We start from the raw sequence: 55,530 nt of genomic DNA, 5'->3' as shown, positions 1-55,530 counted from the left end.
CTCCCCCGCACGCAGGTCACGACCATGCAGGACCTTCCTCGCACCCAACGAGACCCGCGCCTTGTCGGGCGTGAACGTATTCGTGAAGACCGGAGCCGCATGATCGGCCGTCCCATACACCACACGGGACGACAACCCCCCGGACGCACGATCGGCGGAGACCTCCACAACCGCCTCGACCCTGGCCGAATCATACGCCACATGACCATCCGAACCGGCCACCTCGGCGATCTCGTACCGCCGCGTGCCCGCCGAACCGAACTCCAGCGACTTGAACGAGACCGAACCATCCGCCCCGTTCGACACCGTATCCACCACGGAACCGCTGGCCTTGTCCGTCAACGTGAACGAGAACTCCCCCGCACGCAGGTCACGACCATGCAGGACCTTCCTCGCACCCAACGAGACCGACACGGGATCAGGCGTGAACACATTACGGAAGACAACATGGTTGTCACCGTTGATTTCGCCTCCGTTATCGGATATCAGCCGGATGCCTACGTTCCTGACCAGAGCGGTGAAATTGTCATCAACACTCACCTCAACCGTATATGTGTGCGTATCATAGGTCATCTTGTCGGCACTGCCCGCATGTTCAGCGAGCCGATACCGGTAGGTTGTGATGCCCGGCTTCATGGGGAAAGCCGAAGCAGAAGACGCCAACCTCTGCTCTTTGCTGCCAGCCGTCAGAGTGATCCTGGCGGGGAAGGCCGAAGCCGGGGCACCATTCAAGGGGGTTACATCAACCACGAAGGAATCCGAACCACGCCAATCGCGGCCCTGAAGTTCCTTACCCACGGTAAATCCCGCACCCGAATCGGCTATGCGCAAATCTCCCGTGAGACCGTGGTCCTCGTTTGCATCCTCATACACGACCGTCCTCATCTGGCTCGCCAGGGGAAAGTCCGCAAGCGCGATATCCGCTGCGGACAACGAACCATCAGGACCATCAAGGACGGCATCGGAATCAGAATTCTTCGAGGCATCAATACCGGGGGCCTGCTTGCGGGTCACCCGGAGTTTTTCCCATGTTGTACCGTCCGCGGGAGTGAACCGGAGGTGGAACCCGCTGCCGGAAGGCACATTGGTAAAGGAATACCGACCATCGGCATCGGTGGTGGTACGCATATGCCGACCGCTCATATCCTTGAGGACGGTACCGGTTGAGTCGACCATATCAACATGGACATTTGCGAGGAGCCGGTCTTCGTCCGTCCTGCTTCCATCACCATTGAGATCAAACCAAGCCACGCCGCTAACCCGGCGATTCACTACCTGGGAGAAAGCAATCACGGTGTTGTGACCGTCGTGCCAGGATACGCAGTAGACATCTCCGGCCTGGTTCCCCTGTGGCCTGATCGTGAAGCGGAAATCGAACCTTCCGCCGACAGGAAGGGTCGATCCCGTGAACGCCCAAGCAGTCGGCGTCCCCAGATTGGCTGGAATCGCGACTTCACCGCCGGGGCCGACCGGCAATTCCATCATTCCGGGCAGTGAGGCTATGTCATCGCGCTTCAGCCTGGTGGTGTCCATGCCGCGAATGGCGGTGTCGGTGGTCACATAAATCTTGCTGCCGGAGAGATCGGTGCTGCCGGAAGGGACGACGGTCAGCTTGCTCAACCTGTAGGATCCGTGGAAGTTCGACTCGGAGTCAGCACCGTTATAGGGCATGATTCCCAAGGCGAAGTTCTCGATTCTCACGTCCTGCATCGGATTGCTGATCATCGAATTATAGCCCAGGTCCGTCTCGACATCATTGATCACCGGATCGGCGCGCACCGCCAGGGCGGCCGAATGCGAACGGTAGACCGAAATCGACAGGTTCGCCTTCATGCCGTTATTTGCGGTAGCCGAGTTCTTGTTGTTCTCGCTGAAGATTCTGACCTGGTTGTTCAGAGAGGCGCCGGATACCACATCCTTCGACGCATCGAATGAATCACCAATGGATGTCGAATAATATAACGGTACATCGGGGCCGTCAAGGAACACCTGGTCCGAGTGGATTCTCCACCGCAGCTTGGTGGTCCCGTCACTGTTGACCGTGACCGTCGGCTCTATGGTCTCTCCGCCTGTCACATGACCCTGACGGGGCGTGCGCTCCTGGTAGGTCCCGCCGAGTATGCTTGAGCCCGCCAGATAGTTCAACCCCTTGGGGAGGGTGTCGTCCACGACGATAGACACTGTGCGATGCTGCGGACCGGAGTTGCCCTTGCCCTCGAACTGGGAATGCACACTGAGACCCAGTTGCCAATCAGCCGTACGCTGCTCGGCATCCAGGTCATACACCGATTTGGGTCTACCCGATGCCGAATGCTGCACGATGGATTTGCCGACCTTGGGGAATTCTCCCACGATGTACAGGGAATCACCATAATACTTGCCTGGAGTCGGGTCGCTGACCATATACCCGTCCTTGTCATACGCCGCAGTCCGGTAACCGGCCGTATTGGCATTGGGGTTGTTATGGTAGACGGGATTATTGGTCTTCCAGAGCCCATCGAGCTGCTGCTCGCTGAGGCCGTTCGCCCAGGATTCCCATTCGGCATCGGTGGATCTGTCCGGATCCAGGCCGGATACCGCAGCCAGCTGCTGACGATTGTACGCATGGATGGTCGAAGTCATCTGCGCTACACCGTTCATGCGCGCATCGCTCTTTATCCTGGCCGGAATAACCCCGAAGACATATAGGGATTGATGCCCGGCCTTGTTGGATGGGGCTGCCGTATGGCTTCGCAAAAGGATGGCGACAACGGTCTTTCCGGCGTTCTCAGCATCCGCCTTGCTCGGGTAATAGACAAGGTCATCAATATCGGCGGACTTCTGTTCCTGCTTGGAAGCCCACTTGGTGCCGTCCTTCTTGGCGGCATACAGAACCGTGATTTTGGGACCTTGTCCCTCCACGGGATGCGCAGCCCAATCGGTCCAGTACCCATCGCCTTTCCAAGGCATGGCTATATCGTCACCGGAGTTGGGCAGATCGATGTAGTCCGGGTCTATCTTCACGAGACTCATCCCCAGGGCCGGCAGGCTTTTCCTGCTATTGACACTGAACTCTATGGAGGCCGATAGACCGGTGCGGGAACCCCGTGCCCCCATATCGGTGCCGTGGTCCTCATCTTCACCCGTCCAACCCGCGCAGTCCATGCCATTCTGATATTCGGCCAGATCGCTCGCACAGTTATAGGCGATTCTGTTCTTCAGATCTCCTCGGGGCCCCAAGTCAACCGAAGTATGCCTCTCATCATCATTGTTTTCACCATCGGCCTTGGTGACCGCCTGATTGGATGTGTCATCCTTGTCGCGGGGGTTGGCCAGCCTGTCCCCGGTAACCGACGTAGCCTGCAGACCACCGTCGCTGAGCGTGCTCTCCAAGGAAATCTCCTTATTGTAGATTTCGTTGACGCTTCGTCCATGGCTGTCCGTGGTGGGATTGAAGAGGTAGAGGTAGTTGGTGGAGATTTCGCCAACCTCAAGCTGCGAGCACCCGGCCGACATGAAGGCTGCGGAGCAACCGCTGTAGTCGTCGGAATGCGACAGTGCCAGGAAGGGGAAGGCATCGGAGACCTGATAATCCTTTAAGGTCACTGAAATGACAGTGCCCTGCGATGAGCGGCTCTCACTGAGTCGATAGGTACCGTTGTTGTAGACGCGATCCTTACCGAGAACGCCTTCTTCGGACATGGCATAGTCCGCGTTTTCTCTGGAGGGGAACCAATCCTGCCTCCCGGGCGAACGGCCCTCATGGGCCGTCTTGGCTTCCCAGGCCACAGGGCCGTAATCCCACAGATACGGCTGCAAATCAGCATTGGGTTGCTGTTGATGGCCATCGTTGATCGTGTTGTATACATTCTTGGCCGTGAAGGAGAAGGTGATGGGGCCGGAAGGCGCTTCAAGACCACGCAGTCCCTTGGTTCGGTCCTTCCAGCGCAAATCAACGGCCCAATTGAAACGGGTCATAACGCCCTGGCGTTTGCCCAGACCATAGTTCGGGGCATTCTCGGCACCGGATTCGTCAAAGTTGAATACGGAATCGAGCGAGTTTTGCATTGACCCCTGAGTGACACGCACATTCAGGCTCAGCTTTGCGGAGACGCGAACCTCCGGAACCGTGCGGGTAATGACACGGTTTCGCGTGGTGGCATCAAAGGCCACCCATGACATGGCCCTGGGTGCAATCCGGGTATTGTTCGGAGCGGCCTTCACCTTGACGGCCAAAGAGATCGAACCAGTGCCAGGGACCACGGTCTGGCTCATTGAGGTCGCCGTCATGAGACGGTATGCCGTCAACACTTGGGTTTCCACACCATTGACCGTGTCGGTAGACAGGGTTGGTTGATAGCCCGGGGTCTGGTCCATCCACCCCATGGCATCCGTGTTGAAGGTTGCGATATTCGCCGCGTAGGGCAGCTCGAATCTGAAACCGATTCGTGCTTGTCGGTAATAGTCGGTTCTGGAATCGGGCGTAACCGTGAAATCGTAGCCATAGGTAATCGAATCGAATGACCGGACTATGTCGTTGTCCGGGCCGGAATCGTTGCCGCGGTCGTCATTATTGTCAAAGGGGGCCGTGCCTGTTTTCCGGCTGGTCAATTCCAGGGCCGAGACCGCTGCCACATCCTGATCCAGCATATCGTGCTCGGCCTGCCCGGGAACACCGATATCGGACCCGGTAGTCTTGGTGGTGTGCTCACCTTTGGATGTGGAGACGTTCGGTTGCGCGGGCGTTGCGCCACCGCTCTTATCCGACTTCGGTGTCGGAGCTGGTGTGGTTGGGGAGACGTTCGGTTTATCGGAGGATTCTATATGGCTCTGGGGGGGGGGGGGTGAAGTTGGTTGCTCAGATGCACCCGTCTTCATAGCGGAGCCAGGTGTGCCCGACGGAACCGTAGCCGTTTCGGAGGTTTCCGCGGTAGCGGTCGTCAAAGGGGTCAGCATCGCCATACTCAATACCACAGCGGCAATCGGCCGCCATCCACCAAATCGCATATGAGAACAACCCCCGTTCGGCTCTCTCACAGAACATGAGCCCATTGAAACAACACAAGAAATCGACAACACAGGACGGAAGATCCTCAAACACCGCGGAACTCCCAAACCGTCCAGCAATCCGCTATCACGTTCGGCACCGGACAATCGTTCAGCATACACAACCCCTCCGGTTACTACAACATGTTCGGGTGTCATCGGCGGGACAGCGGTCGGAATCCCCCTGCGCACAAGTCCGGCAAACCCCTCTAGACAGAATGTTTCTCGTCGTCACCGTCCTTCCCCGAGAATTCACTGTGGGCTTATTCCGTCTAATGGACGGACCGGCACCATGGTGGACCTACCCCCGTCCCAACGCCATTGCACAGGTAGAGTTGAACGGGAAAGGTCGGTATGACGAAACGGATTGACAGACCCGTGCTTGCGGATGTGGACCCTGTGCGAGGGGACGGCGCCGGCCATGCGTCCGGACGCAAATGCACCGGTATCGTCTTGCTCCTTGTAGGGGCCGTTGCCGGGTTGCTGTCCGGTCTCTTCGGTATCGGCGGCGGCGCAGTCATCGTTCCGGCACTGGTCTGGATCGGGCTGAGCCAACGCCATGCATCGGCCACATCCCTGGCATCGATGATTCCGACCTCGATCGCGGGAATGCTGACCTACGCCCTGCAGGGCAATGTCGATTGGCTGTCCGCACTGCTCATGGCCGTCGGTGCAGTGGCAGGTGCACAACTCGGCACCAGGTTGCTGAAGATCCTACCCGAGATCGTGCTTCGGTGGACCTATGCAGGGTTCATGATCTGCATCGTTATCCAACAACTGACCTTCACCCCTCAACGGCACAGCACCATCCACATATCCGTGGGTTCGGCCTTTGCCATCATCATCCTGGGCATATGCATGGGGACCCTGTCGGGAATGCTCGGCGTGGGGGGAGGCGCCATCGCCACGCCAGGCCTTTCGATGCTCGGTGCCAGTGATTTGATCGCCCGGGGCACCTCGCTGCTGACCATCCTCCCCAGCACCCTTTCCGGAACGATCACAAACCTCAGAAACCACATGCTCCACTTACGTAATGGGTTGTTTCTGGGACTCGTCGCCGCAGCAACCGCTCCGATGGGGACCTGGCTGGCAGGGTTGCTCAGCCCACGATCCAACTCCAACCTGATGGCTCTCTATCTGTGCCTTATCGTGGTCAGATCAGTCTACTCCGCCCTGACCATCACTCCGATCTTTCAACGACACACCAGGCACAAGCGCACGGACCGCAGCCATGATGGAACGACGGGTCTCTGATGGCGTCCTGCCTACGGCCGACGGTCCCATCTCCCATCGGCCCCGGTCCCGGAAGCATGGGACCGGGGAGTTCATCGGACACCAGGCAATCCCAGGAGGGAGGGGGCTTCCCAGCGTCAGTCGTTCGGGCGTAGCATATCAGCGATGCTTCGCCTAACCCTGCGGAGCCGATCCGGGGCATGGCCACCGACACCGATTCCGTACCTGGCAAAAACCTGCCTGACCAGTTTGTCTCCCTCGCTGAAGACCAGGGCCGTAAGCCCGATCACCAGGCAGGAGAGCCACTGCGAACCGGATAGGGGTGCCATTCCCAACACCCCGGCCACGGCCGGCAGATACATGGCCCCCGCGTGAATTCCCAGCGCTGCGAACGATGCAACCAGAAGGAATTTGTTGTCAAGCGGATTCAGCTGGATGATCAGACGATTCTCCGACCGGGCAGACATGGCGATGAAGAAATTGAACAGGACGAGGAGAGTCAGGACCATGGTCCTTGCCAGAGTGAGATCCATACCCCTGTCCAGGCTGAAACGGAACATCACCAGCATGCATGTGGCCATCCACAAACCGCATACCGCCGTCCTGATCCACAGCGTCCCCGAAAGGAGACCCTCATTGGCTGGACGCGGCGGCGCCGACAGTTCATCTCCGGAGCCGGGCTCGAAGCCGAGTGCAATGTCCTGGACGCCGTTGGTCACGAAGTTGATCCATAGCATCTGCAGGGGGAGGAAGAGGAGAGGCTCCTCGGCAATCACGTTGACACCGACTGCGATCATGGCGGCGGCGGCCGTGGAAAGGAGGAAGTAGGCCGATCCGCGTATGGCCTTGAACGTGGCCCTACCTTGCCGTACGGCCTGGGTGATGGTGACGAAATTGTCATCGGTCAGGACCACGTCGCTGGCCTCCCTGGCGACATCGGTTCCGGATTCACCCATGGCGATACCTACCGAGGCGGCCTTGAGGGCCGGGGCATCGTTCACGCCATCACCGGTCACGGCCACCACATGGCCCTCATCCTGAAGGACTTCGACAATACGGAGCTTGTCCTGAGGCGAGACCCTGGCGGCAATCGAGGTTTCGCGAAGTCTGGCCCGCAGGACCTCATCACTCATCTCCAACATCTCACTGCCGGTCAGCGTGTGCTCGGTCTGTTCCAGACCCAGGCGCTGCCCAATGGCTGCCGCTGTTACCGGATGGTCGCCGGTGATCATGACCACCCTGATACCGGCCTTGGCGCAGTCGGCTATGGCCTCGCGAACCCCGGAACGTGGCGGATCCAGCATTCCTTCCAATCCAAGGAAGGTCATATCATGTGCCTGCTTGTGGTCACCGAGCTCGTCGTCCGGACCGATGGTTCGACTCGCCACGCCGATCACGCGCAGTCCCTGGGAGCCCATTGCCCGGTAGGAGGCATGTATCGCGTCGGCATCCAGATCGACCTGCCTCCCATCCGATCCGACCATGGTCGTGCTCATGGCCATGACTGCATCGGGGGCACCCTTGACATACTGGGTCAGGGTTCCATCCGAATCTCGCCGGATGGTCATGGAGTGGAGGAGCTCGGGCTCGTAGGGGGTTTGGGCGACGATCCGGGCATCCAGGTCCTCACGGGTTACGGCCCCGGTCTGATCCGCCACACGTGCCATGGCCATATCGACCGCGTCCCCACTGTAATGGATCACACCATCCTCGTCGGTCTGACGATGCGCCTCATTGGTCAAGGCGCCGCCACGCATAAGGGCCATGAAAGCCTCGGAGCGAATGCCGTCGGCACCCGAGGTGATCCGGTCAACCTGGACCGGGTCTCCCCCGCCCAGCGTGCACTGCTCAACGGTCATGCGATTCTGGGTCAAGGTGCCGGTCTTGTCGGAGCCAATCACGGTGATGGACCCCAAGGTCTCGACGGCCGGCAGGGAGCGCACGATGGCGTTGTAGTCGGCCATCCGGGAAACACCCAGGGCCATGGCCACGGTCAGGACGATTGGCAGGGCCTCGGGCATGGAGGCCACGACCAGGGAGACGGCGGAGAGGAAGGCCTCCGTGGCGTTCCCGTTGATGATTGCACCACCGATGAACACGAAGATGGCCACGAGGATAACCGCCACGGCTATGCCGACCTCGGTGCGATGGATGATTCGCTGAAGGGGCGTGCGGCCCTTGGCCACGTGAACCAGGTCGTTGATCTCCCCCAGCTCGGTGTCCGAGCCGGTGGCGACGACGAGTCCTCTGCCACGGCCGCTGGTGACCATGGTGCCCGAGAAGGCTATGCAGCTGCGGTCACCCAGGGAGGCATCCTTATGAACGGCTTCCGTCCCCTTCTTGGCGTCATCGCTCTCACCGGTCAGCATGGCCTCGTCGATGCGGAGGTGAAGGGTCTCGATAAGCCTCAGATCGGCGGGGACCCGGTCTCCGCTCTCCAAAACCACCAGGTCACCGGGTACCAGGTCCGCCGAGTCGATGTCTTGCAGGCTTCCACCACGCATGACCCGGGTGGTCGGCGTGGCCAGGGATGTCAGAGCCTCTACGGCCTTGTCGGCCTTCGACTCCTGATAATATCCGATGATGGCATTGAGGATGAGAACGATGAAGATCGCCGCAGCATCGACATAGTGCCTGAGAAAGATCGTAACGATGCCGCAGACAATCAGCACGGCGATCAGAGGACTGGTGAACTGCTCCAGGAGGAGACGCCATTTGGGCTTGGTCTCCGCCTCGGCCAGAGTGTTCCGTCCGAAGATTCCGAGTCGTCGCCGACTCTCCTGCTCGTTCAGACCCTGATCCGTCGCCTTGAGTGCAGCCATGGCCTCGCCGGTATCGAGGCTGTGCCAAATCGTATCCCCCAATTGGGGATTCCCTGTATATTCCGAATTCATGTTCTGTGTTTCGTTGATTGGCTGGTTGGTCGAATCTGCCATATCGGCCAAGCCTTTCCGTGTGGATCGGTCGTATTGTCCGTAATGCGCGGGGCGCCTGGTGGATGCCTCGGGAAGGGACCCGGGTGGTCCATCGTCATTCAGCTGACGTGCAAGGTCATGCGACCCTGCGCCCTGAGGACATATCTGTTGTCAATCGGTTCGGTTACTGCCGACCCGTCATATCGGGTTGTGGCGAAGGTGGAAATCTACGCGCTTGTTGCGAAAGACGCCATACGCCCTCTCAGGATCCGGCGCCCAACCGACTGAGAATCAGTATACCGACGCAGAGGTTCGCACAGACCTGGGGCGGTGAAGGCAGCCCACATCTTCACACATTTACGCCCAACGCGAGCTTTGGATGACCTGATCGGGCCAGGACGACAGGAAGCCGGGAGGGCAAGTTGTGGTTTTGGCGTTGAAATACGGAATTCCCCTCTGTGGATAATCGCATTCCGTATACTGAAATAGTTGAGGTACAGGAACAAGCTCCTCCTCCCCAGGGTTCGAATCCTATGCAGGTTTCATTCCTGACCCACGATGATTGTGGAAGGCCGACGGGCACCATGGGCGCGGACGGAGCTGCAGACGGAGAGGCAGCCGGTGGAAGTATTCGTCCTGATTCTGTGTGTGGTTGCCGCCGTTCTCATGTCCTCCTTCGTTTCGCGGTTCATCCCCAAGGTCTCGACGCCACTGGTCCAGATAGCATTGGGCGCGATCATGGCCTGTCTCCCCATCTTCCCCAAGATGCAGCTCGACCCGGAACTGTTCATGGTCCTTTTCATCGCTCCCCTGCTCTATTACGAGGCCCACACCATAAACAAAGCGGAACTCCTCAAGGACATCCGCTCATCCATTTCCCTCGCCATCGGTCTGGCTGCCCTGACCATGGTCATGGTGGGCGTCACCCTCCATGCGGCCTGGCCCATGTTTCCCCTGGCGGCGGCCGTGGCGCTCGGTGCCGCCCTGGGGCCAACCGATGCGGTGGCGGTCTCCTCACTGGGCAAGAGTGCCGACCTTACGGCCAGTCAACGATCCGTCCTGGCAGGCGAATCCCTCTTCAACGACGCCACGGGCGTTATCGGCTTCCAGTTCGCCATTCTGGCCACGGTCACCGGGTCCTTCTCCATGACCACTGCCCTTCTTGAATTCATAGTGGAATTTGTGGGTGGCATCGGATTCGGCATCATCATGGGCTTTTTGGTTAATTGGGTCTTCGAATCCGCCCGCCGTCTGGGTTGGGAAACCACGACCACCAGGATTCTCCTGGAACTCTTCCTGCCCTTCCTGATCTATCTGGTGGGGCAGAATGTCCTGCATGTCTCAGGGGTTCTGGCAGTCGTAGCCACCGGCCTTCTGGCCCGGTTCGACCACACGGGCGTAGGGCCCAACACGTCCAAGGCCAATATCGTTTCCACCAGTGTCTGGAAGGTCTTCTCCTTCAGCCTGAACGGGGCCGTCTTCATCATCCTGGGAATGCTTCTGCCGACGGCTCTGGGCACCAGCTGGCGTGACCGGAGGGTCAGCAACTGGATGCTGGTGGCCACCATCGTCGTGGTGTCGCTGACGGTCATCCTCCTACGCTTTCTCTGGGTCGCGGCCGTCCTGTTCTTCACCAGGGACGCAGAGACCGGGAAGCGACGCCCCATGACCGCACGGCGCTGGCGATCCGCCGCCATCATGACTTTCGGCGGCCCCAAGGGGACCATCACGCTCTCCTTGGCCCTGACCATCCCCTACACGGTTTCCAGCGGGGCCTCCTTCCCCATGCGCAATGAGCTGATCTTCGTGGCAGCGGGGGTCATCATCGTCACCCTGGTTCTGGCCAACTTCGCCCTGCCCCTCCTGGCCCCCTCCCATCAGATCGAGGTACCCGCCCAACAGGTGGAGAAGTCCATCGACATCCTGCGTGGAACCATTCGCGAACTTTCCACCAGGATCAATGACGAGAACCGACTGGCCATCCAGCATGTCATCAAGCAATACAACCACCGGATCGCCAAACTCAAATCGGAGATCGGTCAATACTCCCCCAAGGAATTCGAGAACCTGCAGATTCAGACCATGGAATGGGAGCAGGACTATATGGAGGAGCGGCTGAGCCGGATCGAGGATGCCGAAGACCTGATCGAGGCTCGACTGGACCATAAGCCGGATACCTCCAAGAGGGATTCGGATGATAGCAGATCCTTGAAAAACAAGTCCGACAGGGATATCAACGCCATAGACCCGACCAGGTACGAAACCACCCCCAAGGTCGCTTCCGAAAGCATGCCCGATTCGGATGGAACGTTCACCGGACCTGGAGGTGTCGAAAGGAACGACGGGGAGTCAACCGCCTCCGTGCGCCCGTCCCCGGTACCAACGGGGCAGTTGCCGGCAGGGACCGCTGCCGACCGCGATGCCGATGCAGACATGATCCGCAGCAGGCGGTCGGCCGAGCCGACCAACCACGAAATGGATGACGGGAACCCGGGACCTGATGAAATCAAGGCCGACCAGGACCGCCTGCTGGAACTGCGCTGCCAGGAACAGGCGGCCAGGAAGATCCTGTCCAACATCTCATCCTCCCTCTTCCACCTCGACAGGGGCGGTGAGATCCGCTGGCGGGCCTACACGTCACACAGGAGGGCACGAGGTCTCATCCGCAGCTTTGTGCACCGCCTGCGCCATAAGACCCTCAAGCTCAGCGACAACAAGGTATTCCTGGTAGGCCGCCATCTTCAGGCGGAAATGAACCACTTCCTCATAGAAAAGCTCTATGCCGAATTGGGTAAGGGGCGGTTCAAGACCGAGGACCTCCTCACGACCATCATCAATCATCAGATGATCGAATCCTCGGCCGAAGGCAGAACCGATTACTCCGGTATGCCGGCGGTCAGGGACAACGTCGAGGAGGCCAAGCGGGAAGGCTATGCGATCGAGCTGGGCCAGATTCAGGACATGTATGAAGCGGGCGAGATCTCGCGCTCCCTGGCCAGGGAGATGCGTCGCAACGTCTACGTCATGCAGGTTGATACCGACTCGGCCCTCTGATCGCCGCCATACAGGCATACGACCATGCATAGGCGACCGTGCTCTTGGACGACGCTACATGAGACCGGAGCTGACATCGATGTCGGCCAGCCACTGACGCAGGTCGCCCAGCTCACGAATGTCGACACTGTGGTCCAAGTGATCGTACTCATACGTCCTCAGCCAGACATGTTCATCCAACCAGGCGGCCAGAGCCCTGAACTCGTATTTGGGAACGGTCGTGTCATCGGAGCCGAACCCGAAGAAGACCGGTTTTTCCATGGCTGCCAGGCGGTCATCGGCAGGGGCCGTGCCCTTCACCAGGCCAGGTGCCAGGAATCCTGAGAGACAGATCGCAGCCCGATACCGTTCCGGATTCACCCTCAGCAGATGAACGGCCAGCATCCCGCCCTGGGAGAAACCCATGACCACGATCTGCCTCTCGGCGGGAACATGCTCCCCCACCCAGTCGTCGATGGCCCTTGCCGCAGCGTATCCATCCCGGTCCAGATCCTCCTGCTCAGGCCGCATGTCATGGAACCAGGTGTATCCGGGACCGAACATTCCCTTCTCACTGCCCGGCACCACCATGGGGGCCCGCAGGGAGATCGAGTCATTATAGGGAGCCACGTAGCGCATCAGATCGGCCACGTCCTCCTCGTTGGAACCCCACCCGTGCATGAGCAGGAAAAGGGGACGACCCACGTTGGCGGCCGCATGACGGCGGGAGTAGAGGGCATGCTCCACCGTGAGCGGATCGCCGAACCGTCCGGGGACGGCCGTGGACTCCCTGCCGATCAGGCCCATCCGACCATCCTCGCCCCTGCCTGCGTCATCGATTCGTTCAACATTACCCATACCACTCACGATACCGTCCGCTGATTGCGAGTGCACGACAGATACGAGCAAAACCGCGGATATCCTCCGAATGTGACCAAACCGATGCTGGTCACAGCTCCGGAAAGCACCGGATCATAAGGCATCAGGAATCATTCGACACCGGATGATGGCGCAACCAACATCCATGGTTCGTTCCTTCAGACAGGCGCAACCATCGGGATGACATGTACTACCTGCGGGGTTCAAGGCGGTACCGGCCCTATCCGTTCCCCCTGAATGCCGACATATCCCCAAGTGCAGGATTCAGGGGATGAGGGACATGTGACCGCCGGATTGTCGAGATCCCCAGGTCAGACCGAGGACCGAGACCCCGTGTCTCCTGATTCGTTTGACCTCACTTGTTCGATTGCAGGGAATCCATATGACCACCCCAGTCCGACCGGAGCCTGGCCATCTGGTCCGTATTGCCGATGACCACCCAGCGTTTGCCGGAAAGCAGCCGAATGTCAGATTCAGAAAGAACCTCACCGCCACCATACCTTTCGACCAGATTCACAGCCTGGGAACGGATGGGGCCCCTGGCCAGGGAAGCGGCGGAATCATTGCTGAAAACCATGTACCCGATCTTGTTGCTGGCACAGAATCTGAAATCGGAGACCCCGGCGAATCCGTCCGCCCCCGCCTCCTGCCAGCCTGAGGAACAGACACCCACGGCCCTGTCTATACCCTTGGACATGGCCTGTGCGGAACCAATCGGCGCGGCATCGACATCCTTGGCCTTGATCAGACCCTGAGGGTGCCCGTCGGCTATAACCAGGCCGGCAACCGTGCAGAGGACCCCGCAGAGGAGGAGGACTATTCCACCCGAACCCACGGAACGGCGCCCACCGTCGGAAGAGTCCGTCTGCCGGGCGATGATGACCAACACAACCGTTAGAAGCGCGAACCCCAGTGAGGCTCCAGCCCAGGCGGAAACGGCCACCTGGCCAATGACTCCCAACCGGGTCGGGGCGATGGCATGGGCAAGAAGGGCCAGCCCGGACAGAACAGAGACGACACCGGTTACCAAGGCGAACCTGGCCCAGACATTGGCATGCTGGAACTGAATCGGCCGTTCATCAGTGTCAGGCCTGGGAGGATAGGCGGCAGGCAGACCCTCGTCGTGTTCGCCGTCCATCAAACGCTGATCAAGCTGGTTGAATCCATCAGCCATACGACTCACCACGCTTCCACCCAGGCTTCATCGACCACCTCATTACTGCACAGTCTATGGGTGGCGCACATGGGGGATCCTCATGGCGGACAATGATTCACCATCCTGACAATTCCGTTCACAGAGCAAGCATTGGCTCATCCTTTGGTGGACCGGGGATCCTTCTTGCCGATGGTCCTCTTGTCGCGCACCTGGTTGGCTGCCTTCTTGTGTACATTGACCTCGCCGCCACCGGAATTGTCTGCATAGACCTTGGCCTGCTTGGCGGCCTCGGCCTGGGTGGCAAAGGTCTTCGAGGCGCGTGATGCCCCGGCCCTCTTGACGCTCCAAACGCCACGGTCCTTTTCGAATTGCACGTGATAATCAGCCATGATGACCTTCCTTCCAGTACCTCGATGTACTTACTCATCATCCACTGCCGACCGAGACTCGTAGCGCTCCGACACACCTCCCACACCTGCCATGGACCCCCCTGCCGGGTTATCTCGATTCCCTGCGCATCCTTTGCCGGACCACAGTGGGGCTACGGCCGAGGCGGGAATAGGATAACCGGAGATCACGGCCGGATCCTGCCTCCGGTATTTCCGTTGGGCGAAGCCGGAACCACTCCCGCGAAAAGCATAAGGAGGCAACAGTTCATCGTTCGGTCCCCGATCCGTACGGGAGCCATACAACTTCCCACGAAAAAGAACCACAAGAACGATGCCGACAATAAAAGCCACCGCGGAAACGAGAGCAAGGTCGGGGTATGCGGCACCTGCACCCGCCTTCCCTATCAAACTCATGTTCGACAATACAGGTTTCGCCATGAGGCTCCCGGAGATCGAGATGCCGATGGCGCCGGTCGTGTTCATGATCGGATCATCCAAACCGACACCACGACCGATCCTGTCGGTTCTGAATCAGGAGCAACAGCCCATGATGACAGCAGCCACAGGGCCCCAGCCAATCAGTAATGACACCTTGGCTGAATTGATGGAGTACACATCACGCCCGATTGTTCTAAGTATGGGGGGGGGGGGGAAGGACCGGTTCGGCGTGAAATCGATGACGAAGACAGGAAGGCACCCCAGGAGCCAGGGGACATTGCGGAAGAATCCAGAAGTAATGAACGGCTCCGACACCTTGTGGATGTACACGGCCAGCGCCGCGCAAACCGCTCCAGTACTGATGCCCGAGCGTTCCGGATGGAGCGGGCGACGGGAATCGGACCCGCCTCTGAAGCTTGGGAAGCTTCCATTCTACCAATGAACTACGCCCGCGATATGCCGTCATGATACTTCAGATGAACAGCACACAGATTGTTATGATAGCAGTTCCTGAGGATGTACGCGAGTTCATGGGGAAGACGGCAGGACAAGGCCTGTGATCAGACCCCGGTATCCGGGTAGAGCTGGTCGGAGACCACTGTGGCGCAAGCGCCCAGGAGGGCTGCGTCATCGCCCAGGGCCGAGCGGTCGACCACCACCGGCCGGCGAAAGTCTGAGGCCACGGTCCGGTTGAGGGTCTCCTCCATGGCCGAGAGGAAAACCCTGTTGACAACACGTGAATCGCCCAGGACGGCAACACGGGGGATGTCCAGAAGACCGATGGGCATGGAGAGGACGCGACCAAGAACGCCACCGGCCTCGGTCAGGATGGATGTCAGATCGTCAGGCTGACGGTCAATCAGAGCCGTCAGCTTAGGAACCGAGAGCACGGATTCCAGGCAACCACGCTTGCCGCACCTACAGACAGGCCCGTCGGCGTTCACGACCACATGACCGATCTCTCCGGCAGCATGGTTGCATCCTGTTACCAGCTTACCCGCCACCAGTAGTCCCACGCCAACCCCGTCGCCCAGGTGGACCAGGAGGATGTCCGACTGCCCGGACCCGAACTGCTGCTCGGCCAGAACCTCATTGTTGGCATCGTTGTTGACCGACACCCTGAGATCGGTCTGCCTGACCAGATACCCGGCAAGGTCGGTCTGCAGCCACCCAAGGTTGGTGGCGTCATCGACCACACCGTTGCTGCTGACGATGCCGGGGCTGGAAACCCCGATGCCCATGATCGGTCGGGTTGCCCGGCCAATCAGGGATTTGGCCAGCTCCCCGACCAGGCTCAGGGGCACCTTTTTGCCGGCGTTCAGGGGAATCTCCTCACGGGCGGTCACCTGGCCCATGAGGTTGAGCACGGCCCCGCGGAAGACATATGGGGTGGAGAGGTCCAGGGCGATGACATTGCGGCCCTCTGGGTCGATCCGCAACAACATGCCGCGTTTGCCCGGACCCGAGGAATGACTGAATCCCGCCTCCATCAGCAGGTTCTCACACAGCAGTTCGGCGACGATATCGGAAACGGCCACCCTGGTCAACCCGGACGCACGGGCCAGATCGGCACGGGTCAGGCTTACATCCGGGTACAGCAACCTCAGAAGGACGGCCCTGTTATGACGTCTCACCGATTCCGGCAAGGCTTTGGAGAGGGCTGGATTATTGCTGGTCATGGCCGCCTACACGTTCGATGTTCGGGATGGGGATTCCGATGGATGGGAGGTGCCCGCAACTCGGTGCAGCGGACTACCTATGCCCTATCATGCATTCTAACCGCAGTCGGACCTTTGAAGTGGCGCAGCCGGGAGGGGAATTCGGCATGGTGCTTCGTTTGGAGGAGAGCGGATGCCCCGAATGAAGATGGAGGTAACTTGTCAAATACAGAATCCAGGGAAACCGAAAAGGCTGACCATCCTCTCAGAACGTGCGGAAAATCAATGTTCAGATGTCCTGACTCATATATGTTTAGTATCTTTACTAAATATGTGATATTCTAGCACCTGTGAGACTACGGGATTCACCTCCCGTTACGCGCAAAGGAGTGCCAGCCATGGTCCTGGAAGAGAAAGACGACCGGTCAGGCGGATCCACGATCATGCTTCCAAGCGAAGCCATCAACTGTCCGAATCAGGACCGGGGCAGGATCGAGAAACTCGGTCTGGGCATCGATATCGGCGGAACGAAAATCGAGGGTGTCGCCTTGGATCAGGCGGGGCATATCCTGGCCACCTACCGTATCCCCTCGCGACGGGGAAACCAGGCCATCCATGATGATACGGTCCAGGTGGTCCGGGAGCTGACCGGCCAGGTCCTCCGCAGGGGCACAGAAGTGCCGCGGAATCGAATCACGATAGGGCTGGGCATTCCCGGACGCATCGATTCCCGCGCCGGAACAGTCGATAATGCCGTCAACCTGGGAATCGACCACATGGACCTGGCACGAAGCGTTGAGGACACCCTGGAATTGTCGGTGAGAGTGGAGAACGATGTCAACATCGCGGCACTGGGAGCGGCATCCCTGGCCGAAACCAACCCGACAGGCCGCTCCCCCTCGCGGACCGAAGCCGAGGCAGACGATCATTCGGTTCATGGAGACATCGCCGAGGGTCGGAGCCTCCCGCCCGAGGATGACCAGGTAACGGTCTTCATCAACCTGGGCACGGGTCTGGCAGCGGGAATCATACGGAACGGGACCATCGAGCACGGAGCCAACGGGGTTATCGGCGAAATCGGACATATTCCGGTTGACCCTCACGAGTTTCGATGCAAGTGCGGCCAGTCCGGATGCCTGGAGACCGTAGCGTCGGGTTCGGCTGTCCAGGCGCTCTGGCCCGGCATCAGACACCCCCTCCCCGACATGATCGACAAGGCGAGGCGGGGCGACCGGACCGCCGCCGAACGACTGCGCATAATCGGCAACGGCATCGCCCAGGCCATTCAGATCGTTGCCCTGACCATCGACCCGAACGTCATCATCCTTGGGGGTGGTCTAACCAAAACCGGCCAACCCCTCCTCGACCTGGTCAGAGAGCAGCTGGAAGCAAGAGCGCGGAAAAGCCACTTCATCGCCTCCCTGGACCTGCCGGAACGGGTTCGACTCTCGTCGACCGACAAACCCATCGCCGCCATCGGTGCCGCGCTCGCCGGAAGCAGGGCGGCTGGCCCCGGGATTCACCTAAGCGGAGAGTAATCAAACAGTCGGCCCCACGCTCGGGCTGGCAGGAAAGGAAACAGGCCATGACTGAAATCATCATCGTAAAGACCGAAGAAGAGGCTGGACAGATCTATGCCAGGCGGACCGCCGACCTGATCCGAAGGAATCCTGACACAGTGCTGGGCCTGGCCACCGGGTCCAGCCCCCTGGCCGCATACCGGGCTCTTACAGACCTGATCAAGAAGGATGGGATCGACGTTTCCCGGGTACGTGGCTTCGCCCTGGATGAGTATGCCGGACTGGACCCCGACCATCCCCAGTCCTACCGTTCCACCATCAACCGTACCGTGGTCGAGCCACTGGGTCTGGACCCGGCCAGGATACATGTGCCCAACGGCGATCTGGACACCATCAAGGATGCCGGCCGCCAATACGACCAGGCCATCGAGGATGCGGGCGGTGTGGATCTGCAGATTCTGGGCATCGGGACCGATGGGCACATCGGATTCAACGAGCCCGGGTCCTCTCTGGCTTCCGGTACGAGAATCAAGACCCTGACCGAGCAGACCAGGATCGACAACGCCCGCTTCTTCAACAACGACATCGACCAGGTGCCGACCCACTGCATCACCCAGGGCATCGGAACCATCCTCAAGGCCCGGCAACTGGTTCTGTTGGCCTTCGGAGAAGGAAAGGCCGAGGCCGTAGCCGAGAGCGTCGAAGGCGGAATCTCCTCCTTCTGCCCTGCTTCAGCCCTCCAGATGCACCCCCATGCCACTGTAATCGTGGACGAGGCCGCCGCCTCTCGCCTACGCAACCGCGATTATTACAAGTGGGCCTACGCCAACAAGCCGTCCTGGCAGTCCATCTGATTGGACGGGAAATCGAACCGGTCAGCCCTTACAGGGTCGGAACGAACCGAACCGTCGTTCCATCGATCCCTTTTCGTCCGGCCCACTAAGCCGGAAGAGGGGCAATCCGTGCCGCTGGATGATTCGACTGAATATATGGAAGAGGCAATCGTGTCCAAGCAATCCTACGAATCCGCAGGGCTCAAGGTAAGGTCCTCACTGGCCGGGGAAGGCCGTCCAACCGTTCTGGTTGGAGCCAGATTGATCGACGCACGCGGCATCAAGGACGATTCGTGGGCGCTGGCCGTCCGAGGCAGGATCGAGGCCACCGGCCAAGGGGACGACGACCTGAATACGGCCCTGCATTCACGTGGGTTGCCGACACGGCCCTCGGCGGATATGGGATCGGCGCCGGTCGGCCCCGGATCCTCGTCTGAGCCGCCGATGATCCGAACCATGGACGGGGTGGATTTCATCGAAGCCGGGGGACGCATCCTGACCCCGGGGTTCATCGACATCCACTCCCATGGGGGCTGGGTTCACTCCTTTGACGATGGCGACAAGGCCATCAGCACGGCCAGAGCCTGCCACATGGTCCACGGAACCACCCGGCAGGTGCTCAGCCTGATCACCAACCCGATAGATGTCATGTGCGCGAACCTATGTTCCGTCAGACGTGTCATGGACTCCAGACCCGATGTTCTGGGTGCCCATCTGGAAGGCCCTTTCATCGCCCCCTCGCGCAAGGGGGCACATGACCCCAACTGCTTGCGCGACCCGGAACCGGCCATCCTGGACAGCCTTCTTGAGGCAGCCGACGGGTGCATCCGCCAGGTCACCCTGGCTCCGGAACGGGAATATGGCTATCAGGCCATCGCCCGTCTTGCGGGCGCAGGGGTGGTGCCAGCGGTCGGCCACTGCGACGCGGACTACCAACAGACACGGAGGGCCTTTGACACGGGTGCCGGTCTCCTGACCCATATTTTCAATGCCATGAATGGGATCCACCATCGTCAGCCCGGTCCCATACCGGCTGCCATGGAGGATCCCCGGGTCACGGTTGAACTGATCAACGACGGATTCCATGTGCAGGATCCATGCGTGGACCTGGCCTTCAGGCTCTTCCCCCATCGGGTCGCCCTGATCACCGATGCCATGGAGGCCACCGGCTGCGCGGACGGTGCCTACAAGCTGGGATCCCTGGATGTGACGGTGCAGGGCGGCCATGCCCGTCTGGTCTCCAACGGAGCCATAGCCGGATCAACGTTGACCCTGGATGTAGCGGTGCGCAGAGCCGTCCAGGACATTGGCCTATATGCGCCGCAGGCGGTGGAGGCCGCCACCCTGACCCCAGCCCACGCCTTGGGTCTGGACCGACCCAACATGATCACCGACGCGCCATTGGGACTGGTGGCACCAGGCTATGCCGCCGATCTCCTGCTTTTGGACCCCGCCGATTGGTCCGTGAAGACCGTCATCTGCGATGGCCACAGAATCGAAGCCTGAAGGGGTCCCTCAGGCACCTCGGCGGTCAGGCTCAGTAACCGAGCTGACCACCCGCGCCACCGATCGAATCCACCTGTGCCTGACCCATCTCCTGGCTCATCTTCATGAGACGGGCGATACGTTGCTCAGTCGGCGGATGGGTGGAGAAGAGTCTGCTGAACCCCTTCGCTGAAAAGGGGTTCTCGATCATCATGGCGGCCGCGCTCTGCGTACCGGAGGTCTGGGGCATGGGTTGGGCCTGCACTCCGTAGGAGATCTTGTTCAGAGCAGAGGCCAGGGCAGCCGGGTCACCCGTCAGCCTGCTCCCGTCCTCGTCCGCATCATATTCACGCGTGCGGGAGATGGCCATCTGGATCAGGGAGGCACCCAGAGGTGCCAGAATGGAGCTGACCAGAACCCCCACAAGTCCCAGGGCTCCAGCGGAGCCGTCGCGGTCGCGGTCGTTGCCGCCGCCGAAATACATCAGGGAGTACCCAAGGTAGGTGATGACCGTCGCCATGGCCGAAGCAATGGCCGAGGTCAGGATATCGTGGTTGTAGACGTGCATAAGCTCGTGCCCGAGCACCCCTCGAATCTCCCGTTCGTTGAGTATACGGAGAATTCCCTGGGTGCAGCAGACGGCCGCATGCCGCTCGTTGCGACCTGTGGCGAAGGCATTGGGCGACTCCGTCGGGGCAATGTAAATCCTGGGCATGGGCTTGCCCGCCCGCCCTGAAAGCTCGCGGACGATTCGATAGAGCTCCGGGGCCTCCTGTTCGCTGACCGGCCGAGCGCGCATGGATGCGATCGCCACCCTGTCCGAAAACCAATAGGATCCGAACGTGGTGACCAGGCCGATGATGATATATACACCAAGAGTCCCCTGCCGAGCCCCGGTCAGCCACCAGATCAGCATGATGACAGCCCACATGAGGGCGAACAACAGCGTCGTTTTGAGGCCGTTGAAATGTCCGTGAACCTTCAGCTTGCCATTCATGGATTTTATTCTAGACAGCGGCGCTGAACTTTGCCTGAATGGAATCTGTAAGCCAGGTCAATAAAAGGCAACCCATGTGCAGGAAATATCGATACGGCGCACGGTCCGTGGCGATCGCCCCGCTGGGGGTGGGGGCATCCCACGAGACCAAACCCACAACGCCCGCCGTTCGAGGCTATTTCTCCCCATCATGAATTCACCCGCGGGCACCGGTATCGGTACCGGGATGAACCCGCCACATCCATCGTGACCATGGATTGCCATCCTCGGGCACCGTGCAGGATCGCAACACAACCTTCCACACATACCCGACCAAGCCGCGGGCAGGGAGCCGCAACCAAGGAGAGCACCCGATCGGACGACCACCAAGGAAAGGACGGAAGACCACTCACCACCCGATTGAAATCGAAATCGCATCGCTCCCCCAATGGGCACCCTGCCTGGACCGTGGTTTCGCCCTCGACAGGTCATTCCCGAAGCAGCGCACCCGACCGGAGTCAGCCACCTCCGTTTCACCGCGCATATGGCCACCGACCAACGGAGGGTGGAAAGCGGGCAGGCCAGGAGACCCACCACGGCCGACCTCCTGGCAATCCGGCAAGACAGGTCAGAGTATGCCCGGCATGGCAACCCGGCCTGTCAACGGAGCACCTTCCACAACAATCTCTGCGCCGACTCCACCAACGCCGGTGCCGCCATAGGTCCCAAACCACGGCGGCCCTATCACGGACTGTGTGATCCAGCCGGTCCAAACCGCTACAGGGCCGAACTCCTCACAAGCACACTGCGACCTTGAACCCCCATACGGAATGGTGTCGGCAAGGCCGCAGGAAATATCCCGTAAACCCTTACTTGCCGTGGGCCAGACTCCGGAGCCGATCGGGGTCGGTGACCTTGATGTGTTCGCGGCCCACCTTGGCACCCTCGGCGCGCTCGTGGGCATCAACCCGCTTCCAGCCGGCGAAGTCAATGGGGGCAATGCCCTTGGAGGCCAGAAGCCGGTCGATGGAGTCATCGGCACGGTCAGGGGCGAAACGGCCATGGGCATCGGTGGAGGCCAGGTCATCCAGCATATTGCCGATGGTCTCCAGGGCATCGGACTTGGTGGATCCGATCAAACCCACAGGACCACGCTTGGCCCAGCCGGTGGCATAGAGACGCTCGACCGGGTGACCCCCCTCGGCCTCGGGGGCGGAGTAGATCCGACCATGCTCATTGGCCAGGGTGTACCGGGAGAAGTCATAGGGAATACCGCTGACCTCAGCCGGTTTGTAGCCGATGGCGTGGTAGACGGCCTGGACCGGGTACTCCTCGTACTCGCCGACCTCGCCCATGGTGCCCTCTGGGGTCACCCTGGTCTTTTCCAGGCGAATGCCGCTCACCCTACCGTCATGCCCCATGATGGCTGCCGGCATCCGGTAGAAGTGAATGCAGAACCTTCGATCGGCGGGATTGCCTTCACAGTCGACACCGCCATCGGCCTCCATGTCCTCGGCCATGTCCTTGATGGCATAAAGCTCCTCCAACATCTGTCTGGTCAGCTTGTCCTGGCCGGCCAGCTCGATGGTCCTCTGATCCAGGTCGAAGTCCTCCTCATCCAGGACGATCTGGACCCCGGGCAGCTTCTCCAGCTCGCGCAGCTCCTGGACGGAGAACTTGGCCTGGGCCGGTCCACGGCGGATGAACATGTGAAGCTCACGGGCCTTGTTGCCCTTGATGCCCTGGTAGACATTGTCGGGAATGTCGGTGCCCAGGAGGTCATCGGCACGGCGCATCAGAATCCTGGCCACATCCATGGCCACGTTGCCGCCACCGATTACGGCCACCTTCTCGGCATCCAGGGGCCACTCCCGGTCTGCGGTCGGATACCCGTCGTACCACTCCACGAAGTGGGCTGCACCGTAGACATGGTCCAGGTCGTGCCCTGCAATCTCCAGGGGGCGATCGTCCACGGCCCCGGTGGCGAAGAGGACCACGTCGTAACGCTCCCTCAGGTCATCCAAGGAGATGTCGCGGCCGAATTCCACATCCGCGTAGAGATGGATATCAGGATTATCCAATGTCTTCTCCAAGGCCCCGGCTATGTACTTGATGCTGGGATGGTCGGGCGCCACCCCGTAGCGGACCAGGCCGAAGGGAACCGGCAGCTTCTCGAAGAGGTCGATGCGGGCATGGTCACCGAGCCCGAGCCGGTCTCCCTTTTCCTTGAGCTGGCGCAGGAGGATATCCGAGGCATAGACCCCTGCAGGACCGGCACCCACGACGGCAACGCGCAGCTGGCTTCCGGCCTCATCGCCGGCAGGGGATGCAGAAACAGTGGAATTGTTGACCTTATTATCATTCATGCCGACCAGCCTAACGCAAGGCGGCATCCGAAAACAGACCGGATCGTGGTCACTCCCCGGGACTTTCACCAAACCGGTGGCGGCCCCATCCCCTTCAGGAGATTCCCCGGAACGACCGATGCCGGACAGGCAAGACGCCGACGCCAATCCCCGCAAGCATGAATGTCGCCGGATAGTTCCGGCCATGGGCCGGAACATGGTACTCAGTCCCTGTCGAGAAGGGCGGTCAGGGCCCAGAGGATGGAGACCACGTCGATGGCCTCCTGCATGAAGGCGCCGACGACGACGGGAATCAGGTCGAAGGCGGCGCAGATCATACCCACCGTGGCCAGGAAGAGCCCGGCCAGGACCGCCTGGAGCATGACCCTCTTGGTCCGGCGGGCGATGGCGATCGACCGGGGCAGGCTGGCGATGTCGTCGTTCATGATGACAGCCTGAGCGGATTCGGAGGCCGCCGTGGTGGTCCCGTCGGTGATGGCCATTCCCACATCGGCCGCCGCCAGGACCGGGGCGTCGTTGACCCCGTCGCCCACCATCATCGTGATGGACTTGGTCACCGACTCGCCCACGAATTTCGAGAGCCACCAATCCCACCAGGGCTCTTGGTTGGGCTGCTCCTTGGAGGCCTTGACGATCAGATTCGCCTTGTCCTCGGGGAAGAGGCAGGCATGGACATCCTTGATGCCCACCTGGTCGGCGATGATCCTGGCCGACTCCTCCTTGTCGCCGGTAACCATGGAGAGACGCTCGATACCCAGCGAGCGCAGGTCGGCAATGGTCTGCGCGGCGTCATCCCGGGGCATGTCCTTCATGACGATCCTGGCTGTCAGGTCCCCATCGACGGATACATAGGCGGCCATCTCCTCAGGGGCCAGGTCGGAGAAGGTCTGGCCGGAGGCCGCGGAATCATCACCCGTCACATAGGCCAGGCGGCCCACGCGCACCACTCGCCCACCGATCAGGCCCCGAACCCCCTTGCCTGACTCCTCCTGGACGTCCTGGGCCTTGAACCGGGTGCCTCCTTGACGTGTACGCTCCTCCTCGGCCTGGTTGCCCGCCGCCGTGATGCCGTTGGCCAGGATGTGGACCGAGTAGGATTCGACTGCCCCGGCCATGGCCAGAACCTCCCTGGTCTCGGATTCGGAGCTCTGGCGGTCGACCATGTCGACATGGGTGACCCGGGGACGCTTGACGGTCAGGGTGCCTGTCTTGTCGAAGAAGATATGGGAGACCCTGCCCAGGTTTTCAATCACGTCCTGGGTCTTGATCAGGATCCCGGCCTTGGCAAGCCTGCCGGACCCGGCCATATAGGCCACCGGGGCGGCGATCAGAAGGGGGCAGGGGGTGGCCAGAACCAGGACCTGGGCGAAGCGGGTGGGCTCCCCGGAGATAATCCATGCCACACAGGCGATGATGAAGGCCAGGACCGTGAAAGGAACGGCCATCAGGTCGGCCGTCTTGACCACGGCCGCCCGGGAGGACTGGGCCGAGTGGACCAGGTTCAGGATCCGCTGGTACTGGGAATCCCTGGAAAGCTGTCGGGCCCGCATCAGGAAGGTCCCGGCCCCATTGACCGCTCCGGACATCACAAAGGAGCCCTCGTAGAACTGCCGCGGCATGGGTTCCCCATTGATGGTCGAGAGGTCCAGGGTGGCGGAGTGGCTGATCATCTCCCCGTCCACGGGAACGGTCTCCCCCGGCTTGACCACCAGGAGGTCATTCAGGGCCACCTGGCCCACAGGAACCGTCTTCCAATCCGACTCCTTGGGCAGGTTCCGCCCATCGACACGGGCTTTGCTTCCACCATCCACCACGTGGGCCACCTGGGGGGCCGCCTCGATCAGGAGGGTCAGGTTGCTCCGGGCCTTGTTGTTGGCGTACTGCTCTATGGCGTCACCCGAATACAGCATGAGGACCACGGCCCAGCTGGCCCAGTACTGCTTGACCGCCAGGGTGGAGAGGATGGCCACCACGGCCAGGATGTCCACACCCACATGGCCATGGCGAACATCGTCGATCATGCCACGGAGGGTATCAATCAGGGAGATGGCGACCAGGACCGTCACCACCCACTGGGCGATCACCGGGTGGGGATGCCAGAGCAACCCCATGGCCAGGCCGCAGGCCAAGACCAGCCAGAGCATGGGCACCTTTGTGGCACAGGACAGGATTCTCTTCATCACCGCTCCCGAGGTTGGCAGACTGTAGGGCACAGATGAGTGCATGATGCTTCATCGTCCACCTTATATGCAGCGGGGTCCACCAGGGCTGAGCGACATGTTGAAGGGCTCTATCAGGCTGAATCGCAGACCATGGTCAAGTCGTTTCGAACAGTTCAGAGGAGAGGCAAGGGCAAGATGAACGAGGGCCGTGGGCACCAACCTGTGGTGTCCACGGCCCTCATCTGTCGGAACAGCCAGGAACAGAGGGTAGGCGTCCGCGACCTCGACGAGGAGGCTGCCTTCACCAGGAAGGCAGCCCATCCTGAATCACTGGCCGAAGAAGAATCCGAAGGGATCCTGGGAGTTGCCGTTCCCGTTACCGCTGCCGTTACCATTGCCGTTGCCCGAATCATCCTGGTTTGAGCCATCGTTACCGGAGCTCCTCCTGTTGGACTTGGGCTTGCCCTGGACGGCCTGCTCCTCCTGATCGAGGGTGACGTTCACATCGACGGCCTTGTTGTCACGTACAACCGTGATCTTGGCCGAGCTGCCATAGGCCGCGGCCCGCACATACCCCAGGAGGGAGTAGTTGTTGTTGACCGCATTGCCATTGAAGGCCACGATGGTGTCACCGCTCTTGATGCCCGCCTTCTCGGCCGAGGACCCGGAGACCACCTTGTTGACCTTGGCACCGCCGCGGGTGACCCCATCGGCCTGAACCGTGCTGCTGGTGATGGTTACTCCCAGGGAAACATGCTTGGCCTTGCCGTTCTTGATGATCTCCTCGGAGATTCGCTTGACCAGGTTGGAGGGGATGGCGAAGCCAATGCCGATGGAGCCGGCCTCGGACTGGGAGCTGGCCATGGAGGCGATGGAGGAGTTGATGCCGACGACCTGGCCGGCGACGTTGAAGGTTGGGCCGCCCGAGTTGCCGGGGTTGATGGCCGCATCCAGCTGGATGGCATTGGTTACGACGGGATTGTTATTGCTCTCGTCCATGACCGAGACGGGTCGGTTCAAAGCGGAGACAATGCCCGTGGTGGCCGTGTTCTCGTAACCGAGCGGGTTGCCGATGGCCATGACGTCCTCACCGACGGCCAGCTTGTCGGAGTCGGCATACTGAATCGGTTTCAGGTCGTTGGGGGCATTGTTCAGAGCGATGACCGCCAGGTCGGCCGTGGTGTCGGTACCAACCACCTTGGCCGTGTAGATCTGACCGTTGGACAGGGTGACGTTGATCTCCTGGGCACCGTCGACCACGTGGTTGTTGGTGACCACATGGCCCTGGTTATCAATAACCGCGCCGGATCCTGCGCCAACGCCGTTCTTGACCTTGACCTGGATGGAGACGACGGAAGCGGAGGCATCCTTGCTGATGGCCTGCCAGTCGGGAGCCTTGCCCCCTTGAATCTTGGCCGTTCCCTGGCCGGAGGTGTTGGAGGAGACCCCAGTCAGGTTGGACGAACTGGGAAGACTGACCCACCCGTTGGAGAGGGCGGCCCAACCCAGACCCAGCATCAAGGCAGCGGCGACCAAGGCCGCCACGACGGCCGTAAAGACATATTTGCCGGTGCCGCTCAAGGACCCGCCGGCCATGGAACCATTGGGCGTTCTGCCCCCGTTCGGCGGGAAGGGGCCCTGACCTTGGGCCGGAGAACCATTAGCAGCAGGTCGGCCAAAAGCCGGGTACGGGGTTCCGGGCCGGTTGCCTGCAGGGGCGTTGCCCGTGACCGGCTGGCCGAACGCACCGGGCGTACCGGACTGATCCGAGGGGCCGGAAGCGGGCTGCTGGCCGGGTTGACCCTGCTGGGGTGCCGAAGGTTTGGGCGCGGACTGACCGGCAGGGGCATAGGCACCGTACAGTGGCGCAGGACGATAGTAAGTCTGCGCGGGCTGCTGCACATGCTGATCCGTCGACGCCTCGGACGAGGGCGCGGACGTCGCCGCAGGGTCGGGGCTTGAAGCATCAGGGGTCCCGGGGGCATTATCGATGGAGCCGGCCGGTGCCTCATCCCCGGTCGCCTGCACGGGGTCCATGGGAGCGGTAGCCCGATCCGAGGTATCGGACCGCGGCCGGGAAATCGGCTCGGTCTGCCCGGTCGACTGGCTCCATTCCGGAGACTGGCCAACCTTCCCGGTCCCGTTCGGCCCTACAGACTCATGCTGTCCTGCGGACCCCGTCGGCCCGTTGGCTCCGGTCTGCGAATCGGCAGTCTCATTCCCGATATGACTGGGTTGCCATGACTGGTTCCCATCCGAACCCTTCCAGGGTTCGGGCCTGTTCTCTTCAGCCATTCCTGCTCCTTCGAATCAAATAGATGCTCACTGCCTATTCTGCCGACAACGCTTGATAATCCACCCCTTCAACCCATGGTGTCCGTCGATTATACGTGGGTCTCCAGGTTCCAGTCGTCATTCGAACCAGTATCAGCCTAAGACAAACAATCTGAATGATTTCTGAACGTTCTATAAAAGCGGATTGTGGACTACCCGCCAATCCGCCGAAAGCCGATGTCAGGACCGCGAATCCCTAGGCAGACGTCTCGATACAGTGAACACATGACCTTCCTCACGAATCCCCTGGGGGCCGAACCAGGACGCCCCGGCGACCGTTCCGCATTCTCCTTCGAGACCGTCACCCAGCTACCCTCAGCCGCGGGTGGGTTGGGACGGGATGGACGGCGTTACGGACGTACCGGCATCATCCGCACCCCCCATGGCGACATCCGCACCCCGGCCTTCATCCCGGTGGCCACCCAGGCCGCCATGAAGGCGGTCCTGCCCGAACAGATGCATGAGATGGGGGCCCAGGTGCTCCTGTCAAACGCCTTCCACCTCTTTGAACGTCCCGGAGAGGATATTCTGGATCAGGCCGGCGGACTGGCCCGGTTCATGAACTGGGACGGTCCCACATACACGGATTCCGGTGGCTTCCAGGTCCTGTCCCTGGGTGCGGGATTCAAGAAAACCCTGGCCATGGATGTGGCCGGAATGCAGTCGGACCAGGTCATCGCCGAGGGAAAGGAACGCCTGGCTTTCGTGGACGAGGACGGGGTCACTTTCAAGTCCCCCCTGAACGGGGACCGGCATCGGTTCTCAGCCGAGATATCCATGGGAATCCAGCACAGGATCGGAGCCGATGTCATGTTCGCCTTCGACGAGTTGACCACGCTGATGAACACCCGCTCCTACCAGGAGAAATCAGTGGAGCGGACCTTCCGATGGGCAAAGCGGTGCGTCGCGGAACATGAGCGGCTGACCGCCGAGAGGACGGGGAAACCCTATCAGGCCCTGTTCGGTGTGGTGCAGGGGGCCAACTACGAGGACCTCCGCCGGAGGGCGGCCGGCCAGATCGCCTCCCTGGATTTCGACGGGGTCGGCATCGGCGGAGCCATCGAAAAGCGGCTCCTGGGCCAGACCTGCGCCTGGATCTGCGACGAGATGCCCGAACCCAGGCCCAGACATGTTCTGGGAATCGCGGCCGTGGATGACATCTTCGCCGGGGTGGAGAACGGGGGTGACACCTTCGACTGTGTGGCCCCGGCCAGGTGCGGACGCAACGGGGCCGTCTTCACCAGGGATGGCCGCTGGAACATCAGGCGCGCCCGGTTCAGGAACGACTTCCGCCCAATCGAGGAGGACTGCGACTGCTACACCTGCACCCACTACTCCAGGGCCTACGTCGACCATCTCCTGCGGGCACGGGAATTCAACGGGTTCACCCTGGCCACCATCCACAACGAGCACTTCTTCATTCGTCTCCTGGACGAGATTCGCGCCTCCATCGACGGTGGTTACTTCGATGACTACAAGCGGGAGACCCTGACCCGGTTCTACGCCAATGGCTCCAAGGGGTAGTACCAACACGCGCATAATTGTCTTGCCCGAGGACTCATGCTAACATAATTGTTTGTCTGCGAACGTGGCGGAATGGTAGACGCGCTGTCTTCAGGTGGCAGTGAGCTCATGCTCGTGAGGGTTCAACTCCCTCCGTTCGCACTTTTGAAGTGTTGTTGCACACTCTTTGTCTCGCAGTTTGTATGTTGGTTGCCTTATCATACAGTCGCATGGCTCCTACGGATGTACCACTCCTGTGAGTTCCGCAAGCCCGTCATCCGGCTGACCGGACTTTTATGGCCGCAGTCGATGATTCGGCCCACGTGCCGCCGACGAGGACAGAGACCGGTCCCGGCACATATCCGGGCCCGGCCTTGATGAAATCGTCCAATTGAATGAGGCTGAAATCCAACTTCAGGAACCCTTATTGAGAAATTCCCTTTCGGGTAGGCGGCAATCAGAGGAGGGCGGTGATCATCTCCTTGATTTCGCCATCCTCGGCATTGTCCATGAAGTACTCCTTGAAGTGCTCACCTGCGATGGTCTCCTTCAGGAAGTCCTGGTCGATCTTCTCCAGGACTTCGGGCAGCGGACGGTAGACGACCTTCTTCACGTCACGCAGGATGCCCGCGTTGCGCTGCTCCGGAACGGCTCTCTCCTTGGGGTAGCCGCCACCCACAGGCTCTGCGAACAGACGCTCGAAGATCAGTTTGAGGTTCAACTCCGCCCCCCAGCCGAATCCCTTGGCAAAGGGGATGGAAAGAGCATTGCCCCCGTTGATCTGGCTGAACAGGTAGGCGTCAGTAGGCTCCACGGCCAAGCCGCAGACCACGCCGGGGAAGCTGTTCAGAGCCGTCATGGCCCCTTCACCGGTGCCGCAACCGCTGATGACGAAATCGGCGGCCCCGGAGTTGAGCAGAATGGAGGCCAGGAGCCCGTTCTGCACATAGGTCAGCTGGCTCTCCCCCTCCTTGCCATACATGCCGTAGTTGAAAGCCTGATAGCCTTTCTGGTCGCAGACCTCTTTCAGGGACTGGAAGATGATGCCGTTTTTCGAAGCCTGCGAGTTTTCGTTAATCAGGGCGACTTTCATGGTATTTGATACTCCTTGTCTGTTGACTGTTCTGAAACTGTCCGTTGGCCCAAATGCAGGCCTGGGACCGGAATGGGCGGAGAGAGCCGCTTACTGAGGCTGCTTGCCGATATATGCCAGAATGCCGCCGTCCACATACAGCACCTGCCCGTTGACAAAGTCCGAGGCGGACGAGGCGAGGAAAACGGCAGGCCCTTGCAGGTCGGCCGTGGTCCCCCACCGTGCAGCGGGGGTCTTGGCGATGATGAACTGGTCGAAGGGGTGGCGGGATCCATCCGGCTGGCGTTCACGCAGGGGGGCCGTCTGCGGAGTGGCGATGTAACCGGGCCCGATGGCGTTGCACTGGATGTTGGCCTCGCCGTACTCGGAGCAGATGTTCCGGGTCAGCATCTTCAGGCCTCCCTTGGCCGCAGCATAAGCGGAAACGGTTTCGCGGCCCAGCTCGCTCATCATGGAGCAGATGTTGATGATCTTGCCGTGTCCCTGCTTGATCATGCCCGGCAGGACCGCCTTGGAAACGATGAAGGGGCCGTTCAGGTCCACATCCACCACCTTGCGGAAGTCATCGGCACTCATCTCCAGCATGGGAATGCGCTTGATGATTCCGGCGTTGTTGACCAGGATGTCGATGGTGCCGACCTCACGGTCAATCTGCTCAACCAACCGGGTCACGGACTGCTCGTCGGTCACGTCGCAGACGTAGCCACGGGCGGGTATGCCCGCCTCCTTGTATGCGTCCATCCCCCTGTCTACCGCGGCCTGGTTCTCGGCGTTGAATACGATTGCGGCACCAGCTTCATGCATGGCCGAGGCGATGGCGAAGCCGATACCGTAGACGGCACCGGTAACCAGGGCCACCTTGCCCTTCAGGGAAAACTGCGACATGGAAAAATCAGTCATAATGACCTCCTTATCAGTGGCCGGAGCACCGATGGGGCTCCGACCGAAATTCAATTTCCTCGGGGACCATTTCGGCCCCCTCAACCTGCCTCCAGGGCTGACGACTGCGCGGTCTGGTCCAGATCAGAAGTCAGCGTACCGCTGAACCACGCGGCCTATGGCATCCCCCCTGGTCTCCTCGAAGACCACAGCGACCATGGGCCGATACTCCTTGACCAGATCAAGCACCGATTCCACATCCATGATCCCCTCCCCGTTGTCACAGGGCTGAACCTGTTCCCTTCCGGGAAGAATCCGATAGTCACGCACATGCACAGCCAGAATCCGATCCGCGAAGGCATCAAACCCGGCCCGGGCGTAATCAATCTGGTGCCGGTAGTTTGAGGCAGAAACCAGGGACGTGGGATCGAAGACCACACCCAGATATGGGGAATCGATCTCGTCCAGCAGATGCTTGGTGCGCTCCACCGAGTAAATGGGATGATTGATACCTGGCTCGATACCGACCATGGTTCCCATGCGCTCCCCGTAAGCGACCAGTCTGGCGATCGAATCCCGTGCCCGGGCGTAGGCCTCAGGGGTGAAGTTCTCCTCGGTACGGGTGGTCGGTTCCGGCAGGACCGAACCTGTCTCGCTGGCCACCAGAGGGGCGCCGAAGCTGTGGGCATGACGCAGATAGGCCTCGAACTGCCTGAGGAGGACCTCCCGCCTGGCAGGATCCGGATGAATCATATTGATATAACAACCCAGGACGGCCACGGATACGCTGTGCTCCTCCAAGACGCGACGGCAGTACTGACCCATGCCCGGATTGATCAGGTCGCCTCCGGCGATTCGAGGGAACTGCCTTGGAAGGGCCAACTGGACCGAATGAACACCGAACCCTTCCAGTCTGGTTCCAAGCGATGCAAAGCTATCCGCGCCCGGCACGTCATGGCCCCGTACCGCTATGTTAATCATGCCCTGCAACCTCCTCGCCCTTGACAGATACCGCTTTTACCGCTGATTGCATACTCAGCCTAACATCGCTCGGGCTTGCTCCCATATTTGTTTCAAGGCTTTGCCTTGCCCCACACCGAACTGGCCGGATAGGGTGAACGGGGCTGAGGTGAGACCGGTGAAAATCAGTCTCCTGCCCTCCACTGCATCGTCACCGTTCACGAAAGTGTAGCTCTCGCCAGGATCATAGGTCACAGGGGACCCGGTCGGCGCCCCGCCATATCGCAGGGTCAGGGCGACCGCCCCATCGACCGGTCCGGCACTTACCTCGACTCGGTCCGAACCGTTCACCAGCCAAGACCCGTCAGGACTTCTGTCCGCTCCGGAACCGATACGAAGGTCTTTGCCCGACAGACCCAAAAGACATGCATAGGAGGTGACCGGTCCATGGAAGTCAACCCGCAGGTCGAAACCGTCGGACCGTAAAGACAGCCTCAGATCGGATTCCAAGGTCATATCATCACGCCTCCGTCGATCGAAGGACATCCTGGCGAAGAACCGACCTTCGTCGGTCAGGGCGTACGAACCCTCCGGGCTCCGGAACTCGGGGTCCAGCGGCTGGTAATAGCCGCTTGTACGCCGATCATGCATGGTCCAGGTGGACTCGTGCTCCATTGCTTCCAGTTCCTGAGGACGCAGGGGGCCCAGATCGAAGAAGTTCGGGGATAACCTGAGGGCAGTCAACTGGATCAGAGGAGTGGTGAAGTCCATGATTGTCGAATTGTTGGCCAGCCCCGAAGCCACCCTCCCTGTTGTCGGGAAGTCTGAGCCGGCATATACGGAGGCGGTGGCCAGGGACCCGGGCCAGGAATCTCCTGAAAGCAAGACCCTGTCCATCCCGGTTTCCCTGTAGTGACGAACACGGACCGGACCGGCCTCCGGATCCTTCCGGGGACCTTCGGTGGCCCTGACCGGCAGGGGGCCGGCCAGTCGGGGGTCCACCAGGAGTTCGGCAAGGTGTCGGGTCGGGTCGGCCAGTTGCCGAGAGGAGAGGTCCAAAGCAAGGGAGACCACATCGGTATTGCCTTGGACCAGAGCAAGGAGCCGGGCCTGTGAGAGGAAGGGCTCCGGGTCGAAGGGCCTGTTCTGATCCTGCCGTCGTGACTGGATGGTCTCCATCAGCCCGTCGGGTCTCATCAGGGCGGCATCAGCCTCCAGGTTCGCTTCCACATAATCCAGGTAGCCGGAACGATTCAACCGCCGGGCCAGGGCTATCAGACATGGGTTTGACACATGGGCTGCGTAGTTGGGACTCCGTTCCGAATACAGGCCATCCGCCTGGATATCAATGCCTTCGGCGAGCCACTGCTCGGCCCTGGCCTTCAGATCGGTGTCCCCCAAGAAGAGATCAAGGCCAACCAGGGCACTGGCGATCTCCCACCGGTGGTTGGGAGTGTGGACCCCGCCGCGGACCATGGCCGGCGCCGTCTTGCGGGCAATGGAAAGGAGGGGTTCCCTCACCAGGGAGACAATCCTGTCCGGGCAGCCGCGCCGCTGCATAAGTTCCAGAGTCAGACACAGGTCGTTGATGGTGAAGGCGCTGTCCGGTGGGGAGACCAGATTGTCTCCGCCCGAAAAGAGACCACCTTCCAGTTGAAGGGAGACCAGGTGGTCCAGAAGACCGGACAGCACGGCAACCGTGGATTCGTCAGGCACGGTGCCCGCGGCAGCGGCCAAGGCCACAATCCCCTTGATCAGCTCCATGGTCGGTCTGTGAGTCATCCTCTCCAGGCTGGTCCGGTCCCGGTTGATCCGGTCCACCCTCCGGCGGATCAGGGCTCCGGACTGCTCGACAAGCCGATTACGATAGGAAGTATCCGACATCATTCACACCTTTCAGGTCGAGACTGGCCCGACCGCCAGCAATCAGCCCTTGAAAGCCGCATCCACATCCGAGCCGACGATGTACTTCTGGCAGAACATGAAGATCAGCACCAGAGGAATCATGGAGATGACCGATGCCGGCAGAAGGACGGACCAGTCGATCTTCTCAGCCCCAACCAGGGTGCGCAGGGCCACCTGCAGGGTGAACCGCTTGGAATCGTTCAGAATCAGCAGTGGCCAGATGTAATCGTTCCACCGCCACTGGAAGGAGAAGATGGCCAGGGTCACGATACAGGGCTTGGAGATGGGCAGCATGATCCTCAGGAAGATCTGCATCTCCGAACACCCATCCACCCGGGCCGCCTGCATCATCTCGTCCGGAACGGTCAGGAAATACTGGCGGAACATAAAAATCCCGGTAGCCGTGATGATCGAGGGGACGATGATACCGGCCAGGGAGTTGTAAAGACCTATGTCACGCACGACAATGAACGAGGGTGACATGATGACCTCGGTGGGAAGCATGGTGGTCAGAAGGATCCCGATGAAGAAGAGCCTGGTCCACCAGTAGTCGTACTTGGCGAGGGCATACCCGGTCATGGCGCTGACCATCACCGTAAGAACGGTGGTGATGATGGCCACCACGGCAGTGTTGCCGAAGTAACGGGCGAAATCAATCCTGCTCCATGCCTCGGCATATCCGGCTGTGGTCCACTTCCTAGGGAAAAAGCTCATAGGAACCGCGAACAGTTCATCTGCCCCCTTGAAGGAGGACAGAATCAGCCAGAAGACGGGGAAGGCGAAACAGATGACCAGGAACCAGAGCATGATCGTAGCCGGCCCATGGGCCTTGATCCTGGCCCAGACCGAGTTGGAGGACCTGACGGGTGCATCCTTGGCTTGACTGATGGCAGAACTCATATCAGCGGCCTCCGTTTCTCCTGTTGAGCCACATCTGAATCAGGGATACGATCACCAGGATCACCAGAAGCACCATCGAGGCCGCCGATGCGTAACCTATACGGGAGTTCGAGAATCCTGTCTCGTAGATGTACTGGACCACCAGCCTGTTGGAGGTGCCGGGACCACCGCCGTTCAGGGACTGGACCATTGCGAATTCCTTGATGCCGCCGATGGTGCCCAGCAGGACCACCATGAAAGTGGTCGGGGCAATCCCCGGCAGGGTGATGTGGACGAACCGCTGCCAGGCGTTGGCCCCATCCAACGAGGCCGCCTCGTAAAGGGACTGTTGGACGTTCTCCAGGGCCGTGATGAACAGGAGCATGTTGAAAGCCATCCCCGCCCAGACACCAGCCAGTACCAGGACCACGAAAGCCAGGTTGGAATCGGTGGCCCACCTGAGCGGGTGGCCACCGAACCCCTGAATGACCTGGTTGACGATGCCGAACCCCTCGCCGAACATCCACCTCCAGATCAGACCGGTGATGATGGGCGAGACCAACCAAGGAATGAAGAACAGGGTACGGGCCAGGGTCCGTCCGATCGCTTTCCGGTTGGTCACCAGAACCGCCGCCAGAAGGGAAAGGCAGACGTTGAGGGGTACCGAGCAGATGATGTACTCAAAGGTCCTCAGGAGGGAAGACCAGAAGTCATGGTCGGCCAAGAGGGCCGAATAGTTGGACAGGCCCACAATCTTGTACTTCGACAGGCCCTTGTAGTTGGTGAATGAGTAGAAAAAGCCGATAGCGGCGGGCCAGATGAAGAAGATGAGATACAGGACAATCGCTGGTGCGATCAGGATCAGCGGGGCCGCTATCTGTCTTTTCAGCCTATTGGGATGTTGCTCCTTCGGTCTTCCTTTGGTCTTGGCCATCGCAGTTCATCGCCTCCATATTGTTCGGTCATCGAACCCGGCCCGCCAACGGGGGCCCGGCCTGGTCCGACGACCTTCAATCGTTCCGCCTCGGCGGACCGGTTACTTTTCGACCTTGTAGTACTTGGTGAAGAGCTTGTTCATGTTCTTAATGGTCGCGTCAACGTCCTGTTCGCCGGACAGATACTTGACCGTTTCCTCCTTCATGGGGTCCTGGCTGGGCAGGACCGAGCCCTTCAGAGCCAGGTCCAGCTGAGTCATGACCTGGTGGGAGAGGACAGCCTGGTCGGACTTCTTGATTTCGTCCATGTACAGCTGCATATCCTCCTGATGGTTGGCATACTTCGGCGTGATTCCATTCAGGGCCGGGAGGTAGTTGCCCTGGACGCAGAAGGCCGTGTAGTTCTTCCTGGAGTAGAACCAGTCCAGGAACTTCTTGCCCGAACCACTCAGGGCCACCATGTAGTTGGTTCCCACGTTGGTGGCCCTGGTCGGGGAGGCCGGCATGATGACGCTCTTCCACTTGAAAGAGGTAATGGACTTGTTGAAGTCGGCAATCTGCCAATTGCCCGAATAGTAGGCCGCCACCTGTCCGGACTTGAACAGGGCAGAGGGGTCCTCGTTGGAGGCCCAGACGGACTTGGGCATGACCCTGTCGTCATCTATGCTCTTCAGGAACTCCAGTGCCGTCTTGGCCTTATCGTCCAGGGCCCAGGTCCCGTCCGACTTCTGCTGGACCCCCTTGGAGCCGAACTGGTATAGGAAGGAACGTTCACGGTGGCTTGAGGCATCCATCACCATGCCGTACTTGGCACCGGTGGCAGCCTGGACCTTCTTCACCGCATCGATGAACTCCTCCCAGGTCCAGGAACCGTTCGGGTCGGGGTAGGCGACACCGGCCTTGTCGAAGAGGGAGGTATTGAGGAAAAGCCCCACAGCTGTCATATCGGAGGCGATGGTCAGGATCTTCCCCTCGGGGTTCCTCTTGATCAGGTTCTTCATGGCGCCATGCTTTTCGGCTATCCCGGTCAGGTCTTCCAGCTGGTCGGTCCAGACCGGATTGACCTGAGGAACCCTTGCGACATCCGGCAGATCATTCGCCTTGGCCGCATTGGCGATCTTGGTGCTCAGATCGGCGTAAGGAACCTCCATGATGTTGACCTTGACCCCGGTGTCCTTGGTGTACTGCTTGGCTATGGTCTTGTAGGCATCGTTCTGGTCATCGGAAAATGTCAGGGTGATCTCCTTGGCGTCATCCCTGGACGCATCGCCTGAGCCGGAGCCGCCGCATGCCACCAGGGCAAAGGCAGAGACCAGAGCAAGGCCGGCGGCCGTGACCCGTTGCAGTTTCCTCGACATGGTTACCACTCCTTCGTGAATAGGGCCCCACTGCTATGTGAGGTATCAATCTGAGAATTACTATAGCATCCCAATTCGATGCCTCCGGCAGGAAGGGCGGAAATCCCTTACTTTCAAGTGTTATACCTGCGACACCGCCAAACCCATCGCAGGAGGACCCCCTCGTATATTCGTTCTGCGATTTCCTCCTCTTGTAACGGTTGACATGACCCGCAACTCTCTTTTAATATCATTCTGATAATAAATGTAGAAGTTTGGTGCCATAAACCCTGGAACCAGGTGGCAAGGTCCTACCATGAGAAAGAAAACCATCATCCAAAGCATGCAGGCCATCGCACACATGAGCCGACCCGACTGAAAGGAACCTGCATGACCTCACCCTCCCGTAACGGCACATCCGTCACCACCAACCGAGCCGCCATTTTGAACCTCCTCTGCCAGGAGGATGGCATATCGCGGACCCGGATTGCAGAAATAACGGGCATCCCCCTGCCGACCGTCCACCGTCTCTGCGCCCAGCTCAAGCAGGACGGGATGCTGCTGGAGACTCGCGAGAACAAGGAGGGGCCGGGTCGCCCCGTCCACCTACTCCACTTCAATGCACGTTTCCGGGCGGTGCTGTCCATCAACGTCAGAGGAACCGTCATCGACGGGGCCGTCATGAGTCTGAATGATCGGATCCTCCATGAGGAACACCTCCCATACAACCCCGATCCGGGGGTAGGGGGGGAGACCGAAAGCTACATCCGCCACATCATCTCCATGGTGGAGGGACTCCGCAGATGGGCCAACGACCAGGGTATACCCTGCAATGGCATCGGGGTCGGAGTGCCCGGAATCGTCCAGGAAAACGGACTGGTGACCGCTGCCAGCGAACTCAAATGGAATGAGGTCCCCCTACAGGCCATACTGAACACCGCCTTCGAAGACGATGTCCTGATCGAGAACAACGCCAACGCCTCCGCCTACGGGGAGTCCCTGGCTGGTGCCGGGGCCGGGAAGAACCCCGTCGTGGGGTACACGATGCGGCACTTCGGAGTGGGCGCGGGCATCATCATGGACGGCCGGATCCTGCGTGGGCACCATGGCATGGCCGGTGAGATGGGGTACACCCTGACCGGCCGTGAATCCCTGAGCAGGTACTACACCTACGGAGGCGACCTGGAGTGGCGAATATCCCGAATCAGTGCTTTGGAAGGAAAGGCCGGCAGCGAAGAGAGGGAGTACCTGTATGATCTCATTGCCCTGTCCATCAGCAACATATGTCTGGTGGTAGACCCCGAAATCATCGTCATGGATATCCACAGTCCTCTGCCCGTCGAGGAACTTCTGCAGGGAGTAAACAAACGTCTGGTCGGGCGCATACCCCATCTGCCGGGCATCGTCACCACCGAGCTGGGGCATCGCGCTTCGGTGATCGGAATCGGCGAGCTAATCGGACAGAGGGTCCGCAGTAAGGTCTTCCATGATTGAAAGCGGGTCAACGCCACCGAAGCGTACCGAAGAGTCGGCACCCCCCCGGGTCCCCGCCGGAGCTACCATCTTGGGGGTCGATGTGGGCGGCACCAAGACCCGTATCGACCTGGTCGGCCGAAACGGGCATCATTCCCGCCTTATCCCCTCCCAAGCCTGGCGGAAGGAGGCCGACACGGTCAGGTCGGCCGACATGATAAGTCTGGCGGACCAGATTCGCGGCTTTCTGTCGGACTGCGATGGCGTACCCGATACAGACCAAGGAACAACTGCCCTCTGTCTGGGTCTGCATGGGGCCGACTCCCCCAGACAACTCAGCCTGGCGGACAGAACCCTCGGTGCCAACCTGCCCGGCTGGCGTCTCAGGGTGGTCAACGACGCGGAGCTGCTGGGACCCGCAGCAGGCATCGACCGGGCCCTGAACCTGGTGGTGGGGACCGGAACCGTGGCAGTGGGCAGGTCCGCAGGCGACTCCCTCCTTCGGGCCGATGGGTACGGCTACGGCTGGTTGCTCAGCGATTTCGGCAGTGCACCTGCCCTTGTGCGCGAGGCCGTCAGGGAGATCATCCGGTACAGCACCGTCCATGGCGAGCAGGCCGCCATGGAGGACCCCTTCACCCAGGACCTGCTGACCCGACTGGAGGCCCATGACCTGTACCAGCTGACTGTGGCTTTCGGCTCCCTGGCCGGTGAAAAGGCGTGGGGTGACATGGCCCCCCTCTTTTTCTCCTCCCTGAAGTCCGGTTCAGCCATCGCCGACCGGACCCTCGACCAGGCCGTAGAGCGTCTCGGACAGTCCATATCCTCGATCGTCTCCAGGGGAGCCCAGGGTGATCAAGTGGTGGCGGCCGGGGGAGTCATCACCCACCAACCGGTTATGGCCGAACGTTTGTCCAATCTCCTGGACGAGTGCAGCCCCAGGCCGCTCCATCTGTGCCTTCTGAAGAACCCACCGGCTCTGGGGGCTCTTCGAATGGCCAGGGACCTTTTATTCGACGGGGCCTGACCCAGTCCGGGCGAGGCCGAATCCTGCGAATTATGATATATGCCATACAGGCCAATCAAAGAGGAAGGCATCATGAGTCAGAATCCATCGACCCCACTGGAATATGCCGAGGCGGCAGTCGACACCATGCGACGTCGATTCCCGGTGGCACGTGACCTACCGCCCACGCAGCATTTCCATTATCATCAGGGCGTGTTCCTGTCCGGCGTCTACCAGACCTACCTTTTGAACAGGAACGAGGAGTACCTACAGTACGTCAAGGACTGGGTAGATTCCAACATAGGCCCGCGGGGTGAAGTGTTGAACCACGACCAGATCTGCCTGGACGACATCCAGCCGGGCATACTCCTGTTCCCTCTCCTGGAACTGACCGACGACCCACGCTATAGGAACGCGCTGGACCAGTTGGCAGGAGAACTGCGCTTCTTCCCGAAGAACGACGAGGGCGGCTTCTGGCACAAGCAACGAGTGGCCGGCCAGATGTGGCTGGACGGGCTCTACATGGGTGGTCCCTTCATGACCGGATACGGAACCCGCTTCAACGATCCGGACCTAGTAAACAACGCCATCGGTCAGGCACTCCTCATGCAGGAGAAGACCCGGGTGCCGGAGGTCGGCCTCTGGCGACATGCCTACGACCCCTCCCACAAGGCCGACTGGGCCGACCCGGAGACCGGGCTCTCACCGGAATTCTGGGGCAGGTCAGTGGGATGGGTACCCGTGGCCATACTGGACGAGCTTGATGCCATTGACCGGGATCATCCGGCTCGCCCAGCTTTGGTGGACCTGGTCAGAAACCTCCTGACAGCGGTCTGCAACTACCAGGGACCCGATGGACGCTGGTGGCAGGTCCTGGACAAGGTCGGCCAGAAGGGCAACTGGCCCGAGAACTCCTGCACCTGCCTCTTTGTGACCGCCCTGGCCAGGGCGGTCAGGACCCGCATCTTGGACAAGACCTACCTCGAAGCCGCCAGAAAGGGCTATCAGGGGGTGATCCGTAGCCTGACCTGGAAAGGAGATGATCTGGAGGTTGGGCAGGTCTGCATCGGCACCGGTGTGGGCGATTACCGCCACTATTGCGAGCGCCCCACCAGCACTAATGACTTGCATGGCGTCGGGGCCTTCCTGCTCATGTGCACCCGAATGCAGCAGGTTCTGCCCGTGACAGGTCAATGAAAGATAATGCCCGAGCTTGTCCGGCCCGATAAATTCATAGGTGAGGAATACACAGCCAGACCGGACAGACCCAGGCCGAGCGCCCCCGGGCGCCGACCAGCACAGGACCCAGGGAGGATCCATGGAAAAGACATCGTCGTCACCGTTGGAATACGCGCAGGCAGCTATCGACACTCTTCGAAGGAGGTATCCAGATCCTGCAGCCCTGCCGCCCATCCAGCATTTCCATTATCATCAGGGAGTTCTTCTGTCCGGGGTGCACCAGACCTTCCTGCTCAACAAGGATGAATCCTATCTGGACTACATCCGGACATGGGTCGAGTCCAACATGGACGAAGAGGGCCATGTGCTCAACCACGACCCGGTCAGCCTGGATGACATTCAGCCGGGCATCCTCCTCTTCCCTCTCTATGACCACTTCGGAGACCCCCGTTACAAGACCGGCCTGGACCAACTGGCCGGCGAGCTTGAGAACTACCCGAAGAACGATGAGGGCGGACTCTGGCACAATGACGGGGCACCGCGGCAGATGTGGCTGGACGGACTCTACATGGGCGGCCCCATCATGGTGGAATACGGAACCCGTTTCGGACAGCCGGACCTGGTCAACGAAGCAGTCACCCAGGCCCTCCTTATGCAGGAGAAGACCCGCATACCCGAGACCGGACTCTGGAGACACGCCTATGACCCCGACCGGACGGAACCCTGGGCCGACCCTGTGACCGGTCTCTCCCCCGAATACTGGGGACGGTCCGTCGGATGGGTGCCCATGGCGGTGACGAATGAGTTGGAACTGCTTCCCGATGACCACCCGGGCCGTGAAGACCTGCGGAAGCTGGTCCGTGATCTCCTGACCGCCGTCTGCCGACATCAAGGGCCAGACGGACGCTGGTGGCAGGTCCTGGACAAGGTCGGCCAGGAGGGCAACTGGCCCGAGAACTCCTGCACCTGCCTTTTCGTGGCCTCCATCTGCAAGGCCGTCGACCAGGGCATCCTGGACGAGACCTACCTGGAGGCGGCGCGCAAGGGGTATGGGGGAGTCATCAAGAGCCTCACCCGGCAGGGTGATGACCTCCTCATCGGCGACATCTGCGTTGGTACGGGCCCCGGCAGTTATGAGGAATACTGCCAGCGCCCCACCAGCATCAATGACATGCACGGGCTCGGGGCATTGCTGTTCATGTGTGCAGAAATGGAAGGCGTCCGGGGCTAGCAACATGCTCGCTCAGGAACATCTAGTCATCCAGGGAGGGGACGGTTGCCGAATCCAGGGCTTCCGGCTCCTCTTTCTGTATATCCTCCGTGTCTTCCTCGATGTCCTGATCGTCGAATACCTTGCGACCGTTGTAGAGGTCCAGGTCCAGTTCGTTTTCGGTCCTTGCCACGATGACGGCCGTGTTGGCGGCCCCGGCCACGTTGACCAGGGTACGGCCCATGTCGACCAGTTGGGAGATGGGCTGCATGATGGCGATGAAGGGAACCGGCAGACCCGCCGCCGTGAAGAGGGAGGTGGCGGTGATCGTGGCCGTGCCGGGTACGCCCACGGTCCCCACCGAAACCACCAGGGCGAAGACGATCAGGAGTGCGAAGCGCAGGAAGGAGTATGACCCTCCCTGGGCATTGATTGCGAAGACCGCCAGGAGGACGGGCCAGAGACCGGCGCATCCGGGCATGCCCAGGTTGGCTCCCAGACTGGCCACGAAGGAGGCCGTCTCCTCGGGAACGCCGGCGGAGCGCAACTGGCGAACCGTGACCGGGATGGTGCCGATGCTGCTCTCGGAGGTGAAGGCCACCACTCCCGCCGGCCAGAGGGAACGGAAGAAGGGCAGGGGGTTGATCCGGCCGACCAGGGCCAGGATCAGGGGCTGGGCCAGGAAGAGTTGTATGGCCAGACCCAGGTAGGCCACCAGGAGAACACTCAGGAGGGGCAGGAGACTCTTCGGGCTGCTGCGACCGATGGCGGCCGCAATCAGGGAGAGGACGGCGTAGGGGGTGAAGCCGACGACGATCTGGGTGGCCTTGGAGAGGACCACGTTGCCGGCCTCGACGAAGGCCTTGAAGGGTGCCACACTCTGCTCGCCGCGCGGGGTGGTGGCCGCCTTGTTCAAGGCGACCGCCAGGAGGATGGCGAAGATCACGACCGGGATGACCTGGTTGTGGGCCCAGTTGTCGGCCAGATTCGAGGGGAAGAGCCCGACCAGGGTATCGACCACGCCAGGCACCGCGTGGGGCTTGACCCCCGTGGGCAGGGCCTGGTCAAACCCCTTGCCCACCTGGAAGAGCAACCCCAGGACCAGGGCGATCACAGCGGCCGTGAAGGTGTTGACCAGAAGAAGGACGACGGTTCTCAGGCTGATGTTCCCCAGTCTGCCGGACCCGCCAATCCGACCGATGCCGGCGATGATGCTGAAGAGAAGGAGGGGCACCACAATGGCCGATATGGCCTTGGACCATACGCTACCGAAGGCCCCCACGTAGGTGGTATGGCCTGAGAAGCCCACCCCCACCAGGATCCCCGACACCGTTGCTATGATGACCCGCCAACTGAAGTTGACCCTGGTTTTCCTGCTCAGCAGGGCCAGCCCCGCAAAAAGGACGACGACCACTATCAGGGCCGCCCAATCCCAACTCGTCTCCGACATCGCGCCTCCTCCTCAACCTCTCCGTCCAGGGGCCGATCGACCCAAGGTCAGGGTTCAATCTAGCAGGGAAAGAGCGGGAAGTCACCGGTTTCCGTTGGAACGGATATATCGGTTGCTTATGGATCGCTATTGTGGCGCTATTGTGGGCCGATTTCGCCCACCAGCCGCGTCACCGACGACGGCCTACCACTAGGAACCAAATGGCTCATGAACGGTTCGAGGACTGTTCAGGAACGGACCAGACGGGCGATGGCCTCGGAGGCCTCCTCCATCTTCTCGTCGGCCTCCTCACCACCCTTGGCGGCGGCCTGGCGAACGCAGTGGTTCATGTGGTCGTCCAGCAGGGTGAGGGCCACCGACTTCAGAGCGCTGGTGGAGGCGGCGATCTGGGTGAGGATGTCGATGCAGTAGGTATCGGATTCGACCATCTGCTCGATGGCCCTGACCTGACCCTCGACACGCCGGAGTCGTGTGATGGTCCTCTTCTTGTCGCTGGCATATCCGGGCAATGTCCACTCCATTTCTGGTCGGCCCACGGCCTGTAAGGCGGGAACCGGGGGTTGGCCCGGGCCCCATCCGGCCCCTCCGAGGGGACGAATTCATGAAGCCATTGGTTGAAATCCACTTCCAGTATACCCCCCGGGGGTATGATGGAAACAAACCATTCCGAAAGGGTGATTCCATGAGCAGCATCCTGGTCCTCATCGCGGCCCTGGCCATCACAGCCGGCATCATCTGGTACTTCTTCGCGCCCAAGGAAGCCACCCGGGCCAAGGAGGAGGACGGAATCCAGACAGTCCGGATCACGGTCAAGGGCGGATACAGCCCCCAGTTGATCCAGGTCCGGGCCGGAAGTCCGGTCAGGCTGGTCTTCGACCGGCAGGAAAGCGGGGAGTGCTCCTCCCACGTGGTCTTCAACGATTTCAACATCGACAAGACCCTGCCCGCCTTCCAGACCTCGACCATCCAGCTGACCCCACCCAAGGCCGGGGACTACCCCTTCGCCTGCGGAATGAACATGCTCCACGGGATGCTCCGGGCGACCGATGGCCCGGAGACCTCCGGTGCCGGGAACACCGGCCAGGCCAAGGAGACCCAGGCAGAACCCGGGCAGGGGCAAACCAGCCGGTCGCAATCCGACCAGACCCTGACCATGCAACCACGAAACGAGCGAGGGACCGGCCCGAACAAGGGCGGCAGCGATCAGGATGAGGCGGACCAGGAGCGCACAGCCGAGATTCGTGATCTGACACGGCGGTTCATCGTGGCCCTGGTCTTCACCCTCCCGGTCTTCATCCCGGCCATGTTCGGCATGTTCATCCCCATGCCCCACATCCTGATGAACCCCTGGGTCCAGCTGATCCTGATCCTGCCCGTCATGTTCTATTCGGGATGGCCCATCCACCGCACCGGATGGCTGGCCCTGGCACACCGGACCCCCGAGATGAACTCCCTGGTGGCCCTGGGCACGGCCACGGCCTTCCTTTACTCCCTGGTGGTCACCGTGGCCCCCAACCTCCTCCCCGAGGGCAGCCGTGAGCCTTACTACGAGGCCGTGGGCACCATCATCACCCTGATGATCCTTGGACAGATCCTGGAGGCGCGCGCCCGGCGCGGCACCGGAGATGCCATCCGCGCCCTGATCGGGTTGAGACCCAAGACCGCCACCGTACTCAGGACGGACCAGGACGGCAGGGAGACCACCCAGGAAATCGCCGTCGACGATGTGGTCGTCGGGGACCTCATCCAGGTTCACCCGGGCGAAAAGCTGCCGGTGGACGGCCAGGTCATCTCGGGTTCCTCCTCGGTGGACGAGTCCATGGTGACCGGCGAACCCATGCCGGTCCTCAAGCAGGAGGGCGACTCTTTGGTCGGTGCCACGGTCAACGGAACGGGTTCCCTGCGCTACAGGGCCACCCAGGTCGGACAGGACACGGTCCTGGCCCAGATCATCCGCCTGGTCAAGACGGCCCAGACCTCCAAGGCCCCCATTCAGAAACTGGCAGACCGGATATCGTCCATCTTCATCCCCGGGGTCATCCTGGTGGCCATCTGGACCTTTGTGGCCTGGTGGATCTTCGGCCCCATGCCCCGGGGGGTCTATGGCATCGTGGCGGCGGTGTCCGTCCTGGTCATCGCCTGCCCCTGCGCCCTGGGCCTGGCGACCCCCCTCTCCGTGACGATAGGAACCGGACGCGGGGCCCGGGCCGGCGTACTCTACCGGTCCGCGGAGGCCCTCCAGGGGGCGCATGACGTCGACACCGTCGTTCTCGACAAGACCGGCACCATCACCCAGGGCAGGCCCGAACTGGCCGATGCCATGACCGTATCGGGATTGGACCGGAACCTCTTGATCAGGGCGGCCGCGAGCGCCGAAAGCGATTCCGAACACCCCCTGGCCCAGGCCATCGTCCAAGCCGCCCAGGACCGGAACCTGGAGCTGGTCCCGACGACCGGCTTCGACTCGGCGACCGGCGCGGGCATCGATGCGACCTTCCCCTCAGGCTCCTTCCGGGTGCAGAAACCGGCAGGCGGGGAAACCCAGCGGGGCGGGCAACATGTTCTGGTCGGCAACCGCAGACTCCTCGAAAGCAGGGGGATCGACCTGTCGGACCAGGAGTCCGGCCGGTCTGGCGCGGAATCCCTCCTGGGCACCGCCCGGGGATGGGAGGACCAGGGCCGCACGACCATCTTCGTGGCCATCGATGGCGGACCGGCCGGGGTCCTGGCCGTGACCGACCAGGTCAAGCCCGGTTCCAAGCAGGCCATCCATGACCTGAACGAGCGCAGGATCGAGACGATCATGCTGACCGGCGACAACCAGGGCACCGCCGAACAGGTGGGGGGCCAGGTGGGGGTCACCCGTGTGGTGGCGCAGATCCATCCCGAGGACAAGGCGAGCATCGTCAGGGCCCTCCAGGCCCAGGGGCACAAGGTGGCCATGATCGGTGACGGCATCAACGACGCCCCGGCCCTGGCCCAGGCCGACCTGGGCATGGCCATCGGCACCGGCACGGACGTGGCCATCGAGTCGGCCGACGTGACCCTGGTCTCGGGCGACCTGAACGCGGCGGTCAAGGCCATCGACCTCTCCGCGGCCACCATGCGCAACATCCACCAGAACCTCTGGTTCGCATTCGGGTACAACGGCCTGGGCATCCCCATCGCCGCCGGACTCCTCTACCCCTTCATCGGTCTCCTCCTCAATCCGATGATCGCCGGGGCTGCCATGGCCTTCTCCTCCCTGTCGGTGGTCCTCAACGCCAACCGGCTCCGTCACACCCCGCTCAGGGCCAGGCCGGTCAAGGACCCCAAACCCATCGACATGGACGCCCTGACCGCGGGCACCGGCACTTCCAACCATCAAGAACACAACCAAGGGAAAGGACAGAAGATGGGACTCTTCCATCATCACGACAAGCAGCAGGACCAGGCAGCCAAGGTGACCGACCCGGTCTGCGGAATGAGCATCGATCCGACCACGGCCGCAGCCAAGCGCGACTACCATGGCAAGACCTACTACTTCTGCTCGCAGAACTGCGTCGACACCTTCGACAAGGACCCGGAGCAGGTCCTGAACAAGTGAGCGGACCAAGATAGTCGAATCAGGGTCCAGCACACCTGCAACCAGGGTCCGCCCGCCCCTGAGACCTCCGTTGTTGGGTTTCGGGGGCGGGCGGACCCTGTTCGACCCGGGCCAGGGCAGGCTACCGCCGTATGGCGGACTACCCCTCCCTATCCAGCTGATAGGGCTCCTCCAGGAAGGTGAAGACGCGCTCCAGGTAGGGACCAAGAACCGCATTGGGCATCTGGTACAGCTCATGCATGCTGTTGGGGACCTTGACCAGATCGGCCTGGCAACCCCCATCGCGCACCTGGGCCACGAACCGGTCCTGGGGCGCAGACAGGACGAACCTGTCGTTCTGGGCCTGGAAGACCAGGACGGGAGACTCCACCCGGCTGCACTGGCCGGGCCGCAGGATGGCCCGACTCAGTTCCATGCTCTCCCTGACCCACCCGAAGGTGGCGGCGCTGGTCTGAAAGCGGACCTGGTCACGCCGTTGCCGCTGGGACCAAGCCACCCTTGCCCGGCTGCCATGGGGGTAGTTGTCCATGTTCACCTCCGGCCGGAAAGGGCCGAACCCGGGTGCCATCCTTTTCCCCTGCCCCAGCAGGCAGGCTCCGTCGACGGTGGTCCAGGCCACCAGGGGCATGAACCCGGTCCGGGGGGCGATCATCGGCGAGGAGAGGACGGCCTTGTCGATCAGGGTGGTGAAACGCTCCAGGAGCCGGGCCCCCACCCCGCCGCCCATGGAGTGGGCATAGAGGGCCAGGGGCCGGTCACCGGCATAGGACTGGCCCACCTGGAAGCAGAAGGACGCCAGGTCGGCCACATAGCGTTGCCAGTGGTCCACCCAGACCAGGCTCGGGTCGGACACTCCCCGTCCGGAGAACCCATGACCCCAGTGCTCAAGGATGCAGACCGAATAACCCTGCATGAGAAAGTACCAGGTCATCTCCTGGTACTTGTCTGCGAATTCCGAGAACCCGAAGGAGATGACCACGGCCCCCCGACAACAGGCCTGGCAGGGCTCGGACGCCTTGTCCTGGAACTCGGTGCGGTCATAGCAGACATAATGGAGAAGGTCATTGGAATCGAAACGCTCCCTATCGGCATCATCCACCAGGACACCACCCTTGCCTCGGGCTCCGTGTGAGGTCATCCACCCCTCATGACGGCAGACGGCCAGATCGGGCAGGACGATGTCCTGCATGATCTGGTCGTACCGTTCCTCGTCAATCAGCTCAACGGTCATGACTCAACCCTATATCAGCTTGTCCGGTACGGAAGGGGCCACGTCCATGGGCGGAAAACATCGCCCGGGCGGGGTGCATCACCTTGTCCATGAAAAGTCCCCTCACATGAGTTTGGTGCTTTCCAGGTTCCGGACGATCCAGTCGTTGAAACGAATCACCGGCTTACGCAGGAGGAGGCCCAGCAGGAGGGAGGGGACCAGGAAGAGGGCCAGGGCACCCATCTCCCTCCAGAATTCCATCCCGTAGATGCCGGCCACGGCCGACTGCATGGCCCCGATGGCGTGGACGAAGGGGAGGAAGGGGTAGACCCCTTGGAAGAAACCTGGCAGGGTCTCCATGGGGAAGGTGCCGCCCGAGCCCGCCACCTGCATGACCAGAAGGACGACGGCGATGGCCTTGCCGATGTCGCCGAAGGAGACCACCAGGGTGTAGATCAGGTTCATGAAGACAAAGGAGGCGAAGACCGCCACGACGATGAACATCAGCGGATGCACACACTGGACCTTCAGGTAGAAGAGGTCACCCAGACCGATGAGGCACCCCTGGAGGATGGCCATGAGGGCAAAGACCATGAACCTGCCGAAGTACTCCTGGTAGAGCTTGAGACCGAAACGGCGGGCGTTGCCCGGGGACTCGGGGCGGAACCTTCCCCATGGATGGGGGTCGTCGGGGCCGCCCTGGTCGGCGTCCGCCCGGCCCCAGGCGGCCTGGAGGGAACCCAGGCGGAGGATGGAGGCCTTCTTCCTGTCGGAGATGGCCACCTTCATCATGGCGGCGAGAATCGTGGCACCCACCCAGATGGAGAGGATGGTATAGAAGGGCGTCATGGCCGACCCGTAGTTCATGACCGGGAAGACGGCGTGCCGGTTGATACCGACCGGGGAGGCGAGGAGGGTGGCCAGGGTGTCGGAATCACCGGCCAGGAGGGACTTGACGCTCTTGATGTCCTGGCCCTGGTAGGCCTCGGTCAGGTGTCCACTCAGGTCGGTCAGCTTCTTCGAGGCCTGGTCGAGCCGCTGGGAGATGCTCCCCAGCTGATCCTTGGTGTGGCTGATGTCGTCGGCCATGGAACCGGTCAGGCCCGGGGCCCCCCTGATGGTGCCGTCCAGGCCGGTCAGGAGCCGGTCGGTCGAGGCGACCACGGCATCGACCGACCCGGCCAGGTCGTCCAGACGCGGCTTCAGGTCACTCTTGTACTGGTCGCGCACCTGATCAACGGAGGTACGGGCCTGGTTGATCATATCCTTCAGGTCCTGATGGAGGCCATCCAGCTTGTCGTTGCCATCCTTGGCCGCCTGGGAGGCCTGGCTGATGTGGTCGGCCAGGTCGCGCTGGGCGGCCTGGGCGGTGCGCATGTTGGCTTGGGCCTGGTCGATGGCGTCCAGGAGGGCCTGTCGCTGGGCGGGCGTCAGGCTGGTGTCCGACTGGACGGAGGAGCGCAGGGCGTCCAGGCCGGCGATCATCTGGTCGTAGTTGGCGGCCGAGGCGTTGATCCGGCTGCTCAGGTCATCCAGCTGCTTGCTGACCGCATCACTCTGGTTCCCCACCTGGGTAAAGGCGACATCTACCTTGGAGGAGATGGTGTCGTAGGCCCCCGAGGCCTGGTCCAGGGCCGTGTTGACCGCATCGGCCGAACCGGAGAGGGACTTGCCCAGGTCCTTGGCCCCCTTGGCACCGCGGTTCAGGGACTCCCTGGTCTTGGAAAGGGTGGAGTCGGACTCTCCCAGGATCTTCCCGGTGGAGTCGATCATCTGCCCGGAGGAATCCAGGAGTCCCGCGTAGGCGTTCACCTGCTTCGAGGTGGTGGTCAGTCTCTCCGATATCTGAGTGATATGGCCGGTGGCCCTGTCCAGGTAGTCCTGGACCTGGGGACTCTGGGAGTAGGTGAATACCTGGCTGGCCAGATCGATCCCCACCTGACCCACGGTCTTGGCGAAGGTCTTGTCTATGGTCGTGGCCACAGTGTCGGCCCCCTGCTCGGTGACGTGGGGGGCGATGGCGTTCTTCTTTTCATTCAGGTAGTACTCGAGCTTGGCATGCTTCATGTCGGGCGAGAAGAGGGTCATCATGTCCGCGCTGAAATCCTTGGGAATGACTATGGCGGCATAGTATTCGCCGGAGCGCACCCCGTCCAAGGCCTGGTCGCGGTTGACGAACTTCCAGTCCAGCTGGTCGTTGGCCCGCAGGGTGCTGGTGACCGTCTCCCCCACGTTGATCCTGACCGGGATCAGGTCGGACTTGAACCCTTTGTCGGTGTTGGCCACGGCCACCTTGATGGCCGTGGTGTTCTTGTAGGGATCCCAACTGGCGGCTATGTTGAACCAGGCATAGAGGGCCGGAACGATGATCAGCCCCATCAGGACGATGATGGCGATGACGTTGCTGGTGGCATCGGTCAGATCCTTGCGGAAGATCCTCCAGATGTTCTTCATCGACGCTCACCACCCTCGGAACCCTCGGTCCGGTCGACCGCATCCCGCGATGCCGCCCAGGCGGTATCGCCCTCGTTCTCATCATCATGGTCCGTCTCGGTATGGTCACGCCCCGGGGCGGATTCGCGGACGGCCGCGGTCAGCCTGGTCACGGCTGGGGGACCCGGATGTCGCACCCGTCCCGAGGGCAGGATCAGGGAACGGAAGTCCTCGTCGGGCCGCTCGGCTATGCCCAACTGCTGGACATAGCTGTCGCAGATGTATTCCACCACGATCAGGTAGGTGTCAATCAGGACGATGGAGGCGATGCAGGCGATCAGCATGACGATCTTGGCCTCGGTGCTGAAGAGGAGAATCAGGAAGAGGACCGGCAGGAGGACCAGGGCCAGACCCGCCCGGATCAGGGAGGGGTAGAGGGCCAGGAAGCGATGCGCCCGCCGTCGCAGGATGGCATGGTAGTCCCCCTCGCCGCCGAGGAAGGCCCGGACCAGACCGCCCAGGTTCAGACTGCGGCTGGCCGAGTGGTTCTGTTCGGTCAGCATCAGGTCGGTGGCACCCAGGCGCCGATCGAAGAGGGCATTCAGGTTGAGGAGGTACCGTCGCACCCCCAGGCCTATCAGCAGTGCCGCCGGCAGGTACCAGAAGACATGGAGCATATCCTGCCAGTAATGGGAGCCGTACATGCCGCCGATGGTCTCGCGCATGGCGTTGATCCCGTAGGTGAAGGGGAGCCAGGGGTTCAGGTTCCTGAAGAAGTCGGGCATCATCTCGATCGGGTACATGCCCGAGGAACCTGGAATCTGCAGGATGACCAGGACCACGGCCAGGGCCTTGCCGATATGCCGGAAGGAGGCGGCCAGGGCGTAGATGATGTTGATGTAGACGAAGGAGGCAAAAACCCCGGCCAGGACGAACAGGAAGGGCTGCTGGCACTGGATGCCCAGCGCCAGATCGCCCACCGTCGCAATCAGGGCCTGGAAGAAGCCCACGAAGACCAGGAGGAGCCAGCGACCCAGGTAGGCCTGGGTGGCGTTGCACTTGCCGATGCCCTCCTTGTCGACCTCCAGCTTGTAGATGGCGATCAGGATGAAGCCACCCACCCAAAGGGCCAGGTTGGTATAGAAGGGAGCCACCGAGGACCCGTAGTTGCTGACCGGATAGACCGTGTGGGTCGCCAGTTCCACCGGGGATGCCATGGCCTTGCCGAAGGATTCGGGGCTCAGACCCAGGGTCTGGGATATCCGATTCCAGGCGGCCGAGGACCCCAGGGCGGCCACGTCGGTGCGGACCCCGTCCAGGTCGGACCTGACCGAGATCAGGGAGGTCTTGGTCGTGGCCAGGGTGGACTGGGCCTGACCGATGGTGGCATCAAGTTGGTCCAGCAGGGTGGCGGTCTGGGCGGCCGTGGTCGACAGGCTGGTCAGGGCGCCCTGGAGGGACCCGTTGGAAGCATTAAGGTTATCCAGCCCTGTCAGGAGATTGGGCATGGTGGAGCCTGTCAGTCCCTGACTGGCCGTGGTCAGGGCCGCGATGCCCGTGCTGCCGGTGGCGGTCATGGCCGAGCTCAGGTCCGAGGTGGCCTGCTTGCCCGATTTCAGGGCAACCGATGAATTCTTCTTGAAGGCGTCCAGGGAGGTCTTCTGCTGCCTGTTGGTGGTCTCCAGACTGGTGATCTGCTGCTGGATGGTGTCATAGGCTGGGTCTCCCGGGCGCAGGCCGGAATGGTTCAGCCCGGATTGGAGCCCGTCTATAGCCCTCCCGTTGGCGTCAACCAGCTGCCCCAGGCTGGAGTCGACCCTATCCACCCTGTCCTGGGTGGCGTTCAGGCCCGAGGTGATCCCACCGGCCACCGTATTCACATCGGTTATACCCTTGGACAGGTGGGTGGTTCCATCTGCCAGGGCCTGGTTCAGGGCGGTCGAGAATCTCAGACTGTCGTCCCGGGTCTGGGTCATGGTGCCCTGGGACTTGCCCAGGGTGGACTGGGCGGAGGAGATCTGGTCCTGGAGGTTCTTGATGTTCTGCTTGGAGTCCGTTACGGTCTGCCGGGCCTGCCCCATGGTGGAGTCGATCCGGTCCAGCTGGTCGGTCATTTGGTCGATCTGGTCCATGGTCTGACCCAGGTCGACCACCACCTGGCTCCGGGTCTGATTGGCCGCCTCCTTGGCGTCACCAGCGGTCTCCAGGACCTTCCCGGCCAGGACGTCGCTGACAGCGGAGACGAAGACCGCGTTGATCTCCTGGTCAATCGTGGAGGCACCGGTATCGGTCACCTTGGGGGCGATGGCGTTTTTCTTTTCGTTGACGTAGTAGCTCAGGGCCGGCTTGCTCCCGGTCCCCTCGACGATGCCCACCAGGTCGGAGCTGAACCGTTCGGGAATGATGATGGCCGCGTAACACCGGCCCGAATGGACCTCGTCGATGGCCGTCTTGTCGTCGTCCATGAACTTCCATCCCAGGCTCTTGTTGGACCGCAGCTCCTGGATGACCGACCGCCCGGCGTTGAGTCTGCCGGTCTGGGGCGACTGGGTGCCCCGGTCCATGCTGACCACGGCCACGGGAAGATTCTTGGTGTTGCTGTATGGGTCCCAGAGGGCCATGATGTTGAACCAGGCATACAGGGAGGGAAGAACGGCCACACCTATCGTGACCACCAGGGCCACGGGGTTGCGCAATATCCGCCAGAGGTCACGCCTGAAGATGGCCAGTATGGTCCTCACCGCCAGGAACCTCCTTTTCACTCATCCGAACCGGATCCAGCCGGGCCCTTCCTGACGATATGGTATGCCCGCCAGTGGAATTCACCCGGCCCGAGTATAGCTACCCTTCCTTACCGTCCAATCGGGTCAGCTCTTCGTGAATCCTCTGAGGAATCCCACCGCTATCCTTGATTCTCGATGCTAGCTGACCGCCAGGCTGGCGGGGCGGTTTAAACATGAGATAATTGTTTTTCAATGCATGCAGTAGAAATTGCTTCAAACCGCTCGACCACACCGTCATGGGGACTACGAGTTTTTCAGAAGGAATGCATGAAACCGGCTGAGCTCTCACGCCGGAGTAGGATTTCGGCGTCCACAATCAAGTATCACCTTCGCGAGGGGATGCCGCAACCGGGAAGGAAGGTGAGGGCTCGACTCAGCGAATACGACGAATCCCATCTGAGAAAATCGCACCTGATCGATGCCCTGATACACATCGTCGGACCGTCGATCAGCCAGGTCAAACGATTCCGGCGGCCGTGGATGACCCGGATACGAGCCTGGGCGACGTCCTGACCAGGGCTACTGTGGTCCTTCCTTCCTGCGGCGACAGGGTCATGCGGTACTCGGAGAACGAGAAGAAGGCCAGCAAGGACGAGGAGGGCGAGGCCGCCCGGGAGGAGCGTCCGAAGGAAATCAGGAAGGACCGGAAGCGATCGGGTTCGACGACCTGCCGGACCCCACTACGTTCACCACTGGAGGATGCCATCGATGCCACCCGCAATGCCGGCATGCCCTGGGGCAGGGATGAACTTCCCGTTTCGCCGACCAGGCACGTCAGATCGCCAGGGTCGGCTCTCCCCGGTGCCCTGGCCCAACCAGAAGGACGCCATCACGGTCTCGGTCCCGGGCATGGTCATGACCGAACCGATGCTGATGGGGCTGCATGGTCTGGCCCATCAGCAGCTGCCCAAGGACCTCCCGCCCGAACTGTCCCGAAACACCCCATACCAGGCCCAGAAGCTGAACGCACGTCGGTCCCTATGAGGAAGGATCGAAGCATGAAGCCAACCCATGCCCTGATCGTCCACTGCCACCCTTGGGATGGCAGTCCCACATTGCCATCCTCCGGTCCGTGATTCGTTCCCTGGATACTGATGGCATCGTCTATGACCTCATGGACCTCACATGGATAGGTTCAACCCCGTCTACGACGCTGTGGAGCTTTCGCTCTACCACGCCGGAGGAACCAAGGATCCCCTGGTCACCAAGTACCCGGGGTTGCTCGGAACCTGCGATGTGTTGATTCCCGTTACGCCGGTCTGGTGAAATGAGATCCCGCGTATGCTGAAGGGCTTCTTCGACAAGGT

The 55,530-nt window shown here is 61.2% G+C and carries 36 protein-coding genes, 2 tRNA genes and 1 pseudogene; 15 read left to right on the top strand and 24 right to left on the bottom strand.

The features are described from left to right. Positions 1-4,629: FctA domain-containing protein (locus Q0K62_RS03195; protein WP_297316538.1), on the bottom strand; the 4,629-nt coding region annotated here is incomplete at its 3' end. Positions 4,630-5,379: 750 nt separating this feature from the next. Between Q0K62_RS03195 and Q0K62_RS03190 the strand changes: the two genes are divergently transcribed. Continuing rightward, positions 5,380-6,279, top strand: a complete 900-nt coding sequence (locus Q0K62_RS03190) for a sulfite exporter TauE/SafE family protein (protein ID WP_297316537.1) — start codon at positions 5,380-5,382, stop codon at positions 6,277-6,279. 116 nt (positions 6,280-6,395) lie between these two features. Here the strand turns inward: Q0K62_RS03190 and Q0K62_RS03185 are convergent, their stop codons facing one another. Continuing rightward, complete coding sequence (locus Q0K62_RS03185; protein WP_297316536.1) at positions 6,396-9,194, bottom strand: HAD-IC family P-type ATPase; 2,799 nt, start codon at positions 9,192-9,194, stop codon at positions 6,396-6,398. Between the two features lie 600 nt (positions 9,195-9,794). On the opposite strand from Q0K62_RS03185, the pseudogene Q0K62_RS07990 reads away from it, so the two are divergent. Further along, a pseudogene (locus Q0K62_RS07990) lies at positions 9,795-11,291 on the top strand (sodium:proton antiporter); the annotation flags it as partial. A 990-nt stretch (positions 11,292-12,281) separates the two neighbouring features. On the opposite strand, the gene Q0K62_RS03175 reads toward Q0K62_RS07990, so the two are convergent. The 5 genes from Q0K62_RS03175 to Q0K62_RS03155 all read right to left on the bottom strand — a co-directional run bounded on the left by Q0K62_RS03175 (position 12,282) and on the right by Q0K62_RS03155 (position 16,747). Then, complete coding sequence (locus tag Q0K62_RS03175; protein WP_297316539.1) at positions 12,282-13,013, bottom strand: alpha/beta fold hydrolase; 732 nt, start codon at positions 13,011-13,013, stop codon at positions 12,282-12,284. A gap of 427 nt (positions 13,014-13,440) precedes the next feature. Beyond that, entirely contained in the window at positions 13,441-14,259 is an 819-nt protein-coding gene (locus Q0K62_RS03170) for a hypothetical protein (RefSeq protein ID WP_297316534.1), read from the bottom strand. A 137-nt stretch (positions 14,260-14,396) separates the two neighbouring features. Next, positions 14,397-14,630 carry a DUF2188 domain-containing protein gene (locus tag Q0K62_RS03165; protein WP_297316533.1) on the bottom strand — a complete coding sequence of 78 codons (234 nt, stop codon included), beginning with the start codon at positions 14,628-14,630 and terminating at the stop codon, positions 14,397-14,399. Positions 14,631-15,447: 817 nt separating this feature from the next. Further along, positions 15,448-15,521: transfer RNA gene (locus tag Q0K62_RS03160), tRNA-Gly, on the bottom strand. Between the two features lie 107 nt (positions 15,522-15,628). Then, positions 15,629-16,747 carry an ROK family transcriptional regulator gene (locus Q0K62_RS03155; protein ID WP_297316532.1) on the bottom strand — a complete coding sequence of 373 codons (1,119 nt, stop codon included), beginning with the start codon at positions 16,745-16,747 and terminating at the stop codon, positions 15,629-15,631. Positions 16,748-17,124: 377 nt separating this feature from the next. Between Q0K62_RS03155 and Q0K62_RS03150 the strand changes: the two genes are divergently transcribed. The 3 genes from Q0K62_RS03150 to nagA all read left to right on the top strand — a co-directional run bounded on the left by Q0K62_RS03150 (position 17,125) and on the right by nagA (position 20,585). Continuing rightward, a complete protein-coding gene (locus tag Q0K62_RS03150) occupies positions 17,125-18,264 on the top strand; it encodes an ROK family protein (protein WP_297316531.1) in 1,140 nt (379 codons plus the stop codon). A gap of 47 nt (positions 18,265-18,311) precedes the next feature. After that, positions 18,312-19,100, top strand: a complete 789-nt coding sequence (gene nagB / locus Q0K62_RS03145) for a glucosamine-6-phosphate deaminase (RefSeq protein ID WP_297316530.1) — start codon at positions 18,312-18,314, stop codon at positions 19,098-19,100. A gap of 135 nt (positions 19,101-19,235) precedes the next feature. Beyond that, a complete protein-coding gene (nagA, locus tag Q0K62_RS03140; protein ID WP_297316529.1) occupies positions 19,236-20,585 on the top strand; it encodes an N-acetylglucosamine-6-phosphate deacetylase in 1,350 nt (449 codons plus the stop codon). Between the two features lie 31 nt (positions 20,586-20,616). On the opposite strand, the gene htpX is transcribed toward nagA, so the two are convergent. The 4 genes from htpX to Q0K62_RS03120 form a co-directional block, all read right to left on the bottom strand. Beyond that, the gene (gene htpX / locus Q0K62_RS03135; RefSeq protein ID WP_297316528.1) at positions 20,617-21,561 is read right to left on the bottom strand and encodes a zinc metalloprotease HtpX; all 945 of its coding nucleotides are present in this window, start codon (positions 21,559-21,561) and stop codon (positions 20,617-20,619) included. Between the two features lie 848 nt (positions 21,562-22,409). Then, positions 22,410-23,906, bottom strand: a complete 1,497-nt coding sequence (locus Q0K62_RS03130) for an FAD-dependent oxidoreductase (RefSeq protein ID WP_297316527.1) — start codon at positions 23,904-23,906, stop codon at positions 22,410-22,412. 203 nt (positions 23,907-24,109) lie between these two features. Further along, positions 24,110-26,086 (bottom strand): heavy metal translocating P-type ATPase, encoded by a 1,977-nt coding sequence (locus Q0K62_RS03125; protein ID WP_297316526.1) that lies wholly within the window; start codon positions 26,084-26,086, stop codon positions 24,110-24,112. A gap of 309 nt (positions 26,087-26,395) precedes the next feature. Beyond that, positions 26,396-28,363, bottom strand: a complete 1,968-nt coding sequence (locus Q0K62_RS03120) for a trypsin-like peptidase domain-containing protein (RefSeq protein WP_297316525.1) — start codon at positions 28,361-28,363, stop codon at positions 26,396-26,398. Between the two features lie 264 nt (positions 28,364-28,627). Between Q0K62_RS03120 and tgt the strand changes: the two genes are divergently transcribed. Together tgt and Q0K62_RS03110 are read left to right on the top strand one after the other, a co-directional pair. Further along, on the top strand, positions 28,628-29,926 hold the full coding sequence (gene tgt, locus Q0K62_RS03115) for a tRNA guanosine(34) transglycosylase Tgt (protein ID WP_297316524.1): 1,299 nt from the start codon (positions 28,628-28,630) through the stop codon (positions 29,924-29,926). A gap of 58 nt (positions 29,927-29,984) precedes the next feature. Then, positions 29,985-30,067 (top strand) — tRNA-Leu (locus Q0K62_RS03110). 295 nt (positions 30,068-30,362) lie between these two features. On the opposite strand, the gene Q0K62_RS03105 is transcribed toward Q0K62_RS03110, so the two are convergent. The 7 genes from Q0K62_RS03105 to Q0K62_RS03075 all read right to left on the bottom strand — a co-directional run bounded on the left by Q0K62_RS03105 (position 30,363) and on the right by Q0K62_RS03075 (position 37,914). Next, positions 30,363-30,998 carry an RpiB/LacA/LacB family sugar-phosphate isomerase gene (locus tag Q0K62_RS03105; RefSeq protein ID WP_297316523.1) on the bottom strand — a complete coding sequence of 212 codons (636 nt, stop codon included), beginning with the start codon at positions 30,996-30,998 and terminating at the stop codon, positions 30,363-30,365. A 90-nt stretch (positions 30,999-31,088) separates the two neighbouring features. Then, positions 31,089-31,898: a gluconate 5-dehydrogenase gene (locus tag Q0K62_RS03100; RefSeq protein WP_297316522.1), complete on the bottom strand. Its 810-nt coding sequence runs from the start codon at positions 31,896-31,898 to the stop codon at positions 31,089-31,091. A gap of 123 nt (positions 31,899-32,021) precedes the next feature. Next, the gene (locus tag Q0K62_RS03095) at positions 32,022-32,858 is read right to left on the bottom strand and encodes a sugar phosphate isomerase/epimerase family protein (RefSeq protein WP_297316521.1); all 837 of its coding nucleotides are present in this window, start codon (positions 32,856-32,858) and stop codon (positions 32,022-32,024) included. A gap of 54 nt (positions 32,859-32,912) precedes the next feature. Continuing rightward, complete coding sequence (locus tag Q0K62_RS03090) at positions 32,913-34,724, bottom strand: hypothetical protein (RefSeq protein WP_297316520.1); 1,812 nt, start codon at positions 34,722-34,724, stop codon at positions 32,913-32,915. 39 nt (positions 34,725-34,763) lie between these two features. Beyond that, a complete protein-coding gene (locus tag Q0K62_RS03085) occupies positions 34,764-35,642 on the bottom strand; it encodes a carbohydrate ABC transporter permease (RefSeq protein ID WP_297316519.1) in 879 nt (292 codons plus the stop codon). Position 35,643: 1 nt separating this feature from the next. Next, positions 35,644-36,555, bottom strand: coding sequence for a sugar ABC transporter permease (locus Q0K62_RS03080; protein ID WP_297316518.1), 912 nt, complete (start codon positions 36,553-36,555; stop codon positions 35,644-35,646). Positions 36,556-36,657: 102 nt separating this feature from the next. Beyond that, positions 36,658-37,914 (bottom strand): extracellular solute-binding protein, encoded by a 1,257-nt coding sequence (locus tag Q0K62_RS03075; RefSeq protein WP_297316517.1) that lies wholly within the window; start codon positions 37,912-37,914, stop codon positions 36,658-36,660. 369 nt (positions 37,915-38,283) lie between these two features. On the opposite strand from Q0K62_RS03075, the gene Q0K62_RS03070 reads away from it, so the two are divergent. The 4 genes from Q0K62_RS03070 (at position 38,284) to Q0K62_RS03055 (ending at position 42,782) form a co-directional block, all read left to right on the top strand. Continuing rightward, positions 38,284-39,387: an ROK family transcriptional regulator gene (locus Q0K62_RS03070; RefSeq protein WP_297316516.1), complete on the top strand. Its 1,104-nt coding sequence runs from the start codon at positions 38,284-38,286 to the stop codon at positions 39,385-39,387. After that, on the top strand, positions 39,380-40,393 hold the full coding sequence (locus Q0K62_RS03065; RefSeq protein WP_297316515.1) for a sugar kinase: 1,014 nt from the start codon (positions 39,380-39,382) through the stop codon (positions 40,391-40,393). Before Q0K62_RS03070 ends, Q0K62_RS03065 begins: the two co-directional genes overlap by 8 nt. A gap of 72 nt (positions 40,394-40,465) precedes the next feature. Beyond that, on the top strand, positions 40,466-41,569 hold the full coding sequence (locus tag Q0K62_RS03060) for a glycoside hydrolase family 88 protein (protein ID WP_297316514.1): 1,104 nt from the start codon (positions 40,466-40,468) through the stop codon (positions 41,567-41,569). A gap of 121 nt (positions 41,570-41,690) precedes the next feature. Continuing rightward, positions 41,691-42,782 (top strand): glycoside hydrolase family 88 protein, encoded by a 1,092-nt coding sequence (locus Q0K62_RS03055; RefSeq protein ID WP_297316513.1) that lies wholly within the window; start codon positions 41,691-41,693, stop codon positions 42,780-42,782. A gap of 22 nt (positions 42,783-42,804) precedes the next feature. Here the strand turns inward: Q0K62_RS03055 and Q0K62_RS03050 are convergent, their stop codons facing one another. Continuing rightward, the gene (locus tag Q0K62_RS03050) at positions 42,805-44,211 is read right to left on the bottom strand and encodes a dicarboxylate/amino acid:cation symporter (protein ID WP_297316512.1); all 1,407 of its coding nucleotides are present in this window, start codon (positions 44,209-44,211) and stop codon (positions 42,805-42,807) included. Between the two features lie 227 nt (positions 44,212-44,438). Next, positions 44,439-44,720 carry a metal-sensitive transcriptional regulator gene (locus Q0K62_RS03045; RefSeq protein WP_297316511.1) on the bottom strand — a complete coding sequence of 94 codons (282 nt, stop codon included), beginning with the start codon at positions 44,718-44,720 and terminating at the stop codon, positions 44,439-44,441. 173 nt (positions 44,721-44,893) lie between these two features. On the opposite strand from Q0K62_RS03045, the gene Q0K62_RS03040 reads away from it, so the two are divergent. Next, on the top strand, positions 44,894-47,797 hold the full coding sequence (locus tag Q0K62_RS03040; RefSeq protein ID WP_297316510.1) for a heavy metal translocating P-type ATPase: 2,904 nt from the start codon (positions 44,894-44,896) through the stop codon (positions 47,795-47,797). 139 nt (positions 47,798-47,936) lie between these two features. Here the strand turns inward: Q0K62_RS03040 and Q0K62_RS03035 are convergent, their stop codons facing one another. The 3 genes from Q0K62_RS03035 to Q0K62_RS03025 all read right to left on the bottom strand — a co-directional run bounded on the left by Q0K62_RS03035 (position 47,937) and on the right by Q0K62_RS03025 (position 54,181). Next, on the bottom strand, positions 47,937-49,028 hold the full coding sequence (locus tag Q0K62_RS03035) for an alpha/beta fold hydrolase (RefSeq protein ID WP_297316509.1): 1,092 nt from the start codon (positions 49,026-49,028) through the stop codon (positions 47,937-47,939). Positions 49,029-49,130: 102 nt separating this feature from the next. Further along, on the bottom strand, positions 49,131-51,461 hold the full coding sequence (locus Q0K62_RS03030; RefSeq protein WP_297316508.1) for a YhgE/Pip domain-containing protein: 2,331 nt from the start codon (positions 51,459-51,461) through the stop codon (positions 49,131-49,133). Further along, positions 51,458-54,181, bottom strand: a complete 2,724-nt coding sequence (locus Q0K62_RS03025; protein WP_297316507.1) for a YhgE/Pip domain-containing protein — start codon at positions 54,179-54,181, stop codon at positions 51,458-51,460. The genes Q0K62_RS03030 and Q0K62_RS03025 overlap by 4 nt, the downstream gene beginning before the upstream one ends. A gap of 234 nt (positions 54,182-54,415) precedes the next feature. On the opposite strand from Q0K62_RS03025, the gene Q0K62_RS07985 reads away from it, so the two are divergent. Further along, positions 54,416-54,736, top strand: coding sequence for a MerR family transcriptional regulator (locus Q0K62_RS07985; RefSeq protein WP_366515882.1), 321 nt, complete (start codon positions 54,416-54,418; stop codon positions 54,734-54,736). Here Q0K62_RS07985 and Q0K62_RS03020 read toward each other — a convergent pair. Continuing rightward, a complete protein-coding gene (locus tag Q0K62_RS03020; RefSeq protein WP_297316506.1) occupies positions 54,681-54,929 on the bottom strand; it encodes a hypothetical protein in 249 nt (82 codons plus the stop codon). The two genes, Q0K62_RS07985 and Q0K62_RS03020, sit on opposite strands and share 56 nt — an antisense overlap. A gap of 38 nt (positions 54,930-54,967) precedes the next feature. Between Q0K62_RS03020 and Q0K62_RS03015 the strand changes: the two genes are divergently transcribed. Further along, positions 54,968-55,207 carry a hypothetical protein gene (locus Q0K62_RS03015; protein WP_297316505.1) on the top strand — a complete coding sequence of 80 codons (240 nt, stop codon included), beginning with the start codon at positions 54,968-54,970 and terminating at the stop codon, positions 55,205-55,207. Positions 55,208-55,348: 141 nt separating this feature from the next. Continuing rightward, complete coding sequence (locus Q0K62_RS03010) at positions 55,349-55,489, top strand: hypothetical protein (RefSeq protein ID WP_297316504.1); 141 nt, start codon at positions 55,349-55,351, stop codon at positions 55,487-55,489. Positions 55,490-55,530 lie beyond the last annotated feature (41 nt).

Origin of the sequence: uncultured Bifidobacterium sp. (genome assembly GCF_945269915.1) — a bacterium.
In the GTDB taxonomy this organism is placed as follows: domain Bacteria; phylum Actinomycetota; class Actinomycetes; order Actinomycetales; family Bifidobacteriaceae; genus Bombiscardovia; species Bombiscardovia indica.
The sequence above is the reverse complement of the archived record's forward strand: the minus strand, read 5'-3'. Positions and strand labels throughout refer to the sequence as shown.

What these genes read in the sequence shown, in the direction of transcription:
- tgt (WP_297316524.1), top strand. Translation starts at nt 28,628, where the DNA reads ATGACCTTCCTCACGAATCCCCTGGGGGCCGAACCAGGACGCCCCGGC.
- Q0K62_RS03065 (WP_297316515.1), top strand. Translation starts at nt 39,380, where the DNA reads ATGATTGAAAGCGGGTCAACGCCACCGAAGCGTACCGAAGAGTCGGCA.
- Q0K62_RS03120 (WP_297316525.1), bottom strand. Translation starts at nt 28,363, where the DNA reads ATGGCTGAAGAGAACAGGCCCGAACCCTGGAAGGGTTCGGATGGGAAC.
- Q0K62_RS03080 (WP_297316518.1), bottom strand. Translation starts at nt 36,555, where the DNA reads ATGGCCAAGACCAAAGGAAGACCGAAGGAGCAACATCCCAATAGGCTG.
- Q0K62_RS03035 (WP_297316509.1), bottom strand. Translation starts at nt 49,028, where the DNA reads ATGACCGTTGAGCTGATTGACGAGGAACGGTACGACCAGATCATGCAG.
- Q0K62_RS03175 (WP_297316539.1), bottom strand. Translation starts at nt 13,013, where the DNA reads ATGGGCCTGATCGGCAGGGAGTCCACGGCCGTCCCCGGACGGTTCGGC.
- Q0K62_RS03030 (WP_297316508.1), bottom strand. Translation starts at nt 51,461, where the DNA reads ATGAAGAACATCTGGAGGATCTTCCGCAAGGATCTGACCGATGCCACC.
- htpX (WP_297316528.1), bottom strand. Translation starts at nt 21,561, where the DNA reads ATGAATGGCAAGCTGAAGGTTCACGGACATTTCAACGGCCTCAAAACG.
- Q0K62_RS03155 (WP_297316532.1), bottom strand. Translation starts at nt 16,747, where the DNA reads ATGACCAGCAATAATCCAGCCCTCTCCAAAGCCTTGCCGGAATCGGTG.
- Q0K62_RS03165 (WP_297316533.1), bottom strand. Translation starts at nt 14,630, where the DNA reads ATGGCTGATTATCACGTGCAATTCGAAAAGGACCGTGGCGTTTGGAGC.
- Q0K62_RS03190 (WP_297316537.1), top strand. Translation starts at nt 5,380, where the DNA reads ATGACGAAACGGATTGACAGACCCGTGCTTGCGGATGTGGACCCTGTG.
- Q0K62_RS03105 (WP_297316523.1), bottom strand. Translation starts at nt 30,998, where the DNA reads ATGAAAGTCGCCCTGATTAACGAAAACTCGCAGGCTTCGAAAAACGGC.
- Q0K62_RS03050 (WP_297316512.1), bottom strand. Translation starts at nt 44,211, where the DNA reads ATGTCGGAGACGAGTTGGGATTGGGCGGCCCTGATAGTGGTCGTCGTC.
- Q0K62_RS03060 (WP_297316514.1), top strand. Translation starts at nt 40,466, where the DNA reads ATGAGTCAGAATCCATCGACCCCACTGGAATATGCCGAGGCGGCAGTC.
- nagA (WP_297316529.1), top strand. Translation starts at nt 19,236, where the DNA reads ATGGAAGAGGCAATCGTGTCCAAGCAATCCTACGAATCCGCAGGGCTC.
- Q0K62_RS03085 (WP_297316519.1), bottom strand. Translation starts at nt 35,642, where the DNA reads ATGAGTTCTGCCATCAGTCAAGCCAAGGATGCACCCGTCAGGTCCTCC.
- Q0K62_RS03015 (WP_297316505.1), top strand. Translation starts at nt 54,968, where the DNA reads ATGAACTTCCCGTTTCGCCGACCAGGCACGTCAGATCGCCAGGGTCGG.
- Q0K62_RS03020 (WP_297316506.1), bottom strand. Translation starts at nt 54,929, where the DNA reads ATGGCATCCTCCAGTGGTGAACGTAGTGGGGTCCGGCAGGTCGTCGAA.
- nagB (WP_297316530.1), top strand. Translation starts at nt 18,312, where the DNA reads ATGACTGAAATCATCATCGTAAAGACCGAAGAAGAGGCTGGACAGATC.
- Q0K62_RS03055 (WP_297316513.1), top strand. Translation starts at nt 41,691, where the DNA reads ATGGAAAAGACATCGTCGTCACCGTTGGAATACGCGCAGGCAGCTATC.
- Q0K62_RS03130 (WP_297316527.1), bottom strand. Translation starts at nt 23,906, where the DNA reads ATGAATGATAATAAGGTCAACAATTCCACTGTTTCTGCATCCCCTGCC.
- Q0K62_RS03125 (WP_297316526.1), bottom strand. Translation starts at nt 26,086, where the DNA reads ATGAAGAGAATCCTGTCCTGTGCCACAAAGGTGCCCATGCTCTGGCTG.
- Q0K62_RS03010 (WP_297316504.1), top strand. Translation starts at nt 55,349, where the DNA reads ATGGATAGGTTCAACCCCGTCTACGACGCTGTGGAGCTTTCGCTCTAC.
- Q0K62_RS07985 (WP_366515882.1), top strand. Translation starts at nt 54,416, where the DNA reads ATGCATGCAGTAGAAATTGCTTCAAACCGCTCGACCACACCGTCATGG.
- Q0K62_RS03100 (WP_297316522.1), bottom strand. Translation starts at nt 31,898, where the DNA reads ATGACTGATTTTTCCATGTCGCAGTTTTCCCTGAAGGGCAAGGTGGCC.
- Q0K62_RS03095 (WP_297316521.1), bottom strand. Translation starts at nt 32,858, where the DNA reads ATGATTAACATAGCGGTACGGGGCCATGACGTGCCGGGCGCGGATAGC.
- Q0K62_RS03040 (WP_297316510.1), top strand. Translation starts at nt 44,894, where the DNA reads ATGAGCAGCATCCTGGTCCTCATCGCGGCCCTGGCCATCACAGCCGGC.
- Q0K62_RS03170 (WP_297316534.1), bottom strand. Translation starts at nt 14,259, where the DNA reads ATGGCTGATGGATTCAACCAGCTTGATCAGCGTTTGATGGACGGCGAA.
- Q0K62_RS03185 (WP_297316536.1), bottom strand. Translation starts at nt 9,194, where the DNA reads ATGGCAGATTCGACCAACCAGCCAATCAACGAAACACAGAACATGAAT.
- Q0K62_RS03075 (WP_297316517.1), bottom strand. Translation starts at nt 37,914, where the DNA reads ATGTCGAGGAAACTGCAACGGGTCACGGCCGCCGGCCTTGCTCTGGTC.
- Q0K62_RS03150 (WP_297316531.1), top strand. Translation starts at nt 17,125, where the DNA reads ATGGTCCTGGAAGAGAAAGACGACCGGTCAGGCGGATCCACGATCATG.
- Q0K62_RS03090 (WP_297316520.1), bottom strand. Translation starts at nt 34,724, where the DNA reads ATGATGTCGGATACTTCCTATCGTAATCGGCTTGTCGAGCAGTCCGGA.
- Q0K62_RS03070 (WP_297316516.1), top strand. Translation starts at nt 38,284, where the DNA reads ATGACCTCACCCTCCCGTAACGGCACATCCGTCACCACCAACCGAGCC.